Source organism: Fluviibacterium sp. S390 (genome assembly GCF_049800695.1).
Taxonomy (GTDB): domain Bacteria; phylum Pseudomonadota; class Alphaproteobacteria; order Rhodobacterales; family Rhodobacteraceae; genus Meridianimarinicoccus.
Map to the genome: position 1 here is coordinate 1 of NZ_JBNAFN010000021.1, position 56,801 is coordinate 56,801.

Here is a 56,801-nt window from a genome sequence, read left to right on the forward strand (position 1 = left end):
TGAGCCTCCCCCTTTGAAGTGGTCCGCCCCTATAGTTAGGAAAGCGGAGGACCAAGTATGGCGATCAAGAGACCTAAGCCAGAAGAGATTGTCGTGAAGTTACGGCAGGTTGAAGTTCTGATGGGGCAAGGCATGCCCCGAATTGAAGCGATCCGACAGATCAGCGTGACTGAACAAACCTATTACCGTTGGAAGAAGAAGTATGGCGGAATGGGCACGGAACAACTCAAGGAACTGAAGCGACTACAGAAAGAGAACGAGCGTCTGCGTCGTGCGGTTTCTGACCTGACATTAGATAAGTTGATCCTGAAGGAAGCCGCATCGGGAAACTTCTGAGCCCCTCGCGTAGGCGGGCCTGCATCAACCATGTTCGTAGCCAGTTCAAGGTTTCTGAACGACGGGTTTGTCGCGTTCTTGGCCAGCACCGATCCACACAACGCCGATTAGCACGTGGACGCGCTGACGAAGAACGCTTGGTCGAGGACATGATCGAGCTGACGCGCCAGTTTGGTCGATATGGCTACCGTCGAGTTGCTGCGCTGTTGAGAGACGCAGGCTGGCAAGTGAATGACAAACGCATCGAACGGCTTTGGCGACGTGAGGGGCTTAAAGTGCCAATGAAACAACCAAAGAAAGGGCGGCTCTGGCTGAATGACGGATCATGTGTCCGCCTACGTCCTGAGTATCGTAATCACGTCTGGTCGTATGACTTCGTACACCACAGAACAGACGACGGCAGAGCCTTTAGGACGCTCAACATCTTGGATGAACACAGCAGGGAATGCCTGGCTATCCGGGTGAAGCGGAAGTTGAATTCGACCGAAGTAATCGACGCTCTGACGGATTTATTCATCCTGCGAGGCGTGCCTGCCTACATCAGGTCGGACAATGGCCCAGAGTTCATCGCTGAGGCCGTCAGGGACTGGATCAAGGCGGTTGGGGCAAGGACTGCCTACATCGAACCCGGGTCACCCTGGGAGAACGGATATTGTGAGAGCTTCAACGGGCGGATGCGCGACGAGTTGCTGAACGGTGAAATCTTCTACTCGCTACGTGAAGCCCAAATCATCATTGAAAGATGGAGGAACCATTACAACACCAAACGACCACATAGTGCTTTGGGCTACCGCCCACCTGCGCCAGAAGTCATCGTTCCGATGGACCAAAGGCCAATCATGCACTAACTTTCAAGTTGGACCACTCAAGTGGGGCTGCTCACATCAAACGCGGACATATCCATAACATGAAGCCAGGTGCTCAAGGCGAAATCGAGTTCATCAGACAGGTGTTCGAAACTGCCTGATTTGTAAGGACATTTAAGCAACGTTCTGACAGATGATAACTAACGCAACAGTCCCATCTCAACTGGCTGGGACAGGTCCAGGACCAACCCCGAATAGAGCGTATCCTGATTCATGCGGATCGTTGGCTGGTTGTCCGGCGAGATGGGGTCGCGCAAGTGTTTCAACTCTCCAAGCCCGAAGTCGAAGGCGTCCATGTTGGCCCGGATATTGTAGTCAGACTCCGCACGGACGAAGTTATCAACAGTTACTCTTTCGGCCATGGCCAAGGTCGGGGCGCACACCGCGAGGGTCAGCAGCAGTTTCATCGTTTTTCCTTTGTCGATAGGGTCCATTCACGGGGCAGGCGGCAGGGAAGACCCAACCGCCGCCAAGAAATTCGGGCATCACGCGACTTTGCGGATCACTTCGAGCGGTTCTTCACTTGGTCACATGGGGCCGTCAGCGGTTGTGGCTCTTGAGGGCTGGTGGAATGACCACGGATTGTTCCGGTCTGAAACGGTCGAACAGATCGATCAGGCGGGCGGCTTCATCCGCATCCCCTGTCACCTTTATTTCGCCGCTTGCGATCAACTCTGCAGGGGTTGCCGCACCGAGATACAGGCCGGCCCAGCTTTCCCCGGACAGGGCAAGCGTGATGTCCGGATGCCGTGCGTAGTCGTCCGGCGTAGCAATGAACTCGGCGACGGCGCGACGAATGTGCAGGCCTGCGCTTGTGCCATCGTCAAAGTCGAACCGCACGAAACTGTTGGTTTCGCCGCTTTTTACCGGGTCAATTCGAACGCGGAAATAGTCCACATAGGTGGTTGGCGAACTGGAGATGGTCTGGGGCGCCGGGGGGATCAGGCGCGGGATCGTCACCTTGCCTTCAAGCGACAGGGCTTGTGACATCATGTGCGCACGATCATTGCCCCCGGTGCTGACATAAGCCATCTGGCGCAGCGCATCTGCCTTCAACTGGCGCACATCGGCGTCCTGCGGATCAAGCTGGTAGAGATAGTTCACCAGGTGTGCAGCCCAGGAAAATTCCTTTTCTTCCATGGCAGCCGACGCTGCGGCCAGAACCGCGTCGCGCCCGCCCATAAGGGGGACGATCCGTTCCGCCTCGGCCCGCGGTGTCACGGGTTTCAGATTGGCCGCGTCATTGTCGTACCAGCCGACCGACTGATAAAAGATCGCCGGAGAATAGGACGAAATCTCGCCGTAGTTCTGCAGGTTATTGGGAATCTCATCGAGATAGGCCGGGAACTGCACGAATTCGCGCAATTCGTCCGGGCCAAGCCCGCCAAGAATGCCACGCAGGGATTGGTCCAGCACGAAGGCTGCCCCATCCAGATAGCCTTCGAGAATCCGCGCCACGTTTTCCTTGCCAACAACGGCCTTCGCGCCTGCGGAAATCAGAACCTCGGCGCCCAGATCGCGGTTGAATTTCAGCCCGGCGATCCATTCACGCGGATCACGGAAAACGTCCCCGCGCACGGAATACAGCTGTGGCGGGCTGGACCACAGCATCGTGGTCAGCAGGATCTTGCGGTCTGGCAACCAGACCGTCGTATGCACCTTGTCGTCCGAGCCGTACTTGGTGAAGAACTGCATCCTGACACCAAGCACGGTCATTTCCTGTCCATCTTCGACCGGGGTGTTGACCGGAATGAAGGCGGAGTCCGTATCCGTCAGGGTCAGGGGAACCACAAAGGCATCCGGCCCTTCCGCCGGCAGGTAGCTGTTGAACTGGATCAACGCCCGCGCTGTCAGATAAGGGCCGATTTCGTTGAAATAGGCCGGGATGCCAGAGCTTTTCTGGTTTTCTTCGTAGACCTCATTCAGGTTGGGGTGGCCGATGATCATCACATCATCGTTGCCTTCGGCCAACACGCCGGCCCCCAGAACCGTGTGGGAATGGCCATAGATGATGGCTTTGACCGGCTTGTCGCTGACTGTGCGGATCGCGGCCAGCAGCAATTCACCGTCATGCTTGCTGTCGCCGGTGTCAAAGGCGATCAGCCCTTCGTCGGTGTCGATTACCGCAATCGGGGCAAGACCATAGCCGCCAAAATGCCAGATCCCTTCAGCCGGGGTGTCGATCGTTGGCCCGGTCCAGCCAACTTGATCGATCCCGTCCAGGATCTTCTTGTTGGCGATCGCGCCGTTGGGGGCTTCGACCAGCTCCACCGGCCCGCCCATATAAGGTGAGAGGTCCTGCGCCATCGCCGCCGGCGCAATGGCCCAGCACGCGAGCAGGGCGACAATCCTTGACTGTTTCATCGGGGGTAGCCCTTTCCTTATGGGAAATCCAATTCCGTTCTGCACGTGATCAATTCGCAGGAACGACCTCGGGGAAGGTCCAGCTGCCATCTATGACCTCTGGCTCGGGCCGATACATCCGCACGATGTAATTCCACCCCTCCATCAGCGGCAGGCAATTCGCGCGATCGTCGTCGCAGCCGCCAAGGTGGATCGTCATTGATCCGTCATCGTTGCGCGCGCCGGTGACCGAATTCACGTTGTAGGCGTTTCGGTCATTCTTCTCGAAAAAGCCGTTCTTGTTATACAGGCTGACCGACCAGAACGCCGCCACCGGCACATCTGCGGGAACATCGATCTTGTATTCGCCCACGGGCAAGCCGAGATCTGCGCCATCATAGAACGCCTCGCGCTCGGGCAAGCCGCCCCAGCCAATCGCCGTGCTGAGCAGATGGTTGATCGGATCGACCTCGTCCTTGGGACCAAAAGCACCAGTGCTGTCGGCGGTGAACGGCAGCAGCGCGTTCAGCCCCGCGACCAGCGCCTCATAGCCCTCTTCGTCATAGTCCGGCAGGATGAAGGGCTGCGACGATGCGGCTTCGACCGTCATCTGATCCTGGATGGCATGCACCGCCGCCACGTCATCGGGATCGGATGCATCCACAAGCGTGCGCATGAAAACAATGATATACGGCGTGTCGAAGGTTTCGGTGTCGAGCGTGTAGCTGCCGCCGCCGTGAAACACATCGTTGATATAGTGATCCTGATTGACGATCATCGCGGACATGTACCGCTCCCCCACCTCGGGCAGCGACAGCGTCGCGCCGTCGCTGATATCGACGACCGCCGTGCTGTAGAGCGTGTCAAAGTTCATGCGGATGGTGGGTTGGTTGTCCACGTCTCCCGGATCGCGGAAGTGAAAGAAGCGGTTCACCCCGCCGGCGAGGGAAACGTATTTGGCCAGTTCGATATCCGTCGCGGCGCGGGCGAAATTGCCGATCATCACCGGGATTTCACGAGCGTCTACCAAGGCGTCAAGATCGTCGCCAAGGAATTGCGCGTTGGCGCCACTCCCAAAGACGACCGCCCAAGTCAGGGCCAGTGACAACGGCGCAATCCGGCCATAGGTCTGTTTCATCATTGTTTTCCTTCCTGTTGGGCAGTTTTCTGCAAGTGGCGCTTCGGGTCAGTCGAACGCCCGGAAGGTCTCTCTGACGGCGAGATCGACGGCCCCGGTCAACGACATGCCTGGATCGTCATCGCAGGCGTCTTCCAACTCTTCGACAAATTCGTCCTTGAGACCTGCACGGTCCTGTTCGTCCATAACCTCTGCCAGGACGTCGATCTGTCGGTTGTAGAGAGAAATCATCGCCATCAGGCGCACGATTTCGGCCACTTTCGCTTCGTCATCGCCATAGGAGTCAAGAATGCTCCCGCAACTGTGGTGCATGTACGGCTGGGCCGCAGCGATGGTCTGGTCCATTATCTCGTCGGCCTGTGTCATGCCGCCGAAGGTGAAGAGGAAAATCGCCGCGAAGGCAGACTTTTCAAAACAACGTATCATTTCCGATTTCCTTGCCGTGTCTGTGCCCCTCACGCGTGAGCAGTCAGACAACCAATTCCTATTTTCTTGCGCCAGCGATCGCGCCGACAACAGCGCCGCCTTTCGCGCCATTGTTGCCGCCCACAAGGAAGCCGACGCCTGCACCCACCACCGCGCCACCAATTGTGTTCTGGACCTGTTTGTTCGCCATGGCAGGCGTGGATAGTGCAAAGCCCATCGCCATCGCCAATGCGAGTGACGCCATGAGCGCCGTTTGTCTGATTTGCATGTGGAACCTCCATTCCCGTTCGTTGGAAAAGGGCAACGTGTGGCCCTCTTTTCTTGTAAAATCCTGATCTGGCGCCCCGCGCCCGTTCTTAATGCGGACCCCCGCCTTGAGCCCCCCTGTTCGGAAGGCAGCCTCGCCGATTGGCGGGGTTGGCGCGGTCGTTCTCATCACCCCTTCGGCAGCACGAACTGAACCTGAAGGCGGAACCGCCAATCCTCTGGCCCGCCTTCCGGGCTCTCCAGCCAGTTGCCGACACCGGCCTGGAAGTTGACCGGCTTGCCATCGATGATCGCCAGCTTCGACACCGAGGCGTTCAGGGGCACCGACCAGCTGTCGGCCTCCCAGTCGTAGGTGGATTCGCTTTGGAGCGAATAGGTCCACGCGTCCTCGGTCGAGTAAGCGACGAAGGGCTGGACGAAGGTTGCATTGGTGGGAACCTTGGGATCGTCTTCCAGATCTCGCAGGTGGTTGGCCAGCACGCCGTATGTCCACGGGCCCTTCTGCTGCAATGCAATGCCGGTGACACCCGCAGCCCATGTTTCGCTGGAGACATCGGAAAAGGTCGGGAACCGGACCACTGGACCTATGCCCCAGGTCAGGTTGGTCTTGGTGGTCCGGGAATACCACGCCTTTGCCAGAACATCGCCAAAGCCGCTCTGCGAGGTGCCGGGGATCACGTCTTCCTGCCAGATATAGGGGATGATCGTGCGCGTGATGATGTTGGCACCGTTGTCGAGCGCGAAGGGGACGATCGGTTGCAGGTTCAACGTCGTCCGGTTGCCGTCGTTCGCCAGGCCGAGATTGTCGTCATGGTTCAATTGGAACGGCACGGAGATGATAGCCGCGAGCGGGTTCGCCAGTTCCTGCGCCAGGTCGGCGGCGTCCTGCCCGAAGGCTCCGACGGGCAAACATAGACCGCATAGAGCAGCCGACGCGCGAATGGTGGTGATCCTCATCTGCGGGGCCTCTCTGCGGCCTCGTTTCAGACATGGGCCGGTCGCTTGTTTACCCTGTCTACAGGGTACCATTGCATTGCAGGACATTTTGCGACAATGCGATCCCATGCAGAGAAATATGGTGAACCTCGTAGAACTCACTCACGTCGTGGATCTTCTTGATCGGTTCGCGGGGCGGTTGACTGTGGACAGGGCGCTTCGGTCGGCGGGGCTTGATCGCACGATGCTCGACGGGGTGTCCGGGTTCATCCCCTATGCGTCTGAAGCTGTCTTGGTCGACTCGGTCGCGCGTGCCATCGGTGACCGCCACCTCGGGGCACGGCTCGGGCAGGCCTTCGACTATTCGACCTATGGCGCCTTTTCGCATTTCGTTCTGGGCGCGCCGGATTTGGCATCGGCGTTTGACCGGGGGCGGCGGGCCCTGATGTTTACGCATCCCGGCTCGGAGATCACCTTGCGAGAGACCGAAACGCATCTGGTCGTCGGACGCGATTCCAAAGGCCTGTCCGTGGTCGGGCATCACCATCTTGACGAAGGCGCGCTGTTTGTCATCCGGCGCGTTGCACGCCATTTTCTGGGCTCCGACTGGACGCCCGATTGGGTCGAAGTGCCGGAAACCAATGCCCGCGAACTCGCGGTCCTTGCAGATCTTTCGGGGACCAAGATCCGTTCGGGTGCACTGGTGCCCGGCGTCGCCATCCGCCTGTCAGAACTCGCGACGCTGAACCCCGGCCCACCGCAGCCCGAAAGAACAATGTCGCTTGGCGAGTTGGGACTGCTGATGAACATCGCGCCAACACAGACCATGGAAGATGCCGTGGTTCAGATGCTGACCATCACATCCGCAACCGGCCAGACGGATGAACGCACCATCGCCCGTTTGCTTGCCATTGGACCGAGATCCCTTCAACGCGCCTTGAGGACCGAGGGTACGACCTTTCGTCAAGTCCGCTCACGGGTTGTCAGCGATCGCGCGCGGGCGCTTCTCTCTGAAACTGACATGCCCCTGGCGGAGATCGGAAAGCTCTTGGGGTACGCAGATCCACGCGGTTTCCGTCGCGCCTTCAAGGACGCGACGGGTCATGCCCCGAGTGACTTTCGCAAGGCTGCGCAGACAGGATGACCTGGTGAAAAAGCGGCGTCAGGTTCCCCTGTCCCGAAACACAAACTGATCGCGCGGTTTCAGAGCCCCTGGAGAAAGTCCACCTTCCCGCTGGAGATGTCGTAGACGCCACCGACGGCACTGATCTTGCCGGACGCGTGGAGATCGGCCAGGATCGGATCTGCCGAGACCGCCTTTTCGGCGTTCAGCGTTGCGTTTCTTGCTGTTGCGGCCGCCAGCAGGTCTGCCGGATCGTCGGGCAGGACGTCATAGACCGCAGGGCGGATTGCATTGACCAGAAGCGGCAAGTGTCCCGGCGGCAGCGTCCTGTCCTGGATGGATTTGATCGTCGCGTCAACGGCACCGCAGGCCGTGTGTCCCAGAACGACGATGGTCTGGATGCCAAGAACCGCCGCGCCGAACTCAAGACTCGCCAACCCGTCGTCATTGATGAAATTCCCCGCCACGCGAAGCACGAAAAGATCGCCCGGCGCCTGGTCAAAAATCAACTCTGGAACAACCCGGGAATCGGCGCAGGAGACGACGGCTGCAAAGGGCTGTTGGCCCTGCGCCCGTGCCGCGCGTGCGGCCGAATGGTCCGTATTGATCGCCTTGTTGGCCACGTAGCGCTCGTTGCCCTCGACCAGACGTTTGAGAGCCTCGTCGGGTGTGGCAGGCCGTGCCTCGGCCACCTGGGCGGCGACCTGCGAGGCCGAGGCGCCCGCGACGCCGAGCGCAAGCCCGCCCATGAACAGACCCCGGCGGCTGATGGTCTCTTTTGAAGTGTCCTGGCACATGATTTTGGTTCCTCATTTGGACAACATGTTGATCGGAGGTCGGGAGTATCGGCGCTATTTCGCGGAATATACCGTGTAGAGATGTTGCAAGACCGAACCCGTCGCCGCATTGGCTTGGGCGCCAGGGAAATTCGTCGCCACGATGATGGCGAGATCCAGCGTCGGATCGACGACGATCCGGGCAAGGTTCATCGAGTTCGACCCGTTGTGCGTCAGCAAGGGCCCGTCCGCCCAGTCGAAGGTCACGATCCCCCAGCCCAGCCCGTAGCTGCCGGTTCCGGGGGTGCCCGGCGGCGGGTTTTTTCGGACGGGGGTGTCGACCTTGACCGACTGGATGTGGGTCAGCGTCTGCGGTGTCACCAGCGCCGGGCCACGTGTGCCCTTTCCGGCATTCCAGCCAGCCCATTTTGCATAATCTAGGATGGACATGTGGGCGTTACCGGCCGGCGCGATGACTTGCGGCATATCCGCTGCTGGTCCCCAGAGCATCGGTATCACGGTCCCGTCGGGTCCGATTCTGTGTCCGACCGGCGCATCGATCAGGCCATAGGTTGCCTGCGGGCCAAGTCCCGCCGTCTGCATGTCCAGGGGCGAAAAGATGCGGTCGTGCATCAACTGCTCCCATGGCTTTCCAGCGACTTTCTGGATCATCATCCCGGCAATGACGTAGCCAAGGTTTGAATACTGAAACGGTGACCCTTGCGGCCTTTCAATCTCGGTCGTTTTCCACTGGTCCAGCAGGCGATGGCGGAGATCGGTCAGGTTGTAGTCGAACGCGTCAGCGCTGAAATAGAGGTCGAGGATCTGTTCATTGTCGCTGGGAATGCCGCTGGAATGGGACAAGAGTTGTTCGAGGCTGGCAGCGGCCAGGCTCGCGCTCATGCCCGGAACATCGTCCCCCAGAACCTCACCGACAGTTGAGTCCCACCGCAATTTCCCCTCATCCACCATCATCCCGGCAAGCGTCGCGGTCATGGACTTGGTGTTCGAACCGATATGGAACCGATCGGTGATTGCCACGGGCTGCGTGCCGCCCAGAATACGCGTGCCAACCGCTGCGGCCGCAACGATTGCGCCATCTTGCACCACTGCGGCGGCCAGCGCGGGCAGGCCGTATTCGGCCCGAACATCCGCAAGGTAGCCGTCGATCTCTTGTCCTCTCACAACGGTGGCCGCAAACAGGAGCATGACGGCCAGCAGACCCGCCAGAACGTGGCCGGTCAGGATCGGGCGAGGGGTGCGTGGTTCGATTTGCGGCATGGGGTGGGGTGTCCAAAGTCGCTCGCCCATTGCTGGCGAAGTGTCAGGTTGGGTGTCGGAATGGAGCCTGCGGAACTCTCTCAAAGGTTGAGTATTCGGTCAGGCTATCGAGGGAAATCAGGAGGGACTATCCGATTTCCGCAAATCCCGGGGCAATCGGCAGTCCATGCAGATCTGCGTACCCCGGTCGGTCACCTTCCAAGCGTTGCGGAGGGGGACTGGCCAAAGAGACGCTTGTAGTCGCGGGCAAACCGGCCTAGGTGCAGAAACCCGTGATCCATGGCGATCGCCGTTACGCTCGTCGTGCCGGGGGACGCGTCCACAAGAATGTCCCGAACGCGGTTCAGGCGCAGCAGGCGCAGATAGGTCATTGGCGACAGTCCGAAATGGGTCCTGAATGCATATTGCAATGTGCGTTCGGACACGCCGGCTGCAGTGCAGAGTTCGACAATCGTGGGCGGATCATGGAGGCTCCAGCGCTCTTCAGCAAAGGCGTGCGCCTGTCGGCAAATGCGCCGCGCCCGCACGCGCGCAGCGTGGGGCACCTCTATGGCGGCGGCCTGCGTTGTCGTTGCGATATGAAGGATCGCCTGGTGGAGAAGACGGCGCAAACCACTCATGTCAAAAGCGGGACATGATCCAGCGGTCCCGCCAGCCACCATGAAGCACGTCTCGACGGTGTCCTTGAGCAAGGCCTTTTGACCGGACCGGAGGACTGTCACACCCCCTTGCAACGTATCCCAAACCGAGGGGTTCAAGATCCGCGCCTGCCTCAGAAACTCATCCTGATCCAGGCTGACATAGGTCGTCTGGGCGCCGGCCGGGACATACACATCGAAGTCGGTCTTTTCCGGCATGAAGAATATCGTGTCGGCGGTGCCCGCATCGTGATCGGCAAACCGCAAGGCCGGATCGAACGAGCTGTAAGACACCGTGCAGAGGTTGGCGGGGGTGGCACCCAGCTTCTGAACACCGGCGTTCTGGGTTTCGCGGACAACTTTCTTGCTGTCGAGGTCGATACTGTCCAGTCGCCCCAGGCTCTTGCCCCGGCTGAGCTGGAAACACTCCATCTGCACCCAGGGCTGCAAGGCCGCCTGAAGGGAGGCATGTTTGATCAAGGTTGAACGCATCCGCAAACCGTCGACCTGCGGCGCGCGCTTCTGGTTGAACTCGTTCAGCAGAAAACCTCCTCCATACACTCGCATCCTGCAGTGGTTCTCACGGTGCTGTCCATCTTCGTGTGGCCCAGCAGGTGTCGGACCGCGCCGGTTGCTGGTCCTGGGGCAGACAAGAGCAACGCTGGTATGGCCCTTTGAATGCGTGCTGTACGAGCTTGGCGCGCGGCCGATGTCCGGCACGCGGTCCCTGACCAGCCACGCGTTCTGGCGGCTTTGGATGTGGCGAAGATCGTAGCGCTTGCCGGATCCTCAAGTCATGTGTCGAACGGTCGGCGGGTCCCCACGGCGGGATCGAGCCGGATCGGAGGCTGGGTCTTGCGCTGAAAGATCGCTGCTCGGCCCCTGATCCGGCCGGCAGCTTAGGTATCGGCGACAGGACGTTTCACCGGATCGCAACTGCGGTACATGCTGTCGATCGCGAGGTCGAACGGCGCAAGGTCTTGGGTTCTGTTCGCGATTTCGGGCCGGAGGCGGATCGCCTCGACATGCTTTGGTAGCCGAAACCGTTTCGGGCCCCCGATCCATCCCACGCGGTCGGCCCTGCCGATCCGCAGATGATCCACCGACTATCCAGCGACTTTTCGCATCAAGGCTTCGATCGGCCCCCGTTTGAACCACTTTGCCCAGATCAGGGCGTAGATCGTCGCGGCGAGGCAGAACAGGGCAGAGGCAAACACGGCTTGGCCGACTGTTTGTCCGCCAAGCCTGCCAAGTGCTTCGAGAACGCCCATGCCAATCAGGATATGCGCGATGTAGAGCGTCAGGGTTTGACGTCCGGCGGGCAGCAGCAGCCTCAGCACGCCCATGGTCCGGAGCCGGTCCGAAACCCGCAGGCACAGGCCGATGACCAGGCATGCCGCACCTAGCCCCGCAACGGTATAAAGCGGCATCGGCGGCACGGGTCCGGTCGTGGCAAGGGCTGCAAGCTCTGGGTCAAGCTGCCCAAGTTGGGTTGTCAGAATGGCGCTGATGCCGTCGGCTGCGGCAAGTGCTGCGGCTCCTCCGACGATCAGCCGGGTCTGTGTCGAACGGTCTGCCAGCGCAAGTCGGCTGAGAATGATCCCGAACAGCACAAACCCCAGCCACGGGATGACCGGATGCCAGCCATTGAAGACCAGATTGCGAATGAACCCTGCGGGCGTCCAGAACCCGGAATAGGTGTGGTCGTCCCAGTTCCAGCCTGCATCGTAATCCAGCGTCAGGATCATGATCGTGAAGACAAGATTCAGGCCAAGAATTACCCCCGTCAGGGCGCGGCTGGACAGCGCAAGCAGGCCGACACCGAAGAGAAAGTAGAAGGCGTAGTAGTGCAGGATGTCGGCGTCGAAGATCGTCATGTTCAGCAGGCCGACGATCAGCAGGAAAACAGCGCGCTTGATTGTCACCCAGACCGTCTGGTCCAACCCCTTCAAACCGGCAAGCCCGAGGCCGATGCCGGCCAGAACGACAAAGGTTGCTGCTGCGCGACCTTCCAACGCGACGGTCAGGGTGTTCAGCACGCCGGTGCCGTTCTCGACGCCCATGACGATCGTGAAGTTGACGACCACCATCCCGACAAAAGCCACATAGCGGGCGAGATCGAGGCCTTCGAGCCGGTTGCCCTTTGGCGGTTTCTGGTCAGATTGCATGGTCACGGCCGGGGCTTCCGAAAGGTTTTCCAGTTTCACCGACCATCACCCTGCGACAACTGCGCGTCAAAGAACGCACAGACCTCTCTGACGACCTGTGCTGACCCCGGCGTCCCGGGATCAAGATTGTTGCCATGCGATTGGCCTTCGAAAATGTGCAGTTCCGCCAGCGTCCCCGTGCCGCGCAACGCACGGTGAAAGCGGATCGTGTTGCTTTGGAACAGATCCCGGGCGTCAGAGACAAGGATCGTCGAAGGTTTGGCAGCTTTGTGCATGTCAAAAATCCCGTTCGCAGTATGGCAAATTCAACGCGGGCACACGGGCTGTGACGATGGCGGGCGGGCGGGGGCCGCCCGCCGCGGATGTTACGCCGTGAATTTGTTCAGCACGTTGCGGGTGATGATCTCGACGAACGGGTCACGGTCACGCAATCCGCTGATCCAGTCTGTTGTGGCGGCGTTGAAAACCTCTCCCTGTCCCTTGCTCATATTGACAATCATGCCCGAGCCGTAGCGTAGCTTCGCGCGGTTCTCTTCGGTGTCGGCCCCCAGAATCGCCTTGGCCGAAAACGACAGATCGCCGTCGCGGGCATAGAGGTAGGTTTCCGGGTTGCCGTGGTCTTCTTCATCCATACCGGCCAGAGCCATGGCGATGATCTCGATGTCTTTTGATGCGCCATCCTCGCCCGTGGGGTAGGGTTGGCCATAGCGGAAGGTATAGGCAAGCCCGTCGCCCTCGTACCCGGCAATGGCCGCGTCCTGCCCGAACACGTCACCATAGTAGAGATCGGTGCCCTCAAGCGCCCAGTGCTTGGGGCGGTAGACGGTGTATCCCCCAGTGGCCCGCGGCTGGAAGCCGCCCATTTTCATGTAGACGCCGCGCAACCCGTTCACGCCCCAGGTCAGGGCAGGCGGCAGGTTCAGATCCATGGCCTCCCATGCGGTGGTCAACGTGTGTTTGCGCGCAGGGTCGTTGCGTACGGGGTCCTCGTCGACGGCCCGGGCCTTGTAGCAGATCAATTGCCCATCCTCACGGCGTGCCTGCCAGATGACATTGGCACCGAAGCGGGCAAGATTGCCGCCCGCCTCGACAAAGCTGTCCAGTGCTTCGCGTTCTTCCTGGGTGTGATATTCATCATGCCCGACCATGACCACGGTCTTGTAGGGCTTCAACAGATCCGGATTGCGGTGCAGATCGTCTTGCGCAAAGTAGTCCAGGCCATAGCCTTCACCATCCGCCCAGCGGGCAAAGTGGCTGTCGAACGACGCCCAGCCCGCGCCGGCGAAATACTTGCAATAGCCGTGTGCATACGCGTAGTCGAGCGTCGGGTAGCGCGGTTTCGATCCGATGGGTCGGGGCGCGGTATCAATGATCCGGGGCAGGCCGGGCGGTTGAAAGATGAAGCCGCGCGCCCAGGGTCGGCGGGTGCTGGTGATGGGCGAAAACGCATTGCCGTCCGGACCGGCGACGCCTTCGTAGAAGTTGGATCCGCCCCAATCGTTATAGGCTTGCCAGGTGGTGGTGGCGAGGACGAAGGCGATCTTGTTCGCCCCGGCCTTGGCCGGGCGCAGCACGAAGAAACCGTGTTGCACGATTTCCTGCCCGTCGGTGCCGGCCGCCCTCAGTTCGATGACATATCCGCCGCTGCGCCAGTCGGCCGAGGATTGTATTTCGATGCTGACCGGCCAGCGGGGGCCGTTCAGATAGGCGTCGTCCGGCGTTGTGTGATGCACCCCCGGCAAACCGGTCTGTTCAAACACGACGTCGCGCTGTGCGCCGTCGCGATAGACCGTCAGATCGTAGGTTGCCGCCGAGGTGCTGACATGCACATCCACCACATCCCCTTGAGCATAAGACGTTTCGTCCGTGTAGCCGTAGATATGCAGGACATCCGGGTCCGCCGAGGGGAATTCGAACCAGGAGTGGTGTGTGTTGGCGAACCACTGGTCGCGGAACTCGCCAAAGGGGCTGTTGGCGTCGTTGGCCTGCAAGACGTTTGCGCGCGCCTGGTTCGCCCCGAACCCGGCCGCGGCCATCGCCCCGACGGCACCAGCCCCGCGCAGAACATCCCGGCGGCCAACGACCGGTGCGTCTTTGGTCTTGTCATCACGATCCGTCATATGTGTTTTCCCATCTCACGCAGTGTTTTTCCAAGTCACCCGTTTCAGAAAACCACCCGCAAACGCAGGCCCAGAACCGTGACGCTGCTGCGAGACCGGTCCTTTGCCGGATCAAGGATGATCTGAAGGTCGGGGGTAATGCTGGTCGTGTCGGAAACCTGGACACTCCAATACGCTTCAAGGCCTTTTTCGCGTCGCAACGAGGCGTCCTCGGACTCGACCTGCCATGCGGCCAGCCCGATCCGGTCATCAACCCGCCCAAATGGCGCCTTGTAGACATAGCCTGCGGCGAGTGCCTGCAGGTATTCGGTCATCTGACTGGCGGATCTGGAAAACCGCGCAAATACCGCGTGGTTTGCGCCGATGTCCTGATCCGCGCTGACCCCATATCCCCAGCCGTTCTGCCGTGTTCCGTTGCCGGTTTCGATGGCATCGATGCCTGAAACGGTGAACCGGTAGTTCCCGGGTCCCAATCCCGCGATTTCCGGGGTCAAGCCCAACTCGGCCGCGTATTGCCAGACACCGTCGCCCGGACTGTCAAAGTCGATCCAGTTGTCCTCGGCCGAACCATCCGCAACGAAACCAGAAACGTACCATTCCGGACGGCGTAGCTCGGCAAAGACACCCAGTCCGCTGTCCTGGACGTTATAGCCCGCAACCACATCCCCGGTCACAACCGTGTTGAAGAAATCCGACCGGCCATCATGGGCATAGCGGTTCTTGCCAACCAACTCGGCCAGTCCCAGCTTGCCGAAATTCAGCCGCACGCCGCCGGCCAGTTCCTGCTGCCACCACAACAGCGCCAGCCCCGAAAAGCTGCGATCACCGCCCAGATCGCCATCATTGGGATCCGAGATGATACCCAGGGTGTTGGAAAACGCCGACGTCGACAGGCTTGAATAGTCCAGGATGTTCAGCGCCCACCATTGCAACACACCCGACCCGTTGGCCGGTGTCCAGCTGCCGATGAAATCCAACTCGTGATTGGCCGTGCTTTCCCAATCCCGATCCGGGCTGGCCTGTATCACCGGCGCATAGGTGAATTCAAAGTCGATACCGGCGTTGCGGCTGAGGGTGTCCTTGAACTGTTCCCAGCTGGATTGCGAAAGGGCCGGACCGGCGGCCAGCGTGCCGATCAGTGCCACCATGGGCAGCCGCTGGGTGCGAAATCGCGACACGTTACGCGTCTTGTGATGTGACCACCGCACGGCCGAACGGCGAGGATGCGGTCACAACAACTTCAATTTTCACCGGGGCAACAATCCCGGAGAACGACGCCGCCAGAGCCCCGCGCAACGCGTCGATTTCCGCGCCGTCGACCGGCTTGGTCGGGTTGATGTAGAACACGGCGAAATAGGATCGGCCCAACTGTGTTACAGCCACGTCCACCAGATCGAATGGCCGCTCTGCCAGCAGCTGCGCCGCTCTTGTGCGGGCGATCTTGTCGGCATCTCCGGGGGCGGCGGCCCCGGCAACCTCGCCCAGGGCGGAACGGAACATCATCAGCGGCTGGGGCAGCATCACCAGTGTCAGCACCAGAACGATCAGTGCATCCGCGACCGGCACGACCCCGGCAAACCGGGTTTCCAAGAGCAATGGGCTGCCAAGCAATGCGGCACCGGCACCCGCGCTCATGATCCCATCAACAAGGGCTGCGCGACGTTCGGCCAGCAGAAGCGCACTTTGGCGTCCCCCGTCAACCCAGGTGCCGTGATACCGGATTGCCAGACCCAGACAGATCAGGACCATGGCCGCGCTGTAGGCCAGGATGGGTCCGTAGACCAGCTCTGGAACCTCGCCCCCGGACAGGTAGGTCAGGATCTTCTGACCCGCGCCCAGAACCGCAAACACAAGGATACCTGCCAGCACCAGCGAGCGGAAGGTTACATACAGGGCTTCCAGCGCATCATATCCAAACGGGTACAATCGGTCGGCCGGACGCGCGACCGCGCTTGCAATTCGCGCGGCGATGATCGCGGCACAGAAGTTCACGCCCGAATACAGGCCGTCGACCAACAAGGCGTCCGAATGCGACAGGTATGCCGCCAGAATGCCCGAGGCGCACATGACGAGGTTGGCCCATTTTCCGGTTGCCAGAGCCTTGGTTTCTGCGGAGTGCGTCAGGGGTTTTCCTCGGGTTGGCGCCACGAAGCGCAGCAATTCGCACGGTGTAGATTTACCGTTGGACCAGAAAAAGCCAATTTCGGACAGCAGGGGCCATATCCTCGCACTTCAAGGCTTTCGCCGGCTTCCGGCCCCGCTCTGCGGACTGGTGGCCCCGGTGTCGGCCAACTGAAAAAGCCCGCATCGCGCTTTGCAGCGGGGCGCATCAAGCCGCGTTCACTTCGGCTCTGTGGTGAACCATCTCGCGTTCGTATTGCGCCACGCGCCGTCTGTTGGCTAAGCTTTTGGACAGAAGTCGCGCGATCAGATCAATTTTCAGGTGCGATCCCGCGCGACCGGTCTATCCAAGTCGCTTCGGAGGCATGCGCGCGTGGTCCCAGACATTCACTACATCGACGAAATCGAGAACGTGTTTTCTGAGTGGGTCGACTGGGACTACGAAATTCAGCAGCTGGCAAGCGGACCTCTCGGCTTCGGTCGCAGAGTCATGGCGCTTGGCGATGTTGTGCTTACCTGGGAATGGGCCGACAAACCCATGCGCGTGCGCCTTCAGTTGCCGGGTGACGCGATTTCGGTCAGCCTCCTGCTGGCCGGAGACCGCCCGGCATTCTGGAAAGGCCACGAACTGGGGGCTGACCAGGTGCTCGTGTTTGGCGCAACCGAACACGATTACTTCATTCCGCCGGCATTTCTGGCGGTCAACATCTCGACGCATAGGTCTGCCATGGCCCGGTTCGGTCTTGCCGCTCTGGCCGGGGGGCTTTGGGATGTTCCCCCCGCGCATCTGGCCAGATTGCAGATGCAATGCGCGGCGGCCCTCCGGAGCAGCACTGGCAATCATGACCTGGGGACTGAAATACTCGGTGCGCTGGCGGACCTGTTCCAACACGCGAATTGCCGTGGCGAACGTCTGCGGCCTTCGATCCGCGATGAAACCCCGCGCCATCGAGTCTTGCGCCTGTCCGAAGACCTTGGGGTCCAGTTGGATCAGGGCGCGCCGATCGTGCATCTTGCCGATACGCTATCCGTATCGACCCGCACGCTGCACCGCACGATCAAGGACCTGAGCGGTCTCAGCCCGAAGCAGTATCTCGACGTGTTGCGACTGCACCGGTTTCGCAAGGATCTGCTGGAACGCGGTCAAAGCCGCACCATCACCAGTCTCGCGTTTGACAACGGGTTCGAACATGTCGGGCGTCTGTCCCGCTTTTATCAGGACTGGTTTGGAGAGTTGCCCCGCGAAACACGCCGACGCCAGGTATAGTTGCGCGGCAAGGGCACAGCGCCGCCGCATGTCAGCCATCAGGCGCCCCACCTGCAATGGGGGCTGCGGTGAAAGTCTCGGGCCCCGGAACGGCTTGATCGACGTCCGATATCCGGCGGGGGGGCGGCCGGATGGCGCTGGCGGGGACTCACACAGGCCTGCGAACCTGTGACATGAAAAAAACCGGCGCGTTTCGTCCGGTGGCGGAAATCGGCTTTTTCCACCGCGTCACTTGCTTTTCTGTTCCTGAGACTCCAACCGCCGTGGCCCGCGCGAAAAAGCCGGACAGATGGACAAGCATCAATGACGCAAGCCGCCCCTTTGTCTGTTCAGACCAATGTTCTGTTCTGCGGCTGTTCCAGTCTGCGGATCGAGGCGCAGCCACAGCGGCAGATGTCGGCGATTGTCACACGAACCAAAGCGCAAAGCGGCCGTGGGCGGGGCACGCGGGTTCCGGCGCTGAAAGCACACCCAATCACCTTGAAGGACTTGTCATGGAAGACGAACAGCAGAATTCTGCGGGGGCAGCGCAACCTGCAGGTGCGCCGGAAAACCCGGCACGCCGGATATTGATGGCGTCGGGTATCGCCGCTGGCGCCGCCCTGCCATTTGCGGCGCAGGCCGCGCAATCCAGCGGAACTGTTGATCCAGCCCCGTTTTCTGGCGGACCCTCGACGATGCGTCTGCCACAGGGCTGGCGTGCGTTTGATCTGTCGTATTTCGAGATGTCGGCCAACGATCCGGCATATCCCGAGATCTATGCCTATTGCAGCGCGCCAAGCTATGCTGCCGGTGAGACAGTCGGGCTACATGTCAGCACCACAGCGGACACATTCGACCTGAAGGTCTGGCGGGACGGGACCAGACAGGACGTCGTGCTGGAACAGACCGGCCTGGCGGGTGTGTTCATGCCGACGCCCATGGATGCCTATCAAGCCGGATGTGGTTGGCCGGTTCTGGCCGAGATCCCGGTCGATCCGAGCTGGCGATCCGGTGTCTATGTCATCGAACTGCGCGCGACCAAGGACGGGCAGGAGCGTATCAGCGAAGCCGGGTTCGTGGTTCGGGGTGCCAAGAAGGCCAGGATCGCCTTCATGCTGACCAGTGGCACCACCACCGCCTATAATGCCTGGGGGGGTGCCAACCACTATCTGGGGATACACGGAGACGACAGTTTCGGCCCGTCGCCGCGCCTGTCGCTGGACCGCCCGCATGAACGCGGGTTCTGGGTTGCGCCAGCCAACTTCCCCTATCTGTCCACCAAACCCGAGCAATACCGATATAAACGCGAACGCCATTACACCGGCCAGCCAACCGGGGGATACGCGCTTATGATGGGCTATGCCTGGGGCGCGAACTCGGCCGGGTGGGCGCTGGACAACCGTCCCTTTGCTGTCTGGGCCGAAGAGAATGGCTACGAGATGGACTATGTCGATCAGTACGATCTGGGGAACATCCCCGGCGTTCTTGACGGCTATGATTGCCTGGTGATCGCGGGGCATGACGAATACTGGTCCTGGGATCAGCGCGATACGCTGGACGCCTTTGTCGAGGCCGGCGGCAACCTGGCCCGGTTCGGGGCCAACATGTTGTGGCAGATCCGCATGGAACAGGATGGCCGCCAGCAGGTGTGTTACAAGCTGGGGGCCGACGAGGAGGATCCGGTCAAGGGGGATCCCGAAAACGGACATCTTCTGACCTCGATCTGGGAGCACATGGATGTGGCCCGCCCGTCGGCGCAATCCTTCAGCGTCACCGGCATTCAAGGGATCTATGCCACCTATGACGGTGGTTCGCCCCGCTCCAGCGGCGGGTTCACGGTCTATCGAAACAAGCACTGGGTCTTTGACGACACCGGCCTGATCTATGGCGACACATTTGGCATGGAGGAAGGCATTCTGGGATACGAGACGGACTCGGTCGACTATGTGATCCAATGGGGCTTGCCGGAACCCAGCCCATTGCATTCCCCGCTGGAGGGGACCGAGATCCTGGCCGTGACACCCAGCATGGTCGACCAGTACGACGCCGGAGGTCCGGGCAGTGCCGTGGTCTCGCAAGTGTTGGGCGATGACTGGTTTGCGACGAAGTGGGCCGAGGTCATCGAAGGCAAGACCGACGAGGACACGGTCAAGAAATACCGCTATGGCTCGGCCCAGATGGTCGTGGCGCCCAAGGGCAAGGGCGAGATTTTCTGTGCCGGGAGCGTCTATTGGTTCCTGGGTTTGAAATGGGGTGACCGGACAACTCAGCAGATCACGCACAACGTGCTAAGGCGCTTCACCCGCTAGACAGTGTGACCGGCCGGGCGGGGGCTGCTCCGCCCGCCTTACCCTCGCGATCTTTCCGTCCTTGGCCTGGGCGTTCGGGTTTTTTCCTGGGGGCAGATACAGGCGGTCATCGACGATGCTGACGGTCGGGTGCGCCGCCGACGGAAGAAAGGGCGGCCAACGACCTTTCTGCTCTCGGTCCAAGCCTGCCGCATCAACTGGGTCTGCCGCGCATCCTCCGGCGCAAGGCGGCGGAACGGTTCCTTGAGGCCTCGCCAATTCCAGGGGCACTTCAGGACGGGTCACCAGGGCGAAGCTGTCTCGAACCGTGCGATCACATTTGCCAGGTACGCGCTGCCCGCGTGCCGATTGCTGACCCGACAGCCGCATGTTCCGGAGCCGTGGGGCAGCCGATGCGGTGACGCAGGGGCTGCCGGGTGTCTGGGTCGCACGCAACGTATTTGCCGAGGCCCGGAGGATGATCTGTCCACCCTCCGGGTCTCCCCGGCAAATCCGGTCAGCACTGGGCGGAAGTCACCGCAATCATGTGCAGGATGTCTTCTGCGTCGCATCCCCTGGACAGATCATTCGCAGGCTGCGCAAGACCTTGCAGGATCGGGCCGATGGCCACGGCCCCACCGATGCGTTGGGCGATCTTGTACGCGATGTTGCCCGTATCAAGGTTGGGGAAGATAAAGATATTTGCATTTCCGCCCAACGCGGAATCCGGTGCCTTGGCAGACGCCACGCTCGGCACGAAGGCTGCATCGAATTGCAACTCTCCATCGACATTCATGTCGGGTGCCATCTTGCGCAATATTTGGGTTGCTTCGACAACTTTCGAGACTTTTTCTCCACCGGCGCTGCCCCGGGTCGAGAAGGACAGCATCGCCACTCTGGGCGTCTCGCCGGTCAGATGCTCCAGCGACGCAGCCGACGCGTGAGCGATTTCCGCCATCTCTGCTGCCGTCGGGTCAATGACCAGACCGGCGTCCGAGAAGACGAGCGCGCCCTTTTTCTCGTGGTAGTCCTTGCAAAGCAGCATCAGGAAAAAGCTCGACACCATCTTGGCATCCGGTGCCGTACCGATCACCTGAATCGCGGACCGCACGATCTCGGCGGTTGCGGTGGTGGCACCGCCCAGCGTGCCATCGGCATGGCCGAGCTTGACCAGCAACGCCGCATAGATGTGCGGGTTCAGAATGGCGGTTTCTGCATCCGCTTCTGTCACGCCCTTGTGCTTGCGCAGCTCGTGGAACTTGGCGCTCATTTCGGATTTCAGCGAACTGTCGCGCGGGTCATGCACCTCGATCCCGTCCAGGTCGCTGCCACCCGCTGCGGCGAGCCCCTTGAGGATCGTTTCGCGATCACCGACCAGCACAATGCGCGCCACCTTCTGCTTGCGCGACTGAATGGCGGCTTCGATGACACGCGGATCTTCACCTTCGCTCAGGACGATCTTGCGGTCCGAACGCGCGGCATTGGCCAAAATCATTTGCAGTGGTTTCATCGTGAAGTTCCTTTGGATGCGAGAGGTCGGAGGCGGGGGCCGATGTCAGTCTGCGCTGTAATCCCGGATGACGAAATGCTTGGTCGTCGTTTCAAGCACATGCCAGTAGCCGCGAAATCCGTTGGGGATCAGGAAGCTGTCGCCCTTGCGGAACTCCTGTTCGGTGCCGTCGTCCGAGATCAGCTTGATGTGCCCGCTCAACAGAACGCAAAACTCGTCGCGGTCGGCGAAGGCGATCCATTTGCCGGGTGTGCTGGTCCATGTGCCTGCAAGCAGGGTGCCGTCCGGGCTGGTGTACCGCATGCGTGTTTCGTGGTGCGGATCGCCCTCAACGACCCGGTCCGGCAGATCTGCGAGACGTCGCTTGGTGACGGCAACTTCGTCTTTGAAATCTACGACACGCATGGCAGTTTTCCTTCCGGGTTTAGCTGGCGAAATGGGTGATGCCGAATAGGATGAATCCGGCGATGAACACGGTTTCGGCAACGATCAGGATGATGGCCTGGCCACCCACATCGAAGATGGTCCTGAGCGACGTCTTCATGCCGACAGCGGCGATGGAGACCAGCAACGCCCATTTCGACAGGTCGGCCAGCAAAGACTGCACGAAGCCCGGGATCAGCCCGAAGGAATTGATCGCGGCCAGCAGCAGGAACATCAGGACGAAGAAGGGCATGAGCGGGGGCCGCTTGCCGTCGCCTGCATTGTCATCGTCTGCATAGGCACGGATCACCAGTGCAAAGACCAGCACCACAGGGGCCAGCATGGTCACGCGGATCAGTTTGACCAGGGTCGCGGTTTCGCCGGTCTCGTCGCTGACCGAGAATCCTGCGCCCACCACCTGCGCGACATCGTGAATGGTGCCGCCCAGGAAGACACCGGTGGCCAGATCGTCCAGGTCAAGCGCAGAGGTGATGATCGGATAGGCGATCATGGCGATGGTCGACAGGACCGTGACGCTCAGTACGGTGAAGATCAGGTTGCGTTCGGAATGTTCGTTCTTGGGCAGAACCGCCGCGATCGCCATGGCCGCCGACGCGCCGCAGATCGCCACCGAGCCACCGGTCAGCAATGCGAACCGCCAGCCGCGACCCAGCAATTTCGCGCCGAGCAGGCCGAAGAGAATGGTAAGGATCACCCCGGCGACAACCAGACCGATCAGTTTCGGACCCAGCCCGATCAGCAGTTCCACGCTGATGCGCGCGCCCAGCAGCGCCACGCCGATGCGCAGAACCGTGCGTGATGTGAACGCAATGCCGGGCACGCAACGGCCTTCCTCGGCCAGAAAGTGAAACGCGATGCCCAGCAGCAATGCCATCAGCATCGCAGGAGCGCCGTAGTGATCCGAAAGGAACTGCGCGGCGGCGGCTACAACGACAGAAACAGCGAAGCCCGGACCGTTCTTGGAGAAGAACGCCGGAAAGCGACCGAAAAAGTCGCCAGAGGAAGTCAACTGGGTGTTCATCTGACAAAGTCTCCTTGGCCGCTTGTGGAGCGTTGAGCGCCAAGCGGTTGTTTCGGAACAGGAATTCTTGTTTTCAGGGGGGAAATTCCCCGAGTGAAGGAGACGCGCGAACGCGTCTCCTTCGAGTTACAGGCGATCAGCCGATCTGCTGCTTTTGCATGTCCGATGCAGAGATGCCGGCAACCGAAACCGGCTTCTTCATCGCATCGCGGCGGAAGGGCTCGCCCAGTTCCTGGTTCAGGACAACTTCGATGAAGGTGGTGACATTGTCCTTCATCTGCTCCTTGATCGCAGTGTTCAGAACGTCCGTCAGCTGCTCCATGGAAGTCGCCTGAACGCCTTTCAGGCCACAGCCATTGGCGATCTCGGCGTAGTTCACGTTGAGGTTCAGCTCGGTGCCGACGAAGTTGTCATCGAACCACAGGGTGGTGTTACGCTTTTCCGCGCCCCACTGGTAGTTGCGGAAGATGATCATCGTGATCGCAGGCCAGTCGCCGCGGCCGCAAGCGGTCATCTCGTTCATCGAGATCCCGAAAGCACCGTCACCGGCAAAGCCGACAACCGGAACGTCCGGGCAGCCGATCTTTGCGCCCAGGATCGCGGGCAGGCCGTATCCGCAGGGACCAAAGAGACCCGGTGCCAGGTACTTGCGGCCCTTTTCGAAGGACGGGTAGGCGTTGCCGATGGCACAGTTGTTGCCGATGTCCGAGGACACGATGGCATCTTTCGGCATTGCCGACATGATCGCGCGCCATGCCTGGCGGGGCGACATGCGGTCCGGCTGACGATTGCGGGCACGCTCGTTCCAGGTGACGCCTTCATCGGAGTCATCTTCGTGGTCCATGGACGAGAGTTCCTGCGCCCAACGCGATTTGGTCGTCGCGATCAGGTCGGTACGCGCCTTGCGGCCCTTGTCTCCGGCACCATCGCTCAGCTTGGCAAGCAGTTGCTCGGCCACGGCCTTGGCATCGCCCTGGATGGCAACGTCGACCTTCTTGGTCAGACCGATGCGGTCCGAGTTGATGTCGACCTGGATGATCTTCGCATCCTGCGGCCAGTAGTTGATGCCATAGCCGGGCAGGGTGCTGAACGGGTTCAGACGGTTGCCAAGGGCCAGAACGACATCGGCCTTCTGGATCAGTTCCATCGCCGCTTTCGAGCCGTTGTAGCCCAGCGGACCGACGGCCAGCGGGTGCGAACCCGGGAAGGCGTCGTTGTGCTGGTAGCCGCAGGCCACCGGAGCATCCAGAGCCTCGGCCAGCTTGGCCGAGGCTTCGATGGCACCCGCAAGGATCACGCCGGCGCCGTTCAGGATGACCGGGAATTCAGCTTCGGACAGCAGTTTCGCCGCGGCATCGACCGCTTGCGTGCCGCCCTGCGGACGCTCCAGACGGATGATCTGGGGCAGTTCGATGTCGATCACCTGGGTCCAGTAGTCGCGCGGGATGTTGATCTGCGCCGGAGCGGAACCGCGCCATGCCTTTTCGATCACGCGGTTCAGGACTTCGGCCATGCGCGACGGGTCACGCACTTCTTCCTGGTAGCAGACCATGTCTTCGAACAGTTTCATCTGCTCGATTTCCTGGAAACCGCCCTGACCGATGGTCTTGTTGGCCGCCTGGGGCGTGACCAGAAGCATCGGGGTGTGGTTCCAGTAAGCGGTCTTGACCGGGGTCACGAAGTTGGTGATGCCGGGGCCGTTCTGGGCGATGGCCATCGACATCTTGCCGGATGCGCGGGTGTAGCCGTCGGCGATCATCCCGCCGGAAGTTTCATGTGCGCAGTCCCAGAACTTGATGCCCGCCGCCGGGAACAGGTCCGAGATCGGCATCATTGCCGAACCGATAATGCCGAACGCATTGTCGATGCCGTGCATTTGCAGGACCTTCACAAAGGCCTCTTCGGTAGTCATTTTCATGTTGGTCGTCCTTTTTCGAAGGGGGTCAGAGAATTTCGTCGCGAAGGTAGTAGTAGGGATACATGAACCGTTGGCCCAACCGGCGGAACGGTGTCAGGATGCCGTGGCTTGGCAGGGGTGAGGTGAAGATCGGAAGGTCGAGTTCCTTTCCCTCGCCCGCAACCAATTGCGCCAGACGCTTGCCGGCCATGGCGGAATACATCACGCCGTTGCCGCCGTAGCCCAGGGCATAGAAAATCGTCTCTTTCTTGTCCGGCTGGAAGATACGCGGCATCATGTCGTGGCTGACATCCACCCAACCCCACCAGGAATAGTCAAGCTCGATTCCGGTCAGCGCCGGGAACTTGCGGTGCAGCCCCTTTTGCAGCAGGTCCAGGTGCTTGGGATTTTCCGCATCCGGTCCGGTGATTGCACTGCGGCTTCCGATCTGAACCCGGTCGTCCGGCAGAAAACGATAGTAGTGACGCAAGGTGCGCGTATCGGTCAGCGGGGATTTCACCTTGAACCCACACTCGGCCTTTTCGTCTTCCGTCAGCGGACGGGTCACGATCGAGTTCGACAAGATCGGCATCAGCCGGTGCTTGGTCTTCTCGTTCAGACCCGGGGGCGTGTACCCCGCCGTGGCCAGGGCCACCGCCCGCGCACGCACGGTGCCGCCGGGCGTGGTCAGATGGTGCACGCCGTCCTTGATCTTCCAACCCATGACGGGGCTGGCAGGGTGGATCGTGGCGCCCAGTTTGCGCGCAAGACGCACATAGCTGAACGCCAGCTTGGCGGCGTGAATGCAGGTGCCGTCCGGCTCCCACATGGCGCCGAAAGCCTCCTGGTCACGCACGTGGTTCTCATGCAGTTCTTCGCGCCCGATGATGCGAGAGCCATAGCCGAACACTTCGTTCAGCAATGCGCTTTCTTTTTCGAGCTTTGGCATCACCTTTTCGCGGTGGGCCATGTAGTAATGCCCGCCCGTTTGCGGATCGCAGTCGATGTCGTCCGACCCGATCAGGTCGTTGAACAGTTCGAAGGCTTCACCCACTTCGGCATGCATTTTCTTGGCGACATCAACACCCCAGCGTTGAATCCACTGGGAGCGCTTGAGGCGTCCGGAAGAGATCTGCGCCTGGCCGCCGTTGCGCGTGGAGCAGCCCCAGGCGACCGTGTTGGCTTCAAGAACCGTGGCCTTGATCCCGTGTTCCTTGGCCAGGTGGATGGCCGTCGACAGCCCGGTGTAACCGGACCCGACAACCACGACATCCACGTCCATGTCACCGGACACGGCGCCATCATCTTCCGGCGGGGTTCCCGCCGTCCCGATCCAGTACGTCGGTGCGTAGTCCCGGTTGTGACCGGGACCTGCGTCTATGATCGGGTCATAGCGGGGGTCGTAGCTGGCCTTGGGCCAGTGACGGGGTCGTTTTGAATCAGGCATCGAAATGCTCCGTCAATCGGGGGGGAGTTGGGGAAACTAGGCTTTGAAAGGTGGCCGTGCTTTGCGCAGCGCCTGCTTGACGACGATCTTGCCGTCGCGCAGCGTGAAGAGATCCGCGCCTTGCGCCTCGACCCGCATTCCGTTGGCATCGGTGCCCGAGAAGGTCCATTCCGAAACCGCGCGATCCCCGTGCACGAAGTGGCTGTGGTGATCCCAATGCGCGTCTTTCATCCCGGCCCATACGGCAGAGAATGCGTCGGCAATCGCCTTCGCGCCCTCGATCTTGGTGCCATACGCCTGCTCGCCGCCGACAGTGTAGAAAACGCAGTCGTCCGCGAAATGGGTCATGACTGCATCGACGTCATGACGGTTGAAAGCATCGAAAGTGTCCGCGAGGTCCTGGGCGGTCAACGTGGTGGTCATGTCATGTCTCCTTGTACGAGTTACTTGTTCACTACCGAGCCGTCGTCCTTGAACGGAACGACGAGTGTCGGAATGTCGGACCGGCGCAGCACAGAAATTGCCACCGTGCCGAGGAAGGTGTGGGTGAAGCTGTGATCGCGTGCGCCCAGAACGATCAGATCGCAGTTCAGTTCGTGCGCACGGCGCAGGATCTGCCGGGCGGGCTGGCCCTCGACGATCTCGATCGAGGTCACCTGGTCGCGGATCTTCGCATCCTCTCCGGTCAGGGCGCCCCAGAAGCGTGCCTGACGTTCGGCCAGAACTTCATGGATCATCTCGCCACGACGCTCGGTCGCCTTCTTGCGCATGTCGTCGTTCAGGATGAACATCTCGATTGCCACCCGTGCGTCGTCCGACAGCGGTTCGCTGACGTGCAGGACGTGGATTTCAGCGCCGGTGGCCTGCGCCAGGCTGGCCGCGTGGCGCAGCGCATAGGTGGAGCTTTGCGACAGGTCGGTTGCAAACAGGATGTTCGTGATCATCGGTTTCATCGGTAGATCCTTTCCCTAAGGTCAGTAGCCAAACAGGCGCGGCAGCCAGAGAGACAACTCCGGGAAGAACGCGATGATGAAGATTGCGATGGTGTTCACCGCCGCGAAGGGCAGGGCCCGGAGTGAGATGTTCTCGATCGAGATGTTCGAGATGCCCGAGGCAATGAACAGGTTCTCACCCAATGGCGGGGTCTGGAAGCCGATACCCAGGGTACAGATCATCACGACACCGAAGTGGATCGGATCAATCCCCATATTGTAGGCCACCGGCAGCATGACCGGCACCAGGATCAGGATCGCGGCAAGAGTTTCCATGAACATCCCGACAAACAGCAGGAAGAAGATGATGAGTGCCCAGATGACGTAGATGTTGTCGGTCAGGGACAGCATCCCGTCCGCAATGATCGCCGGGATCTGGTTTTCCACCAGCAAGCGGCCGAACACGGTGGCGGTGAACAGGATCAGCAGAACGCGGCCGGACAGCCAGGTGGTTGTCTCCAGGGCGCGGTTCATCGAAGCCATGTCCAGTTCGCGGTAGATGAACTTGCCGACGAACAGCGTGTAGAAGATGGCGACGATGGCGGCTTCGGTGGGGGTGAAGAAGCCCGAGTAGATGCCGCCCAGAATGACAACCGGTGCCATCAGCGACCAGAACCCGCGATAGAGCTCGCACAGGATGTTGCGCGCCGACCAACCCTCGGCCGAGCCGGTGTAGCCATGCTTCTTGCACAGGATCCAGTTCATGGTCAGCAGGCTGCCGGCGATGACAAAGGCCGGGATGAAGCCCGCGATGAAGAGCTTTGAGATGGACACGGTCTGGAAGGTGCCGAATTTCTCGACCGCTTCAGGCGGGGCCATCATGCCAAGCGCAGCGATGCCGAAGATGACCATCGGGATCGACGGAGGAATGACAATGCCCAGGCCACCGGCCGAGGCCGTCACGGCAGAGGCATAGCCCCGGTCATAGCCGCGCTTGATCATCGCCGGGATCATCAGCATGCCCACGGCGGCAGTTGTTGCCGGGCCGGAGCCGGAGATGGCGCCGAAGAACAGGCAGCCCATGACGGTCGCTGCGGAAATTCCGCCGGTGAACGGACCTGCAAGGCTTTCCGCGACATTTATGAGCCGTTTGGATATGCCCGCCGCTTCCATGAGCGCTCCGGCCAGGATGAAGGCTGGCAGCGCCATCAGCGGGAAGGACCCGACCGAGGTGAATGCGATCTGAACGAACTTGATCGGGTTTTCACCCAGATACAGAAAAGAGAGCAGGGACGAGACACCAAGTGCCACGGTGATCGGCGCGCCTAGGACCAGCAAAAGCAGGAAGCAGCCGAACAGAATTGTTACGATTTCATTTTCCATGGAAATTTCCCTCGAGCCGCTTACGCGTTGTCGTCGGTTTTGAAGTCATCAAGATCGATCTTGTCCGGGTCACGAACGTCGATGCCTTTGACAAGCTTCAGGTAATTCACCTGGATGATACGGATCGTCATCAGGGTGAACGCGAGCGGCAGGACCATGTAAATCCACTTCATCTCGATCCCGAGGGTCTGGGATTTCCAGAACTTGTTCATCTTGTTGAAGACGAAATCATAGGCGAGGTAGACGAAGTAGAGGTTGAAGAAGATCCAGAAGAGATCGGCGAAGCCCTCGATCCACTTGATCCAGCTTCGCGGCAGCATTCCGAACTGGAACGTGACCCGGTTGTGGGCGCTCATCTTGGCGGCATAGCTCGCGCCGAAGAAGACGAACCAGACGAACATGTAGACCGACAATTCCTCGATCCACGAGAACGAGTAGCCGAACATCTCGCGCGAAATGATTTGCGTGAACAGCAGGCACACGAACATCACCAGCAGTGCGCGGCACAGGTAACTTTCGAAATTGTTCAGAAATGTCCAGAAACGACTCATTGCAGTATCCCCTCCCAGGTCGGGAAGCGCACCCAGCGTGCGCTTCCCATTGGCTGTGGACTGTCGATTACTCGACGGTTTCGCGGCCAAGCGCGGTCAGCACTGCATTCAGCTTTTCGACACCGCCGATGGAGTCGTAGAACTGCGGCCAGACAGCCGTTGTTGCCAGTTCGATGAACTCGGCTTCGCCGTCCTGCGGGTCGGAGATTTCCATGCCGCGCGACACCAGTTCTGCCTTGATGGTTTCTTCCTGGTCGAGCAGGAACTGGGCAGAGTACTCGGTGGCAGCCTGGCCGGCGGCCAGAACGGCGGCCTGGTCGTCAGCGGACAGACCCTGGAACACCGATTCCGAAACGACCAGCGGTTCGATCGAGAACAGGTAACGCAGGTTGGTGATGTACTTCTGAACTTCGTCGAACTTCATCGCGTACACGGTGATGTAGGGGTTGTCCTGGCCGTCGACGACTTTCTGCTGCAGACCGGTGAAGGTTTCCGACCACGCCATCGGGGTCGGGTTGACGCCCCATGCCTTGTAGGTCGAAATCATGATTTCGTTCGGGGGAACGCGGATCACGAGACCCTGAAGGTCGGCCACCGATTCAACCGGACGGGAAGAGTTGGTCAGAACGCGGAAGCCGGAATAGGCCCAACCGATGATCCGTACACCGGCGTCGCGGATGGTGTTTTCCACCAGCTCTTGGCCGATCGGACCCTGGGTCACGGTGATGGCATCTTCAAGGCTCAGGATCACGTAGGGCAGGGTCAGGGTGCCCACGGTCGGCGAGAACGGGGTGATGTTGTTGATGGCCAGGATCGAGAAGTCCAGCGTTCCGATTGCCAGATCGTTCACAGTTGCCTGCTCGTCGCCCAACTGGCCGTTCAGAAACAGGGATGCGGTGTGATCCGTGTTTTTCTCGAGCTCGGCGATGAACGCCTTGCCCAGGGCTTCCTGCGTGCCACCGGCACCGTCGCCAACGGCGATCTTGAAGTTGTCGGCTTGGGCTGCACCCATGCTGAGAAGAAGGGAAGTCGCGGCTGCTGTCGTGACGGCATTGAACCGTGAAAAGATCGTCATGAGTTCCTCCAAGTGTTGGTTGCGCATCAGCGCTTTGCCTGCGGAAAAATCTTGTTGTTCACCCCAAGCTGAACCGTGATAGCGGAATTTTCCCGCGATCGGTTAGGGCCAGAAATATTATTGACTTAGACCAGATGGTCTCACAGGGTGACGTATGCCCAAACCTCGCATCGCTGCCGACGCGTTTTTTATTGATCGCGACTCAAATCGGTCCTTGCAGGCCCAGATTCGAGAACGCGTTGTTGCGTCAATCCTGTCGTCACAGGCCATGCCCGGCGCTCTGATGCCATCGTCCAGAAAACTGGCCGAGTATCTGGGCGTGGCCCGCATGACCGTGACTTTGGCCTATCAGGAATTGGTCGATCAGGGCTTTCTGGAAACACGCAGCCGGAGTGGATACATCGTCGCCGACACCGGTGCGCTGCCGCGCGTGCAGTCGGAAGGTAGAATAGAAAACATTGAAAACAATGGTATTTGGAGGAACGTCCTCTCAGAACAGCTTGTGAGGCGCCGTCGCATTGTCAAACCGCGAGACTGGAGTCTTCTGCCCTATCCGTTTGTATTCGGAGAGATGGATTCCAGCATCTTCAAGTATACAGCGTGGCGGGAATGTGTGCGTCAGGCCCTGGGAAGACGCGACTTTGACCTGATGGCCCGCAACGATGCCACGGACGATCCGCTGCTGGTCAACTACATCCGAGCCCGGATGTTGCCGCGCCGTGGAATAACGGCAAAGCCAAGCGAAATCCTGATCACTGTTGGCGCACAAAACGCGATCTGGCTGGCGATCGAGCTTCTGACCCGCGGCCCCTTGAAGGCGGTTTGCGAGAACCCGGGGTATCCCGACACGTTGCAGGCCCTCAGGTGGTGCGGTGCCGACGTCACAACAGTGGATGTCGATGAGCACGGGCTGCCGCCCGACGGTATTCCCGACGGGACCCAGGCCGTTTTCGTGACCCCCAGCCACCATGCGCCCACCGGGGCCACGATGTCGCGGTCGCGCCGCGCGCATCTTCTTGAACAGGCCCGATCCCGGGATTTCATCGTTGTTGAAGACGACTACGAATTCGAAATGAGCTTCATTGAACCGCCCAGCCCAGCCCTGAAGGCCATCGATCGCGACCAGCGCGTGCTTTATGCGGGCAGTTTTTCCAAGGCGCTGTTTCCAAGCCTCAGGTTGGGATACCTCGTCGGTCCCGAACCGGTGATCGCCGAAGCCCGGGAACTGCGTTCGATGATGCTTCGTCATCCGCCGGGGCACCTGCAACGGACGGCAGCGTACTTCCTGGCCCAGGGCCACTATGATTTGCTGATCCGCGACATGAGAAGAGAGTTTTCCAAGCGCCGTGAAGCGGTTGTCCATGCGATTGGCAAGACGCAGCTTGAAATCGCCGGGGCCGCGCGGTTCGGGGGGACAAGTCTTTGGCTTAAAACCCCGGATGGCATGGATACCGAAGACATTGCGAAAGAGCTCATCCGCGACGGCGTTGTCATCGAACCCGGCGCGCCGTTCTTCAGTGGGGATGACCAGCCAACAGAGTACTTCAGGCTCGGCTACTCTTCGATACCGCTCGACAGGATCCCCGAGGGCATTCGGCTGATATCCGAGAAAGCCAGGGTTGCCGAAGGGCCGTGATTTCAGGTGGTTCCGATGGCGTAAACATGCCGGATGGCCAAGTAATAAATGGGGTGTCGCAGCCTCAGGCTGGAAAGCAGATGTCCGGTCCAGCCACCGCGTTCCGGGTCTGGCCCTGCCGGCCATGTGGCGCATCCATCTACGGCGTCACCAGGCCCTTTGGACAAACCAGCTGGTATCGGCCTATTTTTCTTCGGACCAGCCCGCGGCACGCAACTGGGTCAGAACCTGCGCTGCATGTTCCGGATACTGATAGAACCGCTTCACAGCGCGTTCGGGCCGGAAGTCAGGCCAGCTTGCCCCCAGTTCTTCCAACAGGGCCATGGCGGCGCTGGTGTTGCCAAGCGCCTGATTGGCTGCGGCCTTGTACATCAGGGTCAGTTCACTGACCGGGCCGCCCTGTTGGATCGCGGTGTTGATGGATGCGATGGCGGTTTCGTGGTTTCCAAGGTGGAAGTTCGCGACCGCGTAAATGTTCAGATGGGCAGGGTGGCGCCCCTTGTTGTTCCTTGGGCGGCTGGGGTCGGAGGCCTCGGCGGACTCCGCGAAATTTCCGGTCATTCCCAGGATGACCCCGTGAAAATCCAGTGTCTTGCCATCTTCGCCATTCAGCGAGGCCGCAAGCCGGCTCAGATCGACAGCGCGGGGATAATCGCCCTTTACAAAGGCAACCCAGGCCGCGGCCGACTGGGACCAGCCGTTGCGCGGGTTCAGGTCGATGGCCGTGTCGGCCAGTGACTCGGCCTCGGTCAACAACGCGTCGCGCATCTCTGCGTCGGGGGCGAGCAGGGCAAGCGTTCCAAGGCTGTGCGCGGCCCCGGCATAGCCTTCCGAGGACGTCGGGTCGATCTGCATGGCATCGCGATACATGGCCGTGGCAAGCTTCTGATGGGTGACATCCGCGATCGGGAACAGCAGCCCGCTGGCCTGTTCGGCCAGGTTTGCCGCCTGAAGCGCCGCCGTGGACTTCTGCGCAAGGGCGGTGCGTTCCAACTGGTTGCGGGCCACGTGATCCTTTGGCCCGACCACGGGCGGCGCGGTCTGCCCCCGCAAAACAAGCGTCGCGGCCAGAACCACCAAAGCCAGTGCCAGGACGGCAACGACCAGCCGGGGCAGATCGCCAAGCGGTCGATGCGCCGCAACCGGGGCCACGGGATTGGAAGCGGGATCCTGCGCCACCGGTTCGACAGACTGGAAGCGCGGTGCATAGCCTCCGCTGTCGATGTAGACCCGTGTGGGATCCCCGGCACCTTCGTCTTCGTAGTATTCGGACAGCCTGCGCCGCAACCGGCCCGCATCGACCCGCACGATGCTGTCGCTGCCGTCGTCCGGTGCCCGTCCATAGACATCCTGGGCAATGGTCTTGCCGGCAATGAGATGGGCCCGACCCGCAAGGCTCTCTTCGGTCACATAGCTCAGGAACGCCCGCAACCGATCGGCATTGGCAAATGCCGAACTGGCCAGAACGCGATCGAGTTCCATCCGGATGGCACGCTCGGGCAGCGCACTGGCCGCGGCCCGGTTCTTTCTGCTGTCGGCCATGAAACTGGAAAGCCTTTGGAATGAGTGCGTTACGAGATGTTAAACCGCCGGTTTAATCCCGGTTATACGGTATAATCCTTGTTCCGGAAATCAAGGATGCCACAACCTGCCACGATGAGCGTGGAAAGAGAACCGGACAATCCCGCGGCACCCACCGCAGAACAGTTCTTCCCGGAATGGCGGGAGGACATCCGGCGTCTGCGCGCAAACCGTCCGATCTTCGATGAGATATGTCGCGACCTTGAACTGGTGGCAGGGATGCTTCGGGACAAGGACCCCGATGACCCAGCGGCGACCGAGTGTCTTGAAGGTCTGAAAGACGAAATCCGTCGCGCCCTGATGCGCGACCCCGGTGGTGCATGAAGACGTCAGAACAATGGCACCGCTGACTTCAACAGGAGAGAAATGATGACAACGGATAGAAGAAAGCCGAGTGGCGGCACGTTCGCTGCGGCAGCCATGATGGCGGGCGGGCTGTTGTCGGCCCCCGCGTGGGCGCAAAGCTCGCAAGGAGCCGGCGAGATCATCCATGATGCCGAGTTCTACGTTCTGCACGCGCAGAATGGCGAGCGTTGGGTCACCGAGGATGCCGACATTCAGGCCAAGCTTGCCGAACTGGAAGAAAAATTCGGCACCCCGCCCAACCTGATCCACATCATGTGGGATGACACGGCGTACGGCGATCTGGGCATCCCGGCCATCCAGGCCGTGCGTGGGCTTGAGACGCCCAACATCAATGCGCTGGCCGAAGACGGCATGATGTTCACGCGCATGTACACCGAGGTTGGCTGTACGCCAAGCCGCGCCGCGGCTGTCACCGGGCGCTTGGCGGTTCGCAGCGGCATGTACAATATCGGCATGCTGCAGGAGAGCCACGGGCTGGCCGACGAAGAGGTCACCATGGCCGAGGTCCTGTCCGAGGCCGGGTACGCGACCGCCTTCTATGGCAAGTGGCACCTTGGCGATATCGAACAAAGCTATCCACATAACCAGGGTTTCGACGAGGCGCTGTTCACCGGCTACAATCAGATCCTGTCGCTGAACTCGCGCGAGGCCGAGCAGGGCAACGCGTCCATCGGCCTGTTCGAGGACATGCTGATCGAAGACATCTACAAGCTTGACGACACATTCATCACCAAGGATTGGGTGATGGTCGCCGAAGGCACCAAGGGCGGCGAAACCCTGCAATGGCGCGACAACAGCTATGAGAGCTACGAGATGATCGATGCCGAGGGCATGGATCGGATGTTTGCCTTCATGGAGCGCAACGTCGAAGCAGGTCAGCCTTTCTATGTCGCCAACTGGCCGATGATGGCCAGCTTCCTGCCGACGCGCCCGAAATGCACACGCGCCCGCGCGCTGCTGCAAAACGGGCTGCAATGCACCGTTGATCCGATGATCGCCGAGATCCGCGCCAAGCTTGAAGACCTGGGCATCGCGGAAAACACGCTGATCGTCGCCATGGCCGACAATGGACCGATGTCGCACAACCCACCTCCGGGCACCGGATTTGCTGAAACCATCTTTCGCGGTGGCAAGGGTGATTTCCTTGAAGGCGGCGTGCGGGTTCCGGCCTTTGCCGTCTGGCCGGGCATGATCGAGGCCGGCTCTCTGCCCGGCGACATGATCCACATCACCGACATCTTCACCACCTTTGCCAGTGTGGCGGGCGCGCTCGACAATGTGCCCATGGATCGGGTGATCGACGGGCTGGACCAGACCGCGCTGCTGCTGAATGGCGACAGTCACGGGCGGCGGGATTATACCTTCACCTATGCGGGCCCGCAGCTGGGTGCGATCGTGAAGGGCGACTACAAGCGCCACTTCATATCGCCCGACCCGGTCGGTGACGCCAGCGGCATTCCGGCAGCGTTCTACTTCCTGCCGTCCGACCCGCGCGAGGTGCAGCCCATGCTGACCAACCTGATCCACCTGAAGCGTCCGTTCAACCGGATGCGTCTGCGCCACGATCTGTGGAAGCAGCGTTACCCCGACCGTCCCGAGGTGCACGGCATCCCGTGGACCGGAATCGCGAATGCATCCGAGGCGCTGACCCAGGAACAGAACCCGCAACTGGTTCTGAAGGATCTGCCGTTCGATCCGTTGGAATACATCGAGCATCTGGATCAGTTGCCGTTTGACCCGGCGATGGATCCGAACATCGGCGAGTAAACCGCTCAGATCCCGGCCTCTGTAATTGGGGGCCGGGGTTCATTGTGGTCCGGCCCGGGCAGCCGCCCTCAAGGCCGGACCGCTTTTCCTTGGAGATGCCCCAAATGCCGTTCCCAACGTCCGCACGCCTTGTCTGCACCCTAGGCTTTCTGTCCTGCATTGCCACCGGCGTTCATGCCCAGTCCGAGGAAGAACTTGCCAAGCAACTGGCCAATCCGATTGCCTCGCTGGTCTCGGTTCCGGTCGAGGGGATCTATGACCAGGGTCTCGGGGCGGACGGCAAGGGCTCGCAAACCGCCCTTGTGGTCAAGCCTGTCATTCCGTTCAGCATCTCTGAAAACTGGAACGTCATTTCACGAACGATCATCCCGTTCGTCTGGCAAAGCGACATCACGCCCGGACCGTCCCGTGATGGCCTTGCAGATGTGGTGCAGAGCTTCTTCTTTTCGCCCAAGCAGCCCACGGCTGGCGGCCTGACCTGGGGCGTCGGACCGGTCTTCCAGATCCCCTTCGATGTGGTCGCGACCGCAGACAACCGCCCAGGCCGCAACGAATGGGGCGCCGGCCTGACGGGTGTGGCCCTGAAGCAATCCGGGCCGTGGACCTATGGCATTCTGGCCAATCATATCTGGAACGTCGACGCGTCGGACCCCACGCAGAGCGACACCTTTCTTCAGCCCTTCGTGAGCTACACCACGCAGGATGCCTGGACCTTCGCGCTGAACACGGAAAGCACCTATGACTGGGTCAACGCGCAGTGGACCACGCCGGTCAATCTCAAGACCAGCAAACTGGTGTCCTTCGGCCGTCAGCGGGTCAGCCTGTCCGCCACGGCGCGTCATTGGGCCATTTCGCCGACAGGCGGGCCAGAGGGGTGGGGCGTGACGCTTGGGGCGACATTCCTGTTTCCAAAGTAGGGCGCCTGCCCACGGCTTGGGTTGAACGCAGATACAGGTTTTCCGATCTCGCCGGGAAGCCGCCGATTTGCGGTGATTGGCAGGCAACCGCCTGGTCCAACGCGCATGGATTTCACCCAAGAGCGACGCACATTGGGCGCAGGCCTGACCCGAATCCCGATCCCGGACATTTCCTGCGCACGGGGGCAAGGAGTTTTCCTTGTCCATGATGCCCCACAACGACAACGGCGTTTTCATTCCTGTAAACTAGAGGGTCCCAATGGCTGGGCTCTCAGGAGGAAAAAATGCAAACTGCCAAGCGAATGACGGCTTTGATCGTGGCTTTTCTGGTGACGGGGGCCGCGGTCGCTCAGGAACATGACGAAAGCTATCATGCCGATTTCATCTTCGGTGCGCCGCTTCAGCCGACCGAAGCCTGGATCATCACTCGGGGTGGTCGGCTTTACGACAATTGGTACGTCACGCAGGGGCTGGACGAACCCGACAGCACTCATCCCGATTGGCCGGCGTCCAACAGTCGTACGGGCGCGACCACCTGGCGCTGCAAATCGTGCCACGGGTGGGACTATCGCGGTGCAGACGGCAAATACAAAAGCGGTTCCTACCAGACCGGCATCATCGGTGTCTTTGGCTATTCCGGTGACGCATCTGCCCTGGAAGCGGTCTTGCGGGACCACGGCTATACCGAGGACATGATCCCATCCGCGCAGTCCGCCTATATCGCAACTTTTCTTGCCAGGGGTTTGGACGACATGAACGCGGTCATCGATCTGGAAAGCGGGGAAGTGTCGGGTGACACGGCGCATGGCGCAGCCATTTTCCAGACGCAATGCGCGGCCTGCCATGGCTTCGACGGACGTGCGCTGAACTGGGGCGATAGCGACGACCCCGGTTATATCGGCACCGAGGCCAACGCGAACCCGTGGGAGGTCCTGCACAAGATCCGTAACGGTCATCCGGGTGTCGAAATGATCTCGTTGGGGGCGTTCGACTTGCAGCACGCGGTCGATGTTCTGGCCTACACCCGGACCTTGCCGGTGAAATAGACCGCATCTGGCGATAGCTTTACGGGGGCATCGGTTGGGGGTGTTCCTGCCGTCGCTGCCCGCATCGAAGCCAGAGGGTTGGATTGTGACGGGCGGTTGTCATCAACCGCCCGAACGGCACAGTTCCTTGGACACGGACCGCGCCAGAGCGGGGCGTCTGCATTGGCTAGCAGGACTCGCGTTCAATCATTTCAAATCCCAGGTCCGTCACCGGCTGGACCAGATCGTTGTTGTCCAGCCGGGCCAGCAATTGCTCGGCGGCGCGGTTGCCAAGGGCATCGCGGTCGACCCGCACCGTTGTGAGCGCGGGATGCACATCGGCCGCGTAGTCCTGATCTCCGAACCCGATCACGGCAATGTCGTCGGGAATGCGGATCCCGCGGACCTGCGCTTCGACAAGGATTCCGTGGGCAAGCAGGTCGGAACTGCAGAAGATGACTCCGCGCGCAAACCCCTGTGCATCCAGCAAGTGCCGAAGGGCCTTGCGGCCTTCGCCAATGCGCGCGGCACCATCTATATCGGCACGGGCCACGCGCTGACCGCCAAGCGCCTCGAACTGGGTGGCAAAGGCCGACCTGCGCCGGTGGGCGCGTTCGTCGGCGGCGGTCACGGTGGCGGCCTGCGTGTATCCCTTCTTGCGGGCGAATTCGGCAACGGCGCGGCCCGCATCCGTATGGCTGAACCCGACGCACAGATCGATGGGAGAGCTGGTCAGATCCCAGACCTCGACCACCGGGATGCCGGCCCCCAGAAGCAGGCGCCGGGCCTGCGCGCTGTGATGTATCCCCGTCAGCAGCATGGCATCTGGCCGCCGTGACAGATGTGCGGCGACAAGGGCCTCTTCCTCGGCCGGTGCGAACCCGGTTTCCGACAGCAGGATCTGGTAGCCGGCCCCGCGCATGTGTTCGCTGAAGCTGCGCACGAAGGTTGAATAGACCACATTGGTAATCGACGGGATCAGCGCGGTGACAAGACGGGACTTGTTGGACGCCAGTGCGCCGGCGATGGCGTTGGGCACGAAGCCCGTGACCTCGATCGCCTCGCGAATGCGGCGCAGGGTGTCGGGCGAAACCTTCGACGGATCCGACAGGGCGCGGGACACGGTGACCTGGCTGACCCCGGCCATGCGCCCGACCGCGGCCATGGTGACGCGCTTGTTGGCGTTGCGTGTGTCCCGATCCTGTCCCATGCGCGCAATATTCCGTCCTTTCTGCGTCAGGGCAACGGGGTCAGCCCGTTGCCGCGATCTTCGCCTGACGCCGTGACAGATAGATCGACGCGGTCAGCGATCCGATGATCAGCACCCACAGAAGCATCGCGATCCAGCTTTTGGTGAAGAAGATCGACAGGGTGCCGAAGCTTTCAAGGCTCTTGACGAAATAGATCTCGGCCGACGGACCAAGGATGAAGCCGATGATGAAGGGTGCGATTTCCAGCCTCAGCTTGACCGCGAGCCACCCGAAGAGCCCGAAGATGAGCAGGGTCCAGACATCGAACATGATTCCATAGTTGATCGTATAGGCGCCGATGACGCACATCATCAGGATGATCGGAAACAGCACGTGTTTTGGAATGGTCACCACCAGTGCGAAATAGCGGATCGCGAAATACATCATGGCGAACATGGCGATATTGGCGACCAGCATCGCGAAGATCATTGCGTTCCAGGTGTCGGGGTTGTTGCCGATGAACAGCGGGCCGACCTGAATGCCCTGCAGCGTGAAGGCTCCGATCAGCAGGGCCGTGGTGCTGTCGCCCGGAATGCCCAGCGACAGAAGCGGTACCAGCGCCCCGCCGGTCAGCCCGTTGTTGCCGGATTCCGACGCCATCAGGCCCGTGGGCTCTCCCTTGCCGAAGTTCGCGGATTTCTTCGAGAAGGTCTTGGCCTGCGAATAGGCCAGGATCGAGGCCGCCGAACCGCCCACGCCGGGCAGGATGCCCACGAAGGTGCCGATGCCAGAGGAGCGCAACAGGTTGACCGTCTGTCCCTTGAAGACCGAGAACGAGAAGGACGAGCCCTTGCCGATCTTCACGTCCCCGCGGCTTTGTCCCTTGGGCACGCCCAGTTCCGCCTGATCCAGGATCGCGGCCAGCCCGAAGACGCCGATCAGCACCGGCAGCAGGGAAAACCCGCTGTCCAGCCAGTACTCCGTGCCCGGTGGCACCAGCCGAAGCTTGCCGTTGCCGCCGTCGGAAATGTCATAGACGCCGATCAGCGAGATGAAGATGCCCAGAAACCCCGAGAAGATGCCCATCAGCAGATCGGTCGACAGCGCCGCCATGACGGTCAGCGCAAAGAGGATGATCAGGAACTTTTCGACGTAGGAAAACTCGATGGCGAATTCCGCAAGCGAGGGGGCGGCCAGGTACAGCGCCAGCAGGCTGACGATGCCGCCAACGAAAGAGGCGCAGATGCCGATGCGCAGGGCCTTCTCGCCCTCGCCCTTCTGCGCCATCGGGTAGCCGTCGAAGGTTGTGGTGATGGAGGAGGGGGTGCCGGGAATGCCCAGCAGGATCGCCGGTACCAGCCCGCCCGAGATGCCGCCAACATAAAGACCCAGCAGCAGCGCCAATCCATTCTCCAACCCCAGCGAATAGGTCAACGGAAGGCACACGGCGACGGCCATGGTGGCCGTCATGCCGGGGATCGCTCCGAAGATGATGCCGACGAAGGTGCCGCCAACAACAAGGAACAGAAACAGCGGCGAAATGATCGAAAGGAATTCCATGGCGCGGGCCTCAGGGTAGGGTGAGGAAAAAGATCTCGGTGAACAGCCACCAGACGAAAGACGGGCCGATCACGGCGATCACCAGCATGACCAGCACCTGCCGCAAGGGGCGCTCATGCATGAACAACAGTCCCGTCGCCAGCACATAGGGGATCGAGCAGATCAGAAACCCAAGCCCCGTGTTCGGCCAGAAGTTGCCCACCGGCACCATGAGCGAGAAGTAGAGCACGGTCAGCACGAGCGTTCCGAAGAACCGCAACTTGTCCATGTCCGCAAACGTCTGGCGCCAATTGGGCCCCGAGGCCGCGATCCGGTCGCGCCGGGTGATCAGGATGGCAATGCCAAGAAGCGCCAGAATGCTGCCGATCAGGATCGGAAAGACTAGATGCGAGCGTTCAAAGTCGATGGTGACCTGACCCAGGTTGCCCATGCATGCCTCCCTTCAAGGAACCAGAACGGCCCGGGCACAGGGTGCGCCCGGGCCGGATGTGTGGGATCAGGAACCGCCGGAGATTTGTTCGATGACCTTGGCGTAGGTCTCCCGCTTGTCCGTCAGGTGCTGACGTGCTTCATCCGCAGGCAGGAAGTTGGGGATGAAGAACGATGCCTTCTGACGATCCTGGATCGCGCCCTTGTCGTAGATGGCAGTCAGCGCGGCATCGACCTGATCGATGATCGCCGGATCCATGTCCTTGTTGTACAGGAAGAAGAATTCCTTATCGAAGGTGAAATCCTGCGTGCCGTCCAGCGTCACGCTGGTCGCGGGCGAGGCGTATTGCAGCATCTGGTCACGGGTGGTGTTGCCCATGCCGGCGGCGGGGGCCTGCTCAAGGGTCGCCGGGCGCGCGGTGATCCAGACAAAGCGCATGCACTTCTGGTCATCGGCAGGCAGTTGGGTGAACTGCTCGTTGGCCTGGATCGAGCCGTTGATGACATCGGCCAGATCATCCCACATCGCCTGGTTCTTGTCGGATTGCGATCCGGTGTTGACGGCCACGATGTTTTCCTCGGATCCCGGTGCGCGCACCGAAGCGGCGTTCTTCATGGCCGAGAAGCCGATTTCAGACACGCCGCCGGGCTGGATGGCCACGCGCACGCGGTCGCCATTGGCGGCGGCGGTCAGGATGTCGTCCATCGACTGATAGGGGCTGTCGCAGCCCACCAGATAGGCGTTGCCCGGGTTGATCGCGACGGTCTGGCCCACGGTGTAGCCTTCGAACGGGTCGGCATAGCCGGTCACCCCGTAGAGGTTCCCCAGATAGGACTGGTCGTGAAAGATCATCAGCGTGTTGCCGCGGCTGTCCCGACCCAGTGCCTTGAAAGCCTCGGTGGCGCCGACCGCGTCAACCTTGATGTTGATGCCAAGCTGTTCGGCCAGGGCTTCGGCCACGATGGCCGAGTTCTGGTAGGTGTCGCCGCCCGTCGAGGTGGAGCCGATCACGAGGCGCACGTTGCGGGGCAGTTCCTGCGCGGCCGAGGCCACCGGCTGGATGAGGAGCGCCGCGCTGCTGGCGGCTGCAAGAAGGGTTCTGCGGGTCAGTTTCATGAGGTCCTCCCGTTTGGCCGCACGCGGCCACTGGATTACAATCTGTTGCGCCTCCTCCAGCGCAAAGCGCGACTCGCCAGTTGCGATGAAAGCGCATACATGGCCTTAGATCATCGCCAGCGCTGCGTTGTCAAGCTGCACGGCGCGCACCTTCTGGCCATTGCGGGTGAAGCGGTCTGCGTTGACATCAATTTATGTAAGCGCATACAAAAGGGGAATATCCTCGGGAGAGACACATGACGGATTCGCGGAAGAAGACGCCAGAGACCCTGCGCAGCGCGCGCTGGTTCGGGCCCGACGACCTGCGCAGCTTCGGACACAGATCGCGGATGATGCAGCTCGGCTATGCGGAAGAAGAGTTTCGCGGCAAGCCGATCATCGGCATCCTGAACACCTGGTCGGAAATCAACTCGTGCCACGGCCATTTCCCCGAGCGTGCCAGGGAAGTGAAACGCGGCGTCCTTCAGGCGGGCGGTTTCCCGATCGAGATGCCGGTCCTGTCGGTGGACGAGCAGTTCACCAAGCCGACCTCGATGCTGTATCGCAACATGCTGGCGATGGAGACCGAAGAGGTCATCCGCTCGCATCCCTTCGACGCGGTGGTTCTGATGGGTGGCTGCGACAAGACCACGCCCGCGCTGATCATGGGCGCGCTGTCGGCCGGGGTTCCCTTCCTCTTTCTGCCCGCCGGCCCGATGCTGCGCGGCAATTACGCGGGCAAGATCCTTGGTTCTGGCTCGGATGCCTGGAAATACTGGGACGAACGCCGGGCCGGCAACATCTCGGACGAGGAATGGCGCGGCGTGCAGGGCGGCATCGCGCGCTCTCACGGTGTGTGCATGACCATGGGTACGGCCTCGACCATGACCGCCATCGCGGATTCGCTGGGCCTGACAATGGCCGGGGCCTCGTCCATTCCTGCCGTCGATGCCAACCACAGCCGCATGGCATCAAGCTGCGGCCGCCGGATCGTTGACATGGTGTGGGAGGATATGACCCCCGACCAGATCGTGACACCGGCCGCGGTGCGCAACGCCGCCATCGTGGCCATGGCCACGGGCTGTTCGACAAACGCCGTCGTGCATCTGGTTGCCATGGCACGGCGGGCCGGGGTTGATCTGACGCTGGATGAACTGGATGCGCTGGGGCGCGAGACCCCGTTGCTGGCCAATATTCGGCCGTCGGGCAAGGACTACCTGATGGAGGATTTCTTCTATGCGGGGGGTCTTCTGGCGATGATGAAGCAGATCGGCGACCGGCTGGACACCACCTGCATGACCGTCAACGGCAAGACCGTGGGCGAGAACATCGCCACCGCCCAGGTCTACAACGACGACGTGATCCGCCCGCTGTCGAACCCGGTCTACCACGAAGGCTCTCTGGCGGTGCTGCGCGGCAATCTCTGCCCGGATGGGGCGGTCATCAAGCCCGCGGCCTGTGATCCGAAATACCATGTGCATGAAGGCCCGGCACTGGTCTTCGACAGCTATCCCGAAATGAAACAGGCGGTGGATGACGAGGATCTCGATATCACCCCCGACACGGTGATGGTGTTGCGCAATGCCGGACCGCAGGGCGGGCCGGGTTTTCCCGAATGGGGCATGCTTCCCATTCCCAAGGCGCTGATCAAGCAGGGCCATCGCGACATGCTGCGGATTTCGGATGCCCGGATGTCGGGCACCTCCTATGGCGCCTGCGTGCTGCATGTGGCCCCCGAAAGCTTCGTGGGCGGGCCGCTTGCCTTGCTCAGGACCGGCGATACGGTGCGGCTGGACCTGCCGAACCGGTCGCTGGACATGCTGGTGCCCGAGGCCGAGCTTGAGGCCCGCCGCAACGCCTGGACCCCACCAGAGCCGCGCTTTCAGCGGGGCTGGGGCTGGATGTTCACCAAGCACGTGGGGCAGGCCGATACGGGCTGCGATTTCGACTACCTGCAACGTCAACACGGCCCCGCCGCCGGTGAACCGGATATCTTCTGATGAACCATGATCTCGACGCAGCACTTGCCGGCATCTCCGGCATTCTGGTCACGCCCTATGATGCCGAGGGGGAGATCGCGCCGGGGAAACTGGCGCCGATCCTTGACCGCGCCTTGGCGGCGGGCGTGCACATGCCCGTGGTGAACGGCAATACCGGCGAGTTCTACGCCCTGACCACCGACGAAGCCTGCACCATGGTGCAGGAGGTTTCGGCCATGGTTGCAGGCCGTGCGCCGGTGCTGGCCGGGGTCGGGCGCGGCATCCGTGATGCCTGCCGTCTTGCCGAAGCCTCTGCCGCCGCCGGGGCCAGCGCGTTGATGATCCATCAGCCGCCCGATCCCTTCGTCAGCCCGCGCGGCACCGTCGACTATGTCAGGGCAGTCTCGAAAGCCTCGGGCGGTCTGCCGATCATGCTGTACCTGCGCAACGATGCCATCGGCACCGATGGCATCAAGGCGCTGTGCGATATCGACGGGGTCAAGGGCGTGAAATGGGCGACGCCCAACCCGTTGAAGCTGGCCGCTGCCATCGCCGCCTGTGATCCCGGCATCACCTGGGTCGGCGGGCTGGCTGAGGTCTGGGCGCCGCCGCTTTATGCCGTCGGCGCGCGCGGGTTCACCAGCGGGTTGATCAACGTCTGGCCGGAACGCTCGGTCGCGATCCATGCGGCATTGGCCACGGGCGACTATCCGCAGGCCAACCGCCTGATCGAAGACATGCGTGCGTTCGAGGATATCCGGGCCGAGGAGTTGAACGGCACCAATGTGACCGGGGTCAAGGCGGCGCTGCTGGCCCAGGGCCTCGACTGCGGCCCGACCCGCCCGCCATCGGCCTGGCCCCTGACCCCGGCGCAACAAGGCAAGCTTGATACGTTCATGGCGGCAAACGGGCTGGTTTGACGGAACAGGGACGGCCGATGTTCCATATCGGTGTGAAACCACACAGAATCTGGCAGGGTGGCTGGCATCCCTTGGGCAACGGCACCGGAGAAAATCATGAACCTAACCGAACGCACGGAAATCACCCGCCAGATCGCGGTCGAAGCCGGGCAATTGGCCCGGGACTACTTCCGGCAGATCGACACCCTGAAGATCGAGAAGAAAGGCCACCAGGATTTCGTGAGCGCGGCCGACCGCGAGGTCGAGGTTCTGGTGCGTCGCCGTCTGGCCGAGCATTTTCCCGAGGACGCCATCGTGGGCGAGGAACATGCGCCGACCGAAGGGTCCTCGGGCTTCACCTGGGTGATCGATCCCATCGACGGCACCACGAATTTCGTCAACGCCATTCCAGCCTGGGTGGTGGTGATCGCCGGGGTCAAGAACGGCCAGACCTGTATTGGGGTCATCCACGATCCCTGTCACGACGAAACATTCGTGGCCGTGCGCGGCGAGGGCGCGCGTTTGAACGGGCATCCGATCTCGGTTCCGCGCGACCTGACCCTGCGCGACGGCAGCGTCGCTGTCGGCCATTCCAACCGCATCGCTTCAGAGGCAACCGCCCGGCTTGTGGCCGCGATCCTGAATGCCGGGGGCCTGTTCCACCGCAATGCCTCGGGGGCGCTGTCGCTGGCCTATGTCGCCGCCGGTCGGTTGCTGGGATATTCCGAAGCGCATATGAACGCCTGGGACTGTCTTGCCGGTCAATTGCTGGTCGCCGAAGCTGGCGGCAAGGTCGAGGCTCAGGACGCCGACCAGATGATTGCAAATGGCGGGCGCGTCATTGTCGGTGCACCGCGCGTGTTCGACGACCTTGTGCGCCTGTACGAAGCCGCGTTGGTGCCTAGCCCTTCGGAATAAGGACCGGGCCGGTGGGCTGGAAGCTCACCTTGACGTCCGATCCGACCTCAAGCGGGGCATCGACGTTTTCCTGTACCGCGAACATTGTGCCGAAGCTGGCTTCAAGGGTGTACTCCATGCGGATGCCCACATAGGTCGACTTGATGATCCGGGCGTCAAAGCCTTCGTCCCGACCAATCACCAGGCGCGACGGCCGCACCGCAAGGGTCGCTGGACCGACGGGCATCCCGCGCGAGGGCAGGGAGAACCGGTAGCCATCCACCGCGATCTCGGCGCGCTCTCCGTGAAGGGCGGTGATCTCGCACGGCAGCAGGTTCGCCTCGCCGATGAAATCCGCAACGAAGCTGTCGACCGGCGCGTCGTACAACTGGCGCGGTGTGCCGATCTGCGCGATGGAGGCGTTGCGCATCACCACGATCTCGTCGGACACCGCCAGCGCCTCTTCCTGATCATGGGTGACATAGACAACGGTCAGACCCAGATCCTGCTGGATCGCGCGGATGTCCTCGCGCACCTGGCGACGCAGCTTGGCATCGAGGTTCGACAGCGGCTCGTCGAACAGCAGGACCTGCGGTTCCAGAACCAGCGCGCGGGCCACGGCCACCCGCTGTTGCTGACCGCCCGACAACTCGCTGGGCAGCCGGTCGTCGAACCCCTTCAGGCCGACCAGGTCCAGCCCGGCCAGCGCCCGTTGCCGGGTTTCGGCCTTGGCAAAGCCGGAAAAGGTCAGTCCGTAGGAGACGTTCTCAAGCACCGTCATATGCGGGAACAAGGCATAGGACTGGAACACCATCGAGACATCGCGATCCGTCGCGGGCAGTTTCGTCACGTCCTTGTCGCCGATCAGGATCTGGCCCGAGGTGGCCATTTCAAGCCCCGCGATCATCCGCAGGGTGGTGGTCTTGCCACAGCCCGACGGGCCGAGCAGGGTCACCAGTTTGCCCGCCTCGACCTCTAAATCGATGTTGTCGACCGCCACCACGTCGCGCCCGAAGACCTTCGAGACCCCGACGAAGGAGACCGGCGCCGCCTTGCTGCGGATCAACGTCTCTACCATGGTCTAACTCCCCGAGGTGAACTGGGTGCGCCGCCCGATCTGCGTGCGACCGACCAGCAGTTGCAGCAGGCCGATGGCGGCCAACATCACGAAAATCAGCGTTGTCGAATAGGCAATCGCAAGCCCGTAGTCGTTGTTTTCGACCCGCCCGATGATATAGCTCGTCGCCATGTCGTATTCCGCCGAGACCAGGAAAATAACGGCCGAGATCGCGGTCATGGCCCGCACGAAGCTGTAGACCAGCGCCGCCAGAATGGCAGGCTTGAGCAGCGGCAGGATCACCCGTCGGAAGGTCTGCCAACTGTTGGCCCCCAGCGTCAGCGAAGATTCATCCAGCGACTTGTCGAGCTGGGACATCGACGCGATGCCGGCGCGCACGCCCACGGGCATGTTGCGGAAGATGAAACTGACCACGAGGATGATCCCGGTGCCTGTGATCTCGATCGGCGGCACGTTGAACGCCAGGATATAGCTGACGCCGATGACCGTGCCGGGGATTGCGAAGCTCAACATGGTGCCGAATTCGAAGGCGTTCTTGCCCGCGAAGGTCTGGCGGGTCAGAAGGTAGGCGGTCACCAGCCCGACGATGGCGGTCAGTGGTGCGGCAGCGGCGGCAATATAGATCGTGGTCCAGAAACTGTCCCAGGCAGAGCCGATCCAGCGGATGCCGCCTTCTTCCAGCCGGACCGCGAAGGCGGTCACATAGTGCTTGAACGTCAGTGTGTCATTCACGCCCCAAAGCTCCACCAGACTGCCGTAGAAGATCATCACGTAGATCACCACGGTGAACCCGCCCCAAAGGGCCGCAATGCTCAGCACCGGGATCGACAGCCGTTTTGGCATCAACGGATGCACCCCGGCGTCGCCCTTGCCAGTGACGGTAGTGTAGGACTTCTTCCCAAGCCAGGCCCGCTGTGCATAAAAGGCCGACAAGGTGAAGGCCAGCAGCACCATGGCCAGGACCGCCGCGCGACCCTGGTCGTATTGCGCGCCGACGATGGCAAAGAAGATCTCGGTCGACAGCACGTTGAAATTGCCGCCCAGCACCAGCGGATTTCCGAAATCCGCCATGCTTTCGATGAACCCCAGAAGGAAGGCATTGGCCAACCCCGGCCGCATCAGCGGCAGCGATACGGTCACGAACACCTGCCACTTGTTCGCCCGCAGGGTCTGGGCGGCTTCCTCCATCGACGGCGAGACGCCTTCGACCACGCCGATCAGCACCAGGAAGGCTATTGGCGTGAAGGCCAGCACCTGTGCGATCAGAACGCCGGGCAGGCCATACAGCCAACGGCTTGGCTGGATGCCGAAGACATCGGCCACGAACACGGTGACCGATCCCGACAGCCCGAACAACAGGATCAGCGCCAGACCGATGACGAAGGGCGGGGTGATGATCGGCAGCACCGTCAACGCCCGCAACGCGCGCTTGTAGCGGAACCCCGAACGGGTCACCACCAGCGCAAAGACCAGCCCCAGCGCCGTCGTGATCACGCCGACCAGGATCGCAAGGATCAGTGAATTCCACGCCACACCGCAGCGCGCGCCCTGGAAACAGCCAAGCCCCCACAGACGGTTGCTGAAGAATTTCGACGCAAAGACAGCCATCGAATAGCTGCCCTCTTCGGTCACGAAGGCGGCCAGCAGCATCTTGGCGATGGGGAAGAAGACAAAGGTGGCGACCACCACGATCACGCCGCCGATGGCGCTGACCACGAAGACATCGCCGTTGATCGCGCCGCGCGCCGCAATGCCCTGGGTGAGCAGGAACAGAAAGGCCGAAGCCACCAGCAATGCGCCGTAGCCCATGCCGTATTGCCGGTCATCGAAGTCGCCAAACAGCGCCGTCAGCCAGTCGAAGGTAAACCCGCGAATGCCGATGCCGAACCCTTGCGCCACCAGATAGGAAAATCCCACGGCGCCGGACAGCATCAGCACGGTGGCATAGGCCGGTTCCGATTTGCGCAGCCGCAGGACCGCAAGCGGGGCAAGCAGGGGCAGGGCCAGCGGGGCCAGCCAGAGCTTCTCGCCCTGCGCCAGAAGGAACGCCGCCGGCGCGAAATCCTCGTCCAGCGGGTAGCCTTCCAGCAGCCAGGAAAACCCGAAGAATCCGTCTTCGACCCCGTACCAGGGCAGAAGGCAAAATCCCACCCAGCCTGCCAGGACCCAGAAGGTCAGGACAGGATGGGTGGTCTTGGTAGAAGCGGCGTCTCGCACCGGTTTACTGCGGCAGGACCGAGACCTCCTCGTCCCATTTCTGCAGCAGACGCTTGCGTTCGTCGGACGAGCCGTACTTCACGAAGTCATAGTCGATCAGATTGATTTTCGACATGTCCGGGGCCTTGTCTGACGCCTGAGCATTCACGTTCGACATGACCTGAAACGAGTTGACCTCAAGGGAGAGGTTCTGCGCCTCGGCGGTCAGCGCCCAGTCATAGAATTTCTGGGCTTCCTCCAGGTTGCGCGCGCCTTCGATGATCGACATCGACCCGATTTCATAACCGGTGCCCTCGCAAGGCGCCACCACGGTGACGGGGAACCCGGCGACCGCCTGTGCCACGGCGTCATGCATGAAGACGATGCCGATGGTGGTCTCGCCACGGCCAGCGGCCTTGATCGGCGCCGATCCCGACTTGGTGTACTGGTTGATGTTGGCGTGCAGGCCCTTCATGAACTCGAAGCCCTCGTCCTCGCCGAACAGCTGCACCATCGAGGCGAGCGTCGTATAGGCGGTGCCCGAGGAGTTCGGGTTCGCCATCTGCACATGGCCCTTGTATTCAGGCTTCAGCAAATCTTTCCAGCACGCGGGTTCCGGCAGGTTGTTGGCCGCCAGAAGATCGTTGTTGTAGCCATAGCCCAGGGCCCCGGAATAGATGCCGATCGTCCGGTTGCCAGCGCTTTCGGCCTGGGCGATCGCCCAGGGGTGAAGCTGGTCCCGCATCGGCGAGATGTACTCCTGCGAAAGTCCTGCTTCCGCCGCCTGAAGATGCGGATCCCCGGTGCCGCCCCACCAGATGTCCCCCTTGGGATTGCTGGCCTCGGCACGCAGCTGCGCGAAGGTTTCGCCAGACGACTTGCGGGTCATGTTGACGTCGATTCCGGTGGCATCTTCAAAGCCACGGGCCATCGCCTGGCACCACTCTTCCTCGGCACTGCAGTAGAGTGTCAGCTTGTCCGCATTGGCAGCACTTGCCGCAAATCCAAAGGCCGCCAGTGATGCACAGAGCATCAGGTTGGTTCTGGTCATGTCATTCCTCCCAAGAGCATTTTTCAGGTTTTACACCCGTATTGTGATGAAACTGTAGGCACGCACCATCGCGCTGGCAATGGCCTTGGGGCAGGGGCTTGGAAATGGCTGCACCCGCTTGCAAGGTGCTACCAAGCGGGCTGCGGGCCAGATGGATCATGGGGCGTCGGGATGTCGGCTGCGCTGGTGAAACGGCTGCGTGGCACTATCGTTCCGGTGTGCCCCTGGTGTGCTGACCACCGTGTTCGAACCGCCCTTGCCAACTGTGCCTGTTGCCAGCACGGTCGTCCCTGCGTGCGCTGGCGCGACCCCCGCGCCAGTTGCTCTCCCACCGGGTCGAGCATTTTATGCCCGTTTGCGCAGCGCGACCAACCGGAGGTACAGATTTGCCCAAACTGACCGTCCACGTTCCGCATGCATCCCTGCATATTCCCGAAGAGGCGTGGTCAGATTTCCTCGTTGAAAGAAGCGCGGTTGAGCGTGAGGCCCTGGCGTCGGCGGACCTGTTCACAGACCAGATGGCGCACGACGCCTGGCCGGACGCAAAGATCATTGAGGCGCCGGTCTCGCGGATCGTTGTCGACGTGGAACGCTACGATGACGATAGCCGCGAAGAGATGGCCACGGTCGGTCGCGGCGCCCTGTATACGCACGATCACCGCCAGAACCGCATTCGCAAGGATCTGTCCGCCCCCCGAAGGGCCGAGTTGTTGGCGCGCTACTACGCCCCCCATTGGGCGCGTCTGTCGGAGGCCGCCGCGGGTGCGACGCTGATTGACCTGCACACCTATCCCCTGGAGCCTTGGCTCATAGAGCGCCACTCAGACGGGCCAAGGCCCGAGATAGATATCGGGTTCACAGCGGATCTGACGCCCGCTGGCTGGGTCCGGTCCCTGACACGGCATTTCGCGGATGCAGGCTATGATGTCGGTCTGAATACGCCCTATGGCGGCGTGATCGATGCAACGGCCAAGGCGGCGGTGATGATCGAGATCCGGCGCGATGTTGTGGGGCGACCGGGCGCGGATCCAAAGTGGCAGCGTCTCATCCACGTTCTCAGAAACATGCCTCTGGTCCGGTAGATTGCCGAATGCTGGGCCACGGTGGCGATCTTGCGAGATGGTCTCAAAGCGCCGCCGGACTCCTGTCCGGCGGCGCTATTGACAGCCCGTGCTTCCGTCAGGCGGCGTCCTGGGCCGGAGGCTCCTTGGCGCCAGTCATGAAGGCGACCGCGTCGGACATGGTGTAGTCCTTGGGGTCGATGGTACAAAGCCGCTTGCCCAACCGGTGGATGTGGATGCGGTCGGCGACCTCGAACACATGCGGCATGTTGTGGCTGATCAGGATGATCGGGATCCCGCGGGCCCGGACATCCTGGATCAGTTCCAGCACCTTGCGGCTTTCCTTGACGCCCAGGGCCGCCGTCGGTTCGTCCATGATGATGAACTTGGTGGCGAAGGCCGCGGCGCGGGCGACGGCGACGCCCTGACGCTGGCCGCCCGACAGGGTTTCGACCGGCTGCTTGATGGATTGCACGGTCATCAGCCCCAGTTCGGTCAGCTTGTCACGCGCGAACTTCTCCATGGCGGGTTTGTCCAGCATCCGTAGATACTTGCCCATCCAGCCCTCCTTGCGGATTTCGCGCCCCGTGAACATGTTGTCGGCAATCGACAGGGCCGGGGACAGGGCGAGGTTCTGATAGACGATCTCGATCCCCATGTCCCGCGCCTCGATCGGCGAGGTGAACCGGACCGGTTTTCCCTCGATCAGGATCTCGCCCTGATCGGGGACGGTGGCACCGCAGATCGCCTTGACGATCGACGACTTGCCGGCGCCGTTGTCGCCGATCACCGCCAGAACCTCGCCGGCGCGCAGTTCGAAATCCGAGTGATCAATCGCGGTCACGTGGCCATAGCGCTTCACGATCCCGCGGGCCTGTACGACAGGGGTTGTTGTCTGCGTCATGCCGAAACCCTTCTGATCCATTGGTCGATTGCGACCGCGATGATGATAAGCCAGCCGATGGCAAAGACCTGCCACAGCACATCAACACCCGACAGGCGTAGGCCAGAGCGGAACACCCCGACGATCAGCGCGCCAAAAAGCGCCCCCATGATCGAGCCGCGCCCGCCAAACAGCGAGATGCCCCCGATCACGACGGCGGTGATCGAATCCAGGTTGCCTTCGTAGAAGGATTGCGGCGAGATCGACCCGACCCGGCCGATCGAGGCCCAGCCCGCCAGCGCACAGATGAAGCCCGACAGCCCATAGACCGACAGCAGCGTGCGGTCGGTGCGGATGCCCGACAGATCGGCGGCTTCCTTGTCGTCGCCGATGGCATAGACATGGCGGCCCCAGGCGGTCTTGTTCAGCATGTACCACAGCACGACGAAGACCACGATCATCAGGATCGAACTGAGCGTGATGCGCGCGCCGCCGACATCGAAGGACGCCCCGAAGAATTTCAGGAACGGCGCCTCGGTATCGATGTCCTGCCCGCGGATCGACTGCGCGCCCGAAAGCCACAGCAGCAACGCATAGAAGATCGACCAGGTGCCGAGCGTGGTGATGAAGGGCGGAAGCTTGACGCGGGTGATGAGCCAGCCGTTCATCAGGCCCGCGCCGACCCCGCCGGCCAGACCGACCAGGATGGCAAAGCCGGAGGGCACACCGGCGAACACCGCCAGATTGCCCATGACGACCGACATCAACACCATGATGGCCGCGACCGACAGGTCGATGCCGGCGGTGATGATGATCAGCGACTGGGCGGCGGCCAGGATGCCGATGATCGACACCTGTTGCAGGATCAGGCTGAGGTTGAAGGCCGAGAAGAATTTCCCGCCCGCGATCAACCCGAAGGCCACGAGGCTGAGAACCAGCACGATCACCGGAACCAGCGTGGGATTGTTGTGAAGCAGGTGCTGGATACGGTCCAGCAGGGTATGATTCTGGACCTCGAACTCGGCGACCCTGGCGTCGCTGCGGTTCAGGTCCTGTTCAAATTCCTGGCCTGAGCGGGCAGGATTTGTGGGTTCAGACATGACTCTCTCCCTTGCCGGCAAGCATAGCTGCGGCGTCAGATTCCGTCAAAATATGGGGGGGGACGACGAGAACGGGCAGGGCACCAAGGCACCCTGCCAAAATGGTCAGCCGGGGATCAGCCCCAGCACTTCTTCAGACCTTCTTCCGAAGTGATCGACGGAAGGCCCTCGACGGGCTTGTCGGTCACCAACTCGACACCGGTGTTGTAGAAATCCAGTCCTTCGGTGTTCTGCGGCTTCTCGCCGGTTTCGGCAAAGGTCGCGATCGCCTCGACGCCCTTGGAGGCCATCAGCAGCGGGAACTGCATCGCGGTTGCGCCGATCACACCGCCGGCAATGTCCTTCACGCCGGGGCAGCCACCATCGACCGAAACGATCAGAACGCCCTCTTCCTTGCCGAAGGATTTCAGCGCCTCATAGGCACCGGCGGCGGCGGGTTCGTTGATGGTATAGACCAGATTGATGTCCGGATCGATCTGCAGCAGGTTCTCCATCGCGGTCCGTCCGCCATCGGGCGACCCGTCGGTTACGTCATTGCCGACGATGCGCGGGTCATCTTCGTCGCCGATGTCGGTCGGGTCCTTGATGTCGATGCCGAAGCCCTGAAGAAAGCCGTTGTTGCGCTGGTAGTCGACCGAGACTTCCGAGGCGTTCAGATCCAGCAGCGCGATCTTGGCGTTGGCCGCGTCGTCCCCCATCGTGGCACGCGCCCATTGGCCGATCAGAACCCCGGCCTTGAAGTTGTCGGTGGCAAAGGTCGCGTCAGCCGCGTCGGCCGGTTCGAACTGCGTGTCCAGCGCGATGACGAGGATCCCGGCGTCGCGGGCCTGGGTGATAACCGGCACCAGCGCGCGACTGTCGGTCGGGGTGATCAGGATACCCTTGGCGCCGGACGCGATGCAGGTCTCGACCGAGGCCACCTGGGTTTCAACATCGCCGTCGTATTTGCCGGCAAAGGTCGACAGGGTGATGCCATGTTGTTCGGCAGCCGCCGTGGCGCCTTCCTTCATCTTGACGAAGAAGGGATTGGTGTCGGTCTTGGTAATCAGGCAGGCGTTGGTATCGGCAAAGGCGGCACCTGCGCACAGGCTCAGGCCTAGGGCCGAGGTGGTCAATAGAGCTTTCATGTTTTCCTCCCACACGAAGCGAATTTCGTTCTGGACCGGGGTTTCCGTTTCCGCGCTCACCGCGGTGAAACCTGGCAGGTCCGACCCTAAAAGACCTGATTCTACTGGTTTCGTCAATTAGTTTGTAAACTTTACTTACTAAGGGTGCGTGTGTATCTTTCCTTTTGAGGGGGAGGCACATATGGTCCGCGCCATGGACGGAGACAGCATCAGCGCAAAGCGGGCAGGCGTAAATCAAAGCGGCATCCGCGACTATAACGAACGCCTGATCCTTTCCATTTTGCAGTTCGAACGCGCCGTTCCCGCTGCCGAACTGGCGCGTCGCACCGGGCTGTCCAAACCCACGGTGTCCACCATCCTGCGCAACCTTGAAGCAGACGGTCTGGTCCGGCGTGGCAAACCGGTGCGCGGCAAGGTCGGCAAGCCCTCTATCCCCATGGAACTGGATCCCGATGGCGTGTTTTCCATCGGGTTGAAGATCGGCCGCCGCAGCGCCGATCTGGTGCTTCTGGATCTGTCGGGCACGGTGCGCGGACAGATGCACACGACCTACCAGTATCCCATGCCCGACGCCGTGTTCGGCTTTCTGAAAGACGGGCTGGCAACCCTTGTCGGGCGCCTGCCGGGAAATCTGCGGCATCGGGTGTGCGGGGTCGGTATCGGCACGCCGTTCGAGCTATGGAAATGGCATGACCTTGCGGGTCTCGCCGCCGAGAAGTTCCGCTCGTGGAAGGACATTGACTTCAAGGCTGAGGTCGCGGCCTTCAGCGATCTGCCGGTGTTCATCGTCAATGACGGCACCGCCGCGTGCCAGGCGGAACATCTTTACGGACGCACGCACGCGTACCGGGACTATGCCTATTTCTTCATTGGGTCGTTCGTTGGCGGCGGCGTGGTTCTGAACGGAACGGTGTTCGAGGGAACCCGTGGCAATGCCGGCGCGCTTGGATCCATGCGCAGCACCGGACCGCTGGGAGAAGCCCAGCAACTGATCGACGTCGCCTCGATCCATCTGCTGGAAGCGCGCCTTGTCGAGGCCGGGATCGATCCGGCGGTCCTGTGGCGGCAGCCCCAGGACTGGAGCGGCCTGACCCGCTATGTGGAGCCGTGGATCGGCCAGACCGCGCAGGAACTGGCCAAGGCCTCGCTGTCGATCTGTTCGGTCATCGATTTCGAAGCGGTGGTGATCGACGGGGCCTTCCCGACGAACGTGCGGGACGAACTGGTCGAACGGACCCGGCGGTATCTGGTAAATCAGGACAAGCGGGGATTGATCGAACCCCGGATCGACGCCGGAAACATCGGCCATAATGCCCGCGGTATCGGGGCCGCCAGCAGCCCGATGTTCTCGCAGTTCCTGCTGAACACAAACGCCGGGCTGTCGGCGATCTGAGGCGTCTTTCCGGGGGAAGGGATCGACCCGTCAATACACCCGTCCGTTCGATATTGCGGGCGTCTGCGCTTTCCACATCCCCCCGGCCATGCAACCCCCTCGACCGCAAAAAAGACATATTTCTGAACATCGCGCGTCGTCTATGGTCCGATGGACCGGTCCAGAAGGCGCTGGTAGGTCGCTTCCCTGTCTCGATCACTGCAAGGCGGCGGAAAGGGAAGGGCATCTTCATAGGCCTGCGCCACTGCGGCCCCGTTCGCGCGGAATCGATGGTAGACCTCCAGAACCTCTTGCCCGACGCGGTCTGGCAACGGCCGCCGCCGCGACCGGAACTTGCTGGAAAACTGCGCAACGGGACTTGCGCGCCGAACATCTCGGATCATGTGGATGAGGGAGGGGACATCGGAGCCGGCGAAATTTGTCACCAGCGTCGGCGCGCTGTCGTAGCACAGCGGCATTTCGGCCGGTCGCCAGGTGGCCTCGCCGAACAGACCGTGGTGCAGCATTCGCACGGGCGGGGTGACATGGACAAGCTTGACCCCCAGTCGGCCATTCTGGGCAAAGGCAAACTGTGAGCCGTTGTGTTCGTTCAGCCTTTTGGGGTTCATCAGGTTCCTTCGGTGGCAACCGGTGCACCCGAAGCTGCCGAATTCCCACAAGGGATCCGTCCTCATTTCGTTGGGATCATCTAGACGCGGCTGCCTGAGCAGGATGATAACGACGCGAGGACTATCCCTCACCTGAAGATCTCCCAAGGGTCGAGAGGATGCCGTCGCACCATTGCCGGGCGTCCGTGCGCTCCCCGATATCCGCAATGAACTCCTGACCACGGGCCGCGACGTTGAGTGTGTCGGTCCCGTCCCAGCGTTCCGTCCGCCCGTGGTAGGTCAGGCCAACCTCGCGTAGCCATTCGGGAACACGCCAACGGCTGACGGCACATCCCGGCCATGTCAGGCGAAGCGCCTCGCTGGCCGTATCGGTGACCTGCCCTGTCCCGAGATACAGGGTGTTGTTCGGCTTCCAGTCTCCGATGGTGTGGGGATGTTGCCGCGCAAACCCGGGCGGTTGGTTTGCCGCGGTCGGGTTTGCGCCCAGTACGACCACCTCGTCGACCCTCAGGTACCCGAACAGCCTGTGATGCCGGTCCCGGCTGCCTTGCTGTGAGAACAGACCGAAGAACAGGAAAACATCGCCAACACCGACGGCGTTATTGGCCAGATGGGCTTGTGCGGCG

At 61.4% G+C, this 56,801-nt stretch carries 52 protein-coding genes (1 of these 52 running past the window's edge); 15 read left to right on the forward strand and 37 right to left on the reverse strand.

The genetic code is table 11. The features are described 5' to 3' along the window. Positions 1-57: 57 nt before the first annotated feature. A protein-coding gene (locus tag ACP15K_RS15455; protein WP_424990915.1) for an IS3 family transposase occupies positions 58-1,184 on the forward strand; the annotation gives its coding sequence in 2 pieces (ribosomal slippage) (positions 58-322 and positions 322-1,184; 1,128 coding nt in all). Positions 1,185-1,342: 158 nt separating this feature from the next. Here ACP15K_RS15455 and ACP15K_RS15460 read toward each other — a convergent pair. The 6 genes from ACP15K_RS15460 to ACP15K_RS15485 all read right to left on the reverse strand — a co-directional run bounded on the left by ACP15K_RS15460 (position 1,343) and on the right by ACP15K_RS15485 (position 6,285). Further along, the gene (locus tag ACP15K_RS15460) at positions 1,343-1,609 is read right to left on the reverse strand and encodes a hypothetical protein (RefSeq protein WP_424990916.1); all 267 of its coding nucleotides are present in this window, start codon (positions 1,607-1,609) and stop codon (positions 1,343-1,345) included. A 133-nt stretch (positions 1,610-1,742) separates the two neighbouring features. Then, positions 1,743-3,566 (reverse strand): alkyl sulfatase dimerization domain-containing protein, encoded by a 1,824-nt coding sequence (locus tag ACP15K_RS15465; protein WP_226925744.1) that lies wholly within the window; start codon positions 3,564-3,566, stop codon positions 1,743-1,745. A 49-nt stretch (positions 3,567-3,615) separates the two neighbouring features. Then, the gene (locus tag ACP15K_RS15470) at positions 3,616-4,683 is read right to left on the reverse strand and encodes a DUF1214 domain-containing protein (protein WP_424990917.1); all 1,068 of its coding nucleotides are present in this window, start codon (positions 4,681-4,683) and stop codon (positions 3,616-3,618) included. Between the two features lie 48 nt (positions 4,684-4,731). Beyond that, complete coding sequence (locus ACP15K_RS15475) at positions 4,732-5,109, reverse strand: YmgD family protein (RefSeq protein ID WP_193140843.1); 378 nt, start codon at positions 5,107-5,109, stop codon at positions 4,732-4,734. 58 nt (positions 5,110-5,167) lie between these two features. Then, positions 5,168-5,377: a glycine zipper 2TM domain-containing protein gene (locus tag ACP15K_RS15480; protein ID WP_226925742.1), complete on the reverse strand. Its 210-nt coding sequence runs from the start codon at positions 5,375-5,377 to the stop codon at positions 5,168-5,170. Positions 5,378-5,544: 167 nt separating this feature from the next. Next, positions 5,545-6,285: a transporter gene (locus tag ACP15K_RS15485; RefSeq protein ID WP_424990918.1), complete on the reverse strand. Its 741-nt coding sequence runs from the start codon at positions 6,283-6,285 to the stop codon at positions 5,545-5,547. Between the two features lie 31 nt (positions 6,286-6,316). Between ACP15K_RS15485 and ACP15K_RS15490 the strand changes: the two genes are divergently transcribed. Next, positions 6,317-7,456, forward strand: coding sequence for a helix-turn-helix domain-containing protein (locus tag ACP15K_RS15490; RefSeq protein WP_424990919.1), 1,140 nt, complete (start codon positions 6,317-6,319; stop codon positions 7,454-7,456). 59 nt (positions 7,457-7,515) lie between these two features. Here ACP15K_RS15490 and ACP15K_RS15495 read toward each other — a convergent pair whose 3' ends face one another. The 8 genes from ACP15K_RS15495 to ACP15K_RS15530 form a co-directional block, all read right to left on the reverse strand. Continuing rightward, positions 7,516-8,184: a carbonic anhydrase gene (locus ACP15K_RS15495; protein ID WP_226925741.1), complete on the reverse strand. Its 669-nt coding sequence runs from the start codon at positions 8,182-8,184 to the stop codon at positions 7,516-7,518. Between the two features lie 102 nt (positions 8,185-8,286). Beyond that, a complete protein-coding gene (locus ACP15K_RS15500; protein ID WP_424990920.1) occupies positions 8,287-9,576 on the reverse strand; it encodes a serine hydrolase domain-containing protein in 1,290 nt (429 codons plus the stop codon). Between the two features lie 107 nt (positions 9,577-9,683). Continuing rightward, a complete protein-coding gene (locus tag ACP15K_RS15505) occupies positions 9,684-10,697 on the reverse strand; it encodes a helix-turn-helix domain-containing protein (protein WP_424990921.1) in 1,014 nt (337 codons plus the stop codon). Positions 10,698-11,236: 539 nt separating this feature from the next. Beyond that, the gene (locus ACP15K_RS15510) at positions 11,237-12,298 is read right to left on the reverse strand and encodes a DUF418 domain-containing protein (RefSeq protein ID WP_424990951.1); all 1,062 of its coding nucleotides are present in this window, start codon (positions 12,296-12,298) and stop codon (positions 11,237-11,239) included. Positions 12,299-12,333: 35 nt separating this feature from the next. Next, positions 12,334-12,573: an alpha/beta hydrolase gene (locus tag ACP15K_RS15515; RefSeq protein ID WP_193140838.1), complete on the reverse strand. Its 240-nt coding sequence runs from the start codon at positions 12,571-12,573 to the stop codon at positions 12,334-12,336. A gap of 90 nt (positions 12,574-12,663) precedes the next feature. Further along, the gene (locus tag ACP15K_RS15520) at positions 12,664-14,418 is read right to left on the reverse strand and encodes a N,N-dimethylformamidase beta subunit family domain-containing protein (RefSeq protein WP_424990922.1); all 1,755 of its coding nucleotides are present in this window, start codon (positions 14,416-14,418) and stop codon (positions 12,664-12,666) included. A gap of 44 nt (positions 14,419-14,462) precedes the next feature. Then, entirely contained in the window at positions 14,463-15,596 is a 1,134-nt protein-coding gene (locus ACP15K_RS15525) for a carbohydrate porin (RefSeq protein WP_424990923.1), read from the reverse strand. A 1-nt stretch (position 15,597) separates the two neighbouring features. Further along, positions 15,598-16,566, reverse strand: a complete 969-nt coding sequence (locus ACP15K_RS15530) for a cation transporter (RefSeq protein ID WP_193140835.1) — start codon at positions 16,564-16,566, stop codon at positions 15,598-15,600. A gap of 346 nt (positions 16,567-16,912) precedes the next feature. Between ACP15K_RS15530 and ACP15K_RS15535 the strand changes: the two genes are divergently transcribed. From ACP15K_RS15535 to ACP15K_RS15545, 3 genes are all read left to right on the forward strand, one after another. Continuing rightward, entirely contained in the window at positions 16,913-17,806 is an 894-nt protein-coding gene (locus tag ACP15K_RS15535; protein WP_424990924.1) for a helix-turn-helix domain-containing protein, read from the forward strand. 303 nt (positions 17,807-18,109) lie between these two features. After that, on the forward strand, positions 18,110-18,379 hold the full coding sequence (locus ACP15K_RS15540) for a hypothetical protein (protein ID WP_424990925.1): 270 nt from the start codon (positions 18,110-18,112) through the stop codon (positions 18,377-18,379). 104 nt (positions 18,380-18,483) lie between these two features. Beyond that, on the forward strand, positions 18,484-20,097 hold the full coding sequence (locus tag ACP15K_RS15545; protein WP_424990926.1) for a N,N-dimethylformamidase beta subunit family domain-containing protein: 1,614 nt from the start codon (positions 18,484-18,486) through the stop codon (positions 20,095-20,097). A gap of 496 nt (positions 20,098-20,593) precedes the next feature. Here the strand turns inward: ACP15K_RS15545 and pta are convergent, their stop codons facing one another. From pta to ACP15K_RS15595, 10 genes are all read right to left on the reverse strand, one after another. Then, on the reverse strand, positions 20,594-21,586 hold the full coding sequence (pta, locus tag ACP15K_RS15550) for a phosphate acetyltransferase (RefSeq protein WP_424990927.1): 993 nt from the start codon (positions 21,584-21,586) through the stop codon (positions 20,594-20,596). Between the two features lie 45 nt (positions 21,587-21,631). Continuing rightward, positions 21,632-21,991, reverse strand: coding sequence for a cupin domain-containing protein (locus ACP15K_RS15555; protein ID WP_193140830.1), 360 nt, complete (start codon positions 21,989-21,991; stop codon positions 21,632-21,634). A gap of 19 nt (positions 21,992-22,010) precedes the next feature. Continuing rightward, positions 22,011-23,051, reverse strand: a complete 1,041-nt coding sequence (locus tag ACP15K_RS15560; protein ID WP_193140829.1) for a YeiH family protein — start codon at positions 23,049-23,051, stop codon at positions 22,011-22,013. Between the two features lie 136 nt (positions 23,052-23,187). Next, entirely contained in the window at positions 23,188-24,969 is a 1,782-nt protein-coding gene (xsc, locus tag ACP15K_RS15565; protein ID WP_193140828.1) for a sulfoacetaldehyde acetyltransferase, read from the reverse strand. Between the two features lie 25 nt (positions 24,970-24,994). Next, on the reverse strand, positions 24,995-26,395 hold the full coding sequence (locus tag ACP15K_RS15570; protein ID WP_193140827.1) for an NAD(P)/FAD-dependent oxidoreductase: 1,401 nt from the start codon (positions 26,393-26,395) through the stop codon (positions 24,995-24,997). Positions 26,396-26,431: 36 nt separating this feature from the next. Beyond that, entirely contained in the window at positions 26,432-26,818 is a 387-nt protein-coding gene (locus ACP15K_RS15575; protein WP_193140826.1) for a nuclear transport factor 2 family protein, read from the reverse strand. A gap of 20 nt (positions 26,819-26,838) precedes the next feature. Then, on the reverse strand, positions 26,839-27,348 hold the full coding sequence (locus ACP15K_RS15580) for a universal stress protein (RefSeq protein WP_193140825.1): 510 nt from the start codon (positions 27,346-27,348) through the stop codon (positions 26,839-26,841). A 21-nt stretch (positions 27,349-27,369) separates the two neighbouring features. Continuing rightward, positions 27,370-28,710 carry a TRAP transporter large permease gene (locus tag ACP15K_RS15585; RefSeq protein ID WP_193140824.1) on the reverse strand — a complete coding sequence of 447 codons (1,341 nt, stop codon included), beginning with the start codon at positions 28,708-28,710 and terminating at the stop codon, positions 27,370-27,372. Between the two features lie 20 nt (positions 28,711-28,730). Beyond that, positions 28,731-29,261, reverse strand: coding sequence for a TRAP transporter small permease (locus ACP15K_RS15590; RefSeq protein WP_193140823.1), 531 nt, complete (start codon positions 29,259-29,261; stop codon positions 28,731-28,733). Positions 29,262-29,328: 67 nt separating this feature from the next. Beyond that, complete coding sequence (locus tag ACP15K_RS15595; protein WP_193140822.1) at positions 29,329-30,336, reverse strand: TRAP transporter substrate-binding protein; 1,008 nt, start codon at positions 30,334-30,336, stop codon at positions 29,329-29,331. Positions 30,337-30,490: 154 nt separating this feature from the next. Between ACP15K_RS15595 and ACP15K_RS15600 the strand changes: the two genes are divergently transcribed. Further along, positions 30,491-31,972 carry a PLP-dependent aminotransferase family protein gene (locus tag ACP15K_RS15600; RefSeq protein ID WP_424990928.1) on the forward strand — a complete coding sequence of 494 codons (1,482 nt, stop codon included), beginning with the start codon at positions 30,491-30,493 and terminating at the stop codon, positions 31,970-31,972. 183 nt (positions 31,973-32,155) lie between these two features. Here ACP15K_RS15600 and ACP15K_RS15605 read toward each other — a convergent pair whose 3' ends face one another. After that, a complete protein-coding gene (locus ACP15K_RS15605) occupies positions 32,156-33,514 on the reverse strand; it encodes a tetratricopeptide repeat protein (RefSeq protein WP_424990929.1) in 1,359 nt (452 codons plus the stop codon). A 114-nt stretch (positions 33,515-33,628) separates the two neighbouring features. On the opposite strand from ACP15K_RS15605, the gene ACP15K_RS15610 reads away from it, so the two are divergent. The 4 genes from ACP15K_RS15610 to ACP15K_RS15625 all read left to right on the forward strand — a co-directional run bounded on the left by ACP15K_RS15610 (position 33,629) and on the right by ACP15K_RS15625 (position 37,649). After that, on the forward strand, positions 33,629-33,877 hold the full coding sequence (locus tag ACP15K_RS15610) for a hypothetical protein (protein WP_424990930.1): 249 nt from the start codon (positions 33,629-33,631) through the stop codon (positions 33,875-33,877). A 45-nt stretch (positions 33,878-33,922) separates the two neighbouring features. Further along, positions 33,923-35,686, forward strand: a complete 1,764-nt coding sequence (locus ACP15K_RS15615) for a sulfatase-like hydrolase/transferase (protein ID WP_193140818.1) — start codon at positions 33,923-33,925, stop codon at positions 35,684-35,686. 104 nt (positions 35,687-35,790) lie between these two features. Next, positions 35,791-36,603 (forward strand): transporter, encoded by an 813-nt coding sequence (locus ACP15K_RS15620; RefSeq protein WP_193140817.1) that lies wholly within the window; start codon positions 35,791-35,793, stop codon positions 36,601-36,603. A 284-nt stretch (positions 36,604-36,887) separates the two neighbouring features. Next, complete coding sequence (locus tag ACP15K_RS15625; RefSeq protein WP_193140816.1) at positions 36,888-37,649, forward strand: c-type cytochrome; 762 nt, start codon at positions 36,888-36,890, stop codon at positions 37,647-37,649. Between the two features lie 166 nt (positions 37,650-37,815). Here the strand turns inward: ACP15K_RS15625 and ACP15K_RS15630 are convergent, their stop codons facing one another. From ACP15K_RS15630 to ACP15K_RS15645, 4 genes are all read right to left on the reverse strand, one after another. Beyond that, complete coding sequence (locus ACP15K_RS15630; protein WP_424990931.1) at positions 37,816-38,838, reverse strand: LacI family DNA-binding transcriptional regulator; 1,023 nt, start codon at positions 38,836-38,838, stop codon at positions 37,816-37,818. A gap of 40 nt (positions 38,839-38,878) precedes the next feature. Then, on the reverse strand, positions 38,879-40,378 hold the full coding sequence (locus tag ACP15K_RS15635) for a tripartite tricarboxylate transporter permease (RefSeq protein ID WP_193140815.1): 1,500 nt from the start codon (positions 40,376-40,378) through the stop codon (positions 38,879-38,881). Between the two features lie 10 nt (positions 40,379-40,388). Continuing rightward, positions 40,389-40,808 carry a tripartite tricarboxylate transporter TctB family protein gene (locus tag ACP15K_RS15640; RefSeq protein ID WP_193140814.1) on the reverse strand — a complete coding sequence of 140 codons (420 nt, stop codon included), beginning with the start codon at positions 40,806-40,808 and terminating at the stop codon, positions 40,389-40,391. Between the two features lie 66 nt (positions 40,809-40,874). Beyond that, positions 40,875-41,924 (reverse strand): ABC transporter substrate-binding protein, encoded by a 1,050-nt coding sequence (locus tag ACP15K_RS15645; RefSeq protein ID WP_193140813.1) that lies wholly within the window; start codon positions 41,922-41,924, stop codon positions 40,875-40,877. A 236-nt stretch (positions 41,925-42,160) separates the two neighbouring features. Here ACP15K_RS15645 and araD point away from each other — a divergent pair, with 236 nt between their 5' ends. The 3 genes from araD to ACP15K_RS15660 all read left to right on the forward strand — a co-directional run bounded on the left by araD (position 42,161) and on the right by ACP15K_RS15660 (position 45,699). Continuing rightward, positions 42,161-43,903: an L-arabinonate dehydratase gene (gene araD / locus ACP15K_RS15650; protein WP_193140812.1), complete on the forward strand. Its 1,743-nt coding sequence runs from the start codon at positions 42,161-42,163 to the stop codon at positions 43,901-43,903. After that, positions 43,903-44,802 carry a dihydrodipicolinate synthase family protein gene (locus tag ACP15K_RS15655; RefSeq protein WP_424990932.1) on the forward strand — a complete coding sequence of 300 codons (900 nt, stop codon included), beginning with the start codon at positions 43,903-43,905 and terminating at the stop codon, positions 44,800-44,802. Before araD ends, ACP15K_RS15655 begins: the two co-directional genes overlap by 1 nt. 96 nt (positions 44,803-44,898) lie before the next feature. After that, positions 44,899-45,699 (forward strand): inositol monophosphatase family protein, encoded by an 801-nt coding sequence (locus ACP15K_RS15660; RefSeq protein ID WP_424990933.1) that lies wholly within the window; start codon positions 44,899-44,901, stop codon positions 45,697-45,699. Here the strand turns inward: ACP15K_RS15660 and ACP15K_RS15665 are convergent. The 3 genes from ACP15K_RS15665 to ACP15K_RS15675 are packed head-to-tail and all read right to left on the reverse strand — an operon-like array spanning position 45,683 to position 50,003. After that, positions 45,683-46,756: an ABC transporter ATP-binding protein gene (locus ACP15K_RS15665; protein WP_193140809.1), complete on the reverse strand. Its 1,074-nt coding sequence runs from the start codon at positions 46,754-46,756 to the stop codon at positions 45,683-45,685. The genes ACP15K_RS15660 and ACP15K_RS15665 overlap by 17 nt on opposite strands. Before the next feature lie 3 nt (positions 46,757-46,759). Next, positions 46,760-48,973 (reverse strand): ABC transporter permease, encoded by a 2,214-nt coding sequence (locus ACP15K_RS15670; RefSeq protein ID WP_193140808.1) that lies wholly within the window; start codon positions 48,971-48,973, stop codon positions 46,760-46,762. Between the two features lie 4 nt (positions 48,974-48,977). Next, the gene (locus ACP15K_RS15675; protein ID WP_193140807.1) at positions 48,978-50,003 is read right to left on the reverse strand and encodes an ABC transporter substrate-binding protein; all 1,026 of its coding nucleotides are present in this window, start codon (positions 50,001-50,003) and stop codon (positions 48,978-48,980) included. 386 nt (positions 50,004-50,389) lie between these two features. Between ACP15K_RS15675 and ACP15K_RS15680 the strand changes: the two genes are divergently transcribed. Continuing rightward, on the forward strand, positions 50,390-51,085 hold the full coding sequence (locus ACP15K_RS15680; protein ID WP_193140806.1) for an N-formylglutamate amidohydrolase: 696 nt from the start codon (positions 50,390-50,392) through the stop codon (positions 51,083-51,085). Positions 51,086-51,182: 97 nt separating this feature from the next. On the opposite strand, the gene ACP15K_RS15685 is transcribed toward ACP15K_RS15680, so the two are convergent. The 3 genes from ACP15K_RS15685 to ACP15K_RS15695 all read right to left on the reverse strand — a co-directional run bounded on the left by ACP15K_RS15685 (position 51,183) and on the right by ACP15K_RS15695 (position 54,174). Next, positions 51,183-51,989: an ATP-binding cassette domain-containing protein gene (locus ACP15K_RS15685; protein ID WP_424990934.1), complete on the reverse strand. Its 807-nt coding sequence runs from the start codon at positions 51,987-51,989 to the stop codon at positions 51,183-51,185. Next, positions 51,965-53,047: an ABC transporter permease gene (locus ACP15K_RS15690; RefSeq protein ID WP_193140804.1), complete on the reverse strand. Its 1,083-nt coding sequence runs from the start codon at positions 53,045-53,047 to the stop codon at positions 51,965-51,967. Before ACP15K_RS15690 ends, ACP15K_RS15685 begins: the two co-directional genes overlap by 25 nt. A gap of 116 nt (positions 53,048-53,163) precedes the next feature. Then, positions 53,164-54,174: a sugar ABC transporter substrate-binding protein gene (locus tag ACP15K_RS15695; protein ID WP_193140803.1), complete on the reverse strand. Its 1,011-nt coding sequence runs from the start codon at positions 54,172-54,174 to the stop codon at positions 53,164-53,166. Positions 54,175-54,367: 193 nt separating this feature from the next. Between ACP15K_RS15695 and ACP15K_RS15700 the strand changes: the two genes are divergently transcribed. Next, complete coding sequence (locus tag ACP15K_RS15700; protein ID WP_424990952.1) at positions 54,368-55,567, forward strand: ROK family transcriptional regulator; 1,200 nt, start codon at positions 54,368-54,370, stop codon at positions 55,565-55,567. A gap of 140 nt (positions 55,568-55,707) precedes the next feature. Here ACP15K_RS15700 and ACP15K_RS15705 read toward each other — a convergent pair whose 3' ends face one another. Both ACP15K_RS15705 and ACP15K_RS15710 read right to left on the reverse strand, forming a co-directional pair. After that, entirely contained in the window at positions 55,708-56,175 is a 468-nt protein-coding gene (locus ACP15K_RS15705; protein WP_424990935.1) for a hypothetical protein, read from the reverse strand. 121 nt (positions 56,176-56,296) lie between these two features. After that, positions 56,297-56,801, reverse strand: the 3' portion of a protein-coding gene (locus tag ACP15K_RS15710) for a hypothetical protein (protein WP_424990936.1). The gene runs 242 nt beyond the window's last position; only the last 505 of its 747 coding nucleotides appear in the window; its start codon lies off the right edge, out of view; its stop codon occupies positions 56,297-56,299.

Excerpts from the sequence above, each read along its gene's own strand:
- ACP15K_RS15595 (WP_193140822.1), bottom strand. The coding sequence starts at position 30,336 with ATGACGATCTTTTCACGGTTCAATGCCGTCACGACAGCAGCCGCGACT.
- ACP15K_RS15655 (WP_424990932.1), top strand. The coding sequence starts at position 43,903 with ATGAACCATGATCTCGACGCAGCACTTGCCGGCATCTCCGGCATTCTG.
- ACP15K_RS15615 (WP_193140818.1), top strand. The coding sequence starts at position 33,923 with ATGACAACGGATAGAAGAAAGCCGAGTGGCGGCACGTTCGCTGCGGCA.
- ACP15K_RS15475 (WP_193140843.1), bottom strand. The coding sequence starts at position 5,109 with ATGATACGTTGTTTTGAAAAGTCTGCCTTCGCGGCGATTTTCCTCTTC.
- ACP15K_RS15545 (WP_424990926.1), top strand. The coding sequence starts at position 18,484 with ATGCGTCTGCCACAGGGCTGGCGTGCGTTTGATCTGTCGTATTTCGAG.
- araD (WP_193140812.1), top strand. The coding sequence starts at position 42,161 with ATGACGGATTCGCGGAAGAAGACGCCAGAGACCCTGCGCAGCGCGCGC.
- ACP15K_RS15555 (WP_193140830.1), bottom strand. The coding sequence starts at position 21,991 with ATGCGTGTCGTAGATTTCAAAGACGAAGTTGCCGTCACCAAGCGACGT.
- ACP15K_RS15510 (WP_424990951.1), bottom strand. The coding sequence starts at position 12,298 with ATGCAATCTGACCAGAAACCGCCAAAGGGCAACCGGCTCGAAGGCCTC.
- ACP15K_RS15640 (WP_193140814.1), bottom strand. The coding sequence starts at position 40,808 with ATGGGCAACCTGGGTCAGGTCACCATCGACTTTGAACGCTCGCATCTA.
- ACP15K_RS15690 (WP_193140804.1), bottom strand. The coding sequence starts at position 53,047 with ATGTCTGAACCCACAAATCCTGCCCGCTCAGGCCAGGAATTTGAACAG.
- ACP15K_RS15570 (WP_193140827.1), bottom strand. The coding sequence starts at position 26,395 with ATGCCTGATTCAAAACGACCCCGTCACTGGCCCAAGGCCAGCTACGAC.
- ACP15K_RS15540 (WP_424990925.1), top strand. The coding sequence starts at position 18,110 with ATGACGCAAGCCGCCCCTTTGTCTGTTCAGACCAATGTTCTGTTCTGC.
- ACP15K_RS15470 (WP_424990917.1), bottom strand. The coding sequence starts at position 4,683 with ATGAAACAGACCTATGGCCGGATTGCGCCGTTGTCACTGGCCCTGACT.
- ACP15K_RS15480 (WP_226925742.1), bottom strand. The coding sequence starts at position 5,377 with ATGCAAATCAGACAAACGGCGCTCATGGCGTCACTCGCATTGGCGATG.
- ACP15K_RS15575 (WP_193140826.1), bottom strand. The coding sequence starts at position 26,818 with ATGACCACCACGTTGACCGCCCAGGACCTCGCGGACACTTTCGATGCT.
- ACP15K_RS15675 (WP_193140807.1), bottom strand. The coding sequence starts at position 50,003 with ATGACCAGAACCAACCTGATGCTCTGTGCATCACTGGCGGCCTTTGGA.
- xsc (WP_193140828.1), bottom strand. The coding sequence starts at position 24,969 with ATGAAAATGACTACCGAAGAGGCCTTTGTGAAGGTCCTGCAAATGCAC.
- ACP15K_RS15630 (WP_424990931.1), bottom strand. The coding sequence starts at position 38,838 with ATGGGACAGGATCGGGACACACGCAACGCCAACAAGCGCGTCACCATG.
- ACP15K_RS15580 (WP_193140825.1), bottom strand. The coding sequence starts at position 27,348 with ATGAAACCGATGATCACGAACATCCTGTTTGCAACCGACCTGTCGCAA.
- ACP15K_RS15465 (WP_226925744.1), bottom strand. The coding sequence starts at position 3,566 with ATGAAACAGTCAAGGATTGTCGCCCTGCTCGCGTGCTGGGCCATTGCG.
- ACP15K_RS15605 (WP_424990929.1), bottom strand. The coding sequence starts at position 33,514 with ATGGCCGACAGCAGAAAGAACCGGGCCGCGGCCAGTGCGCTGCCCGAG.
- ACP15K_RS15695 (WP_193140803.1), bottom strand. The coding sequence starts at position 54,174 with ATGAAAGCTCTATTGACCACCTCGGCCCTAGGCCTGAGCCTGTGCGCA.
- ACP15K_RS15590 (WP_193140823.1), bottom strand. The coding sequence starts at position 29,261 with ATGAGTCGTTTCTGGACATTTCTGAACAATTTCGAAAGTTACCTGTGC.
- ACP15K_RS15685 (WP_424990934.1), bottom strand. The coding sequence starts at position 51,989 with ATGGATCAGAAGGGTTTCGGCATGACGCAGACAACAACCCCTGTCGTA.
- ACP15K_RS15610 (WP_424990930.1), top strand. The coding sequence starts at position 33,629 with ATGAGCGTGGAAAGAGAACCGGACAATCCCGCGGCACCCACCGCAGAA.
- ACP15K_RS15665 (WP_193140809.1), bottom strand. The coding sequence starts at position 46,756 with ATGGTAGAGACGTTGATCCGCAGCAAGGCGGCGCCGGTCTCCTTCGTC.
- ACP15K_RS15585 (WP_193140824.1), bottom strand. The coding sequence starts at position 28,710 with ATGGAAAATGAAATCGTAACAATTCTGTTCGGCTGCTTCCTGCTTTTG.
- ACP15K_RS15490 (WP_424990919.1), top strand. The coding sequence starts at position 6,317 with ATGGTGGTGATCCTCATCTGCGGGGCCTCTCTGCGGCCTCGTTTCAGA.
- ACP15K_RS15660 (WP_424990933.1), top strand. The coding sequence starts at position 44,899 with ATGAACCTAACCGAACGCACGGAAATCACCCGCCAGATCGCGGTCGAA.
- ACP15K_RS15700 (WP_424990952.1), top strand. The coding sequence starts at position 54,368 with ATGGACGGAGACAGCATCAGCGCAAAGCGGGCAGGCGTAAATCAAAGC.
- ACP15K_RS15515 (WP_193140838.1), bottom strand. The coding sequence starts at position 12,573 with ATGCACAAAGCTGCCAAACCTTCGACGATCCTTGTCTCTGACGCCCGG.
- ACP15K_RS15625 (WP_193140816.1), top strand. The coding sequence starts at position 36,888 with ATGCAAACTGCCAAGCGAATGACGGCTTTGATCGTGGCTTTTCTGGTG.
- ACP15K_RS15620 (WP_193140817.1), top strand. The coding sequence starts at position 35,791 with ATGCCGTTCCCAACGTCCGCACGCCTTGTCTGCACCCTAGGCTTTCTG.
- ACP15K_RS15460 (WP_424990916.1), bottom strand. The coding sequence starts at position 1,609 with ATGAAACTGCTGCTGACCCTCGCGGTGTGCGCCCCGACCTTGGCCATG.
- ACP15K_RS15635 (WP_193140815.1), bottom strand. The coding sequence starts at position 40,378 with ATGGAATTCCTTTCGATCATTTCGCCGCTGTTTCTGTTCCTTGTTGTT.
- ACP15K_RS15600 (WP_424990928.1), top strand. The coding sequence starts at position 30,491 with ATGCCCAAACCTCGCATCGCTGCCGACGCGTTTTTTATTGATCGCGAC.
- ACP15K_RS15495 (WP_226925741.1), bottom strand. The coding sequence starts at position 8,184 with ATGGGCGGGCTTGCGCTCGGCGTCGCGGGCGCCTCGGCCTCGCAGGTC.
- ACP15K_RS15560 (WP_193140829.1), bottom strand. The coding sequence starts at position 23,051 with ATGAACACCCAGTTGACTTCCTCTGGCGACTTTTTCGGTCGCTTTCCG.
- ACP15K_RS15705 (WP_424990935.1), bottom strand. The coding sequence starts at position 56,175 with ATGAACCCCAAAAGGCTGAACGAACACAACGGCTCACAGTTTGCCTTT.
- ACP15K_RS15505 (WP_424990921.1), bottom strand. The coding sequence starts at position 10,697 with ATGCGAGTGTATGGAGGAGGTTTTCTGCTGAACGAGTTCAACCAGAAG.
- ACP15K_RS15520 (WP_424990922.1), bottom strand. The coding sequence starts at position 14,418 with ATGACGGATCGTGATGACAAGACCAAAGACGCACCGGTCGTTGGCCGC.
- ACP15K_RS15645 (WP_193140813.1), bottom strand. The coding sequence starts at position 41,924 with ATGAAACTGACCCGCAGAACCCTTCTTGCAGCCGCCAGCAGCGCGGCG.
- pta (WP_424990927.1), bottom strand. The coding sequence starts at position 21,586 with ATGAAACCACTGCAAATGATTTTGGCCAATGCCGCGCGTTCGGACCGC.